Genomic DNA, 56,841 nt, shown 5'->3' with positions numbered 1-56,841 from the left:
CCTGCCCCTTGGCCGTGGCGCGCACGGTGCCGGAGACGAAGATCCCTTCGACGACGCTCTCGAGTCGGAGGTCGAGTTCGACCGGATCGCCTTGCGGCACACCGATCAGCTCGACCCGCAGGTCCTCAGGTGCTCTGACTGTCGTCGCGATGGACTCCCACGAACCCGGGGAGCCGGCGAGGCCCAGCTTCCTCACGTCGATGACGAACTCCGACGATCGTTCCACTGTCCACCTCCACCCGGTCTCGTTCGAACACAGCGCACCCTGAGATGACACGCAAGGACCCATCTTAGACCTTCTGCAGACCCCGCACAAACCGCAGCCCCGCACGTCCGCGGTGCCTCGCCACGGTCCCGAGACCAGCGCTCACGCCGGCGCTCAGACCAGCGCACACGTCAGCCGGACCAGCGCACACGTCAGCGCTGCGAGCGCGCCGCCCGCAGGTCATCGAGGGCGGCGAGCACGGCAGTCGGGACGAGGCCCTCGACATCCCCGCCGAGGGCGTGGACCTCGCGGATGAGGGAGGAGGACACGTGCTCGAACTGCGGGTCTCCCGGGATGAAGACGGTCTCCAGCTCCGTGAGGTGACGGTTCATGTGCGCCATCGGCAGCTCGTAGGCGAAGTCCGTGGCGGATCGCAGGCCCTTGAGGACCGCAGCGGCACCGATCCGGGTGCAGTAGTCGACCAGCAGGCCACCGGCAACATCATCGATGATCAGTCGGCCGTCCGCGAACGCCTGCGCCGTGCGCGGATCCTCTTCGAGACCCGCGCGGATCAGCTCGACGCGCTGCTGGACCGGGAAGGCCCCGGACTTGTTGGGGTTGTGGACGACGGCGGCGACGACCTGGTCCGCGAACCGGAGTCCACGGGCGAAGACATCGATGTGGCCGCTCGTCACAGGGTCGTATGAGCCCGGGCAGACGATCTTCATGGGACCGATCGTATCGGTGACCTCCCCCGCGGCGAACACCCCTCCGTGCAGTCGCTCCGCACCGCACTTCGCCGGGCACGCTCGTGCTCTCCTGGAGGTCCTCTCAATGTCACGAACCTGTAACCATCAGGGCCCCCCTGCGGAATGTCGCGGGGATTCACCTAGCGTGATGTGAAGTCGGTCATAGCGAACTGTCCCCTTGGGACGACGAGATACGGAGGAACCAGGTATGAGAACCACACGCATCGCACGCATCGCTGGATCGGCAGTCGCGGTCACAGCACTGGCCCTCACCGCAGGCTGCGGTGGCGACAGCGGCGGCGATGGCGGTGAGGAGGCCAGCACTCTGCAGGACGCGATCGATGCCGGCACCATCACTGTCGGGTTCGCCGGAGAGGCCCCCTACAGCTTCGAGGAGGGCGGCGAGCTCACCGGTGCCACCGTCGCACTGCACCGGGAGATCTTCTCCGAACTGGGCATCGACGAGGTCGAAGGCGTCAACGCTGACTTCGGCGCACTCATCCCGGGGCTCACGGCAGACCGGTTCGATGTCGTCTCCGCCGGCATGTCGATCCTGCCGGACCGCTGCGAGCAGGCCGCGTTCTCGAACCCCGAGTTCATGTACACGACGGCGCTCATGACTCCGGAGGGCAACCCGGAGGACCTCGCCACCATGGACGACCTGGTCGATACGGACCTCAACGTCGTCACCATGACCGGTGCGATCGAATCGGACTACGCGAGCACCCTGGGCCTCAGCAACCACAGCGAGGTCTCCACACCGCAGGACGGCATGGACGCCGTGAGCACCGGCCGCGCCGACGCCTTCGCGCTCACCGGCATCTCGCTGAACTGGATGGCGGACAACAACCCCGACTCCAGCGTCGAGGTGACCGAGTCCTTCGTCCAGGAGCTCGACGGCGTCCCGCAGGTGGGAGCAGGCGGCACCGTCTTCCGCACGGACGACGCGGAGCTGCAAGAGGCCTACAACGAGAAGCTCGACGCGATCATCGGCGATGAGGAGCGCTACCTGGACATCGTCGGCGACTTCGGCTTCACCGCGGAAGAGCGTCCCGACGGCTCCCTGACGACCGAGATGCTGTGCGAGGGCGACCTCCCCACCGGTGACGAGTGATCGGTTCCACCACCGCACTCCTTCCGCGCACACGCCCGGTCGACCGGATGCCCCGCCCTGCGGAGTCCCGGTCGACCGGGTGTGTGCGTGATTGAGAACGGATTTCCATGGGTGACAGATTCACACTTCTCATAGACTTCCTGCCCCAGCTGTGGGACGGGATCCTCATCACGCTCCAGCTCACGGTGGGCGGGGCGATCGGCACCGTCCTCATCGCGGTCGTACTGGGCCTCGGCATGTTGGCGCCCACGGGATGGATCTCCGTCCCCTGCCGCGTCATCGTCGAGTTCTTCCGCGGAACCTCGCTGCTCGTACAGCTCTTCTGGTTCTTCTACGTGCTGCCGCTCGTCCTGGACGTCGATCTGGGCCCGCTGACGTGCGGGATCCTCGCGCTCGCGCTGAACTACGGCGCGTATTCGGCCGAGGTCGTCCGCTCCTCGATCGCCCATGTCCCGAAGGGTCAGTGGGAGGCATCGATGGCGCTGAGCCTGTCGCCTGCCCGCCGGATGCTCCGCGTGATCTTCCCGCAGGGATGGGCGCTCATGATCCCGTCGCTCGCGACGCTGCAGATCCAGCTCCTCAAGGGCACCGCCGTCGCCTCGTTCATCACGCTGCAGGACCTCAACGAACGCATCGGCGTCCTCCGCCAGGCGACGGGTGACACGATGTTCTCCTACACCGTGGGGCTCCTCGTCTACTTCGTGCTGGCCTGGCTCATCCAGGTGGGCATGGACGCGCTCGAGCGCAGCGCCAAGAGGAGACTGGGCCGCGGCGACGGGAAGCAGGGCCTGTTCGCCCGGCTCACCGGGCGCACCGGTGCGAAGGCGGTGACGGCATGAGCTGGTGGAACTGGCAGAGCGCGCTGGACGCGCTCCCCCTCCTGCTGCAGGGCTTCGGCACGACTCTCGTGGCCACGATCGGCGGAACGGTGATCGCGATCTTCCTGGGTCTGCTCATCGCGGTGCTGCTGCGGTCGCTCCCCGCCTGGGTGAACTGGCTGCCGAAGCTCCTCGTGGCGTTCATCCGCAACACACCGCTGATCGTGCAGCTCGTCTTCATCTACACCCTGTTCTCGATGAACGAAGCGCTGATCCAGGTCCCTGCGCTCACCGTCGGCATCGTCGTGATCGGCATCCACTACTCGACCTACATGTCGGAGAGCTATCGCGCCGGGATCGACGCCGTGCCCCAGGGGCAGTGGGAGGCGATCAGCGCACTGTCGCTGCCGCCCGTCCGGTCCTTCCGGTCGATCGTGCTGCCGCAGGCGCTGCGTGCCACCGTCCCCTCACTGGGCAACTACGCGGTGGCGATGTTCAAGGACACACCGTTCCTCATGGCGATCTACGTGACGGAGCTGGTGCGCACTGCGGAGCAGATCGGTGGCCGCACCTTCGCCTACACGGAGGCTTTCACCCTGGCCGGCCTCATCTTCCTCGCCGCGAGCTACCCCACCTCGCTCCTGATCCGACGAATGGAGAAGTCTCTTGCCACCTACTGAATCAGGCGGTACGCCCGCCATAGAATTCCGGGACGTGGAGAAGCGGTTCGGCGACCACACGGTCCTCAAGGGTCTGAACTTCACGGTCAGCCCCGGTGAACGCGTCACCCTCATCGGCCCCAGCGGGTCGGGGAAGACGACGATCCTGCGCCTCATCATGACGCTGGAATCACTGACGGGCGGCTACATCGACGTCCACGGGGAACCACTCACCCACATGGAGCGCGGGGGCAAGCGGGTCGCTCTGCCCGGCAAGCAGGTGCGTGCGAACACCAAGCGGATCGGCATGGTCTTCCAGCACTTCAACCTGTTCCCGAACATGACCGTGATCGAGAACCTCGTCGAGGCTCCGGTGCACGTGCTGGGGATGAAGAAGGCGGAAGCCGTGGAGAAGGCCCGCGGCCTGCTGCAGAAGGTGGGCCTGTCCGACAAGGAGAACGAGCATCCCTCCCGGCTGTCAGGTGGTCAGCAGCAGCGCGTGGCGATCGCCCGTGCGCTCGCGATGGACCCGGACATCCTCCTGCTGGACGAGGTCACGAGTGCGCTGGATCCGGAGCTCGTCGACGATGTGCTGCAGGTGCTGCGCGACATCGCGGAGGAGACGGACATCACGATGCTGATCGTCACCCACGAGATGCAGTTCGCCCGCGACGTCTCGCAGCGGGTCATGATGTTCGACGGCGGCGTGATCCTCGAGGAGGGACATCCGGAGGACATCTTCACGAATCCCCGTGAGGAGCGCACCCGGAGGTTCCTCTCAGCCGTGCTCGACTGAGCAGCCCTCAGCCTCGTCCTCGCCCACCAGCTGAAGCAGCCACATCCGCGTCTCCCCATACGTGCGGTCGCGGTAGAGCTCGAGTCGGTCCGGCAGGGTGGGCTGCGGCGAACGGACCGACCGTTCGACGATCGCCAGCGCACTCAGGTCGCTCAGCAGCTCCCCGATGGAGACGAGCAGTCGACCCAGTTCGAGCTCCGCCATGGGGTACGGAGGATCCGCGAAGACCACGTCGAATCGCTGGTCCTCCTCGAGCAGCCGGTCCACGGCGGTCTGCGCGCGCTGGGACAGGACCTTCGTACTGCTCCCCTCCCCCAGTTCCGCGATGCTGCGCGCCAGCGCGCCCACCGATCCGGATGCCTGGTCCACGAACACCACGTCGTGCGCTCCCCGGCTCAGTGCTTCGAGCCCCAGCGATCCCGAACCCGCGAAGAGGTCCAGGACCCGGGCCCCCTCGAGGACGCCCATGCCCTCCAGCGAGGCGAACAGAGATTCCCGCACCCGGTCCGGAGTGGGGCGGGTGTCACGTCCTTTGGGCGCGTGGAGGGGACGCCCGCGATGGCGGCCTGCGATGATCCTCACGCGGTCACCCCCTGGTCGAGTGCAGCGTCCATCAGCTCGCCTCGATGAGGTCTTCGTCCGCGGTGGAGAAGATCCGGGCGATCAGCCGGGCCAGTGCTCGATTCCCGTCCAGTGCGGGGTCTGCGTCCAGCAGCCATGCCGCATCCTCCCGCGCATCCTTGATGATCGTCTCGTCTCGCAGCACCGACAGGTGGCGGAGGCTCGACCTGCCGCCCCACTGGGCACGACCCAGGACATCGCCCTCGCGACGGGTGCGGATGTCGTATTCGGCGAGCTCGAAGCCGTCGAGCGTCGAGGCCACCTTCTGCAGCCGGCCGTACGCCTCCGACTCCTCGGACGTGTGCGACAGGAGGAAGCAGAGTGAGGAGTCGCCGGCCCGTCCGACGCGACCTCGCAGCTGGTGGAGCTGAGCGACGCCGAACCGGTCTGCGTCGACGATCACCATGACGCGGGCGTTCGGGACGTCGATCCCCACCTCGATGACAGTCGTCGACACGAGGACATCGATGTCCCCCTCCGCGAACGCGCGCATCCGGTCGTCCTTGTCCTGCGCGGGCATCTGCCCGTGGAGGACCTCGATCCGGACGTCCGCCAGGGCCGGTGACCCGCGCAGGTGCTCCGCGTAGTCCTCGACGCCCGGCTGGGGAGCTCCGGTCGCCTCGTCCGGCGAGCTCGCCTCGATGCGAGGCAGCACGACGAAGGCCTGCTGACACCGTGCGGCGTGCTCCCCGATCACTTCGATGACGCGGTCCTCCCAGTGAGGATGCTGCCCCAGGGGCACGAGGTGCGTGGTGATCTCCCGGCGTCCGGACGGCATGTGGTCGAGCGTCGACACGTCGAGGTCGCCGAACACGGTCATCGCCGCCGTGCGCGGGATCGGTGTGGCCGTCATGACCAGAGTGTGGGGAGTCTTCCCCCCGGCCTTCTGCCGCAGGGCCTCGCGCTGCTCCACCCCGAAGCGGTGCTGCTCGTCGACGACGACCATCCCCAGGTGAGCGAAGATCGTCGTCTTCGACAGCAGCGCGTGGGTGCCGACGATCAGGTCGATGTCGCCGATCGCCAGATCGATGAGGATCCGTCTGCGCTCGGCCGTCGACAGCGATCCCGTGAGCAGCGCGACGACGACGCCGTTCTCCGGGCGCAGCAGCGCGGATTCGGCGGCGAACTCGCCCAGTGCCGCGGTGATCGAGCGGTAGTGCTGGGCGGCGAGGACCTCCGTCGGCGCGAGCAGTGCGGCCTGCGCGCCGGAATCGATGGCCTGGAGCATCCCCCGCACCGCGACGAGGGTCTTGCCCGAGCCCACATCGCCCTGCAGCAGCCGGTTCATCGGCACGTTCCCCGTGAGTTCCCCGCCGATGTCTATGCCCGCATGCTCCTGCGACAGCGTCAGCTCGAACGGCAGCGCCGCGTCGAATGCGGCGAGCACACCGTGGTCCTTCCCCTCGAGCGCCGACGCGCTGAGTGCTTCGTGCTCCCTGCGACGCTGCAGGAGCACTGTCTGGAGCGCGAGCGCCTCTTCATAGGCCCATCGTGGTGAGGCGCTGTGCACATCTGCCATGGTGGTCGGCCGATGCATCGCGTCATAGCCCGTCCGCAGGTCGACGAGCCCGCGCTCGTCGCGCAGAGGAGCGGGGATCGTGTCGACGAACCACTCGTCGGAGACGGTGTCGAGAGCCGTCGTGATGAGAGTGTGCATCCGCGTGCTCGTCACGCCGCCGACGGTGGGATAGACGGGTACCGGTCGCGAGGGTGAGAGCGTCGCGATGTCCCCGGTGCGCTCGTCCTCCGCGATCCTCCCGTCGCCCGTGAGCAGGGTGGGCGATGAGAGCTGCACACGACCCCGGTAGTGCTTGATGCGGGCGCTCACGAGGATCCGCGTCTCCGCCGTCAGGATCTTCCCGATCCACGGCTGGTTGAAGAAGACCACGTCGACGAAGCCGCCGGCGCTGTCGGTGACGGACACGGTGGAGATCGTGCCGCGCCTGCTCTGCATCCGCCGCGACGCGACCTCCACGACCGTCACGTGGAGGACGACGTCCGTGCCCTCCTCGAGCATCCCGAGTGCGCGGATGTCGGTGAACTCGCCCGGATCGACCCAGCGCCGCGGGAAGTGGCGCAGCAGTGAGTCGACATCGGTGATCCCGCCCTTCGCGAGCTTGGTCCGGTCGGCCGGCCGCGGGAGGATCGTGCGGAAGTCCTCGTCCCTGCGGAACCAGTCCGGCTCCGGGACCACGACGTCGTCACCGGTGTCGTCGTCACTCAACGCCCACCACCACCCAGGAGCCGTTCTGCCCCCCGTCGACTACCACCACGTCCGCGTCGGCGTGCTGGGTGTCGATGTGGGTGCGCAGTCGACCGATCGCGGCTTCGGGAGCACCCGCACCGGTGAGCAGGGTGACGAGGTCCCCGCCGGCTCCCAGCAGTCGATCGACGAGGTCACGTGCTGCACCCTCCGGGTCACCTCCCACTGCCCGGACACGACCGTCGATCACTGTCAGCGCGTCGCCGGCTGCGTACATGAGCGGTCCCTCACCGTGGTCCTCCCCCGCGGTCACGACCGCACCCACGCGCGTGCCCGCGGCGGCCTCCGCCATGTCCGCGTGGAGGTCGTCCCCCTCTGCCCAGGGGTCGAACACCGCTGCAGCCGCCACGACTGACGCGACATCGCGGGTCCGCAGCGTTTTCGCGCCGTGGAGGCCCGCGACGGCGTCCGCGGCGGCGGCGGAGTCCGGGAGGATGAACACAGGGCCCTCCGCCAGCGCGACGAGGCTGTCGACGGCCTCGCGCAGATCGGGGCGCTCGGAGTGGACGGCGACGGCTTCCGTCAGGGCGAGCGACAGCAGGAGGCCCGGCCCGTCTGCGAGTGCGATGAGTCCCACCGGATCCCCGTCAGGACGGCGCACGGACAGGTCCTCGATGCGCAGATCCACGACGCGATGGGTCGCCAGGGTGTCGAGGAGCCGCCGCGCGTCATCGATGCCGCCGCCGGCCGCCGTGTGGACGTGCACCATCGGCCAGTTCACGACGATGCTCGTCCCGCCTGCACGGGTCAGGGCGCGCTTGAGCGGACGCGTCCTGTCCTTCGTCTCGCCCAGGTGCGCCACGAGTTCCAGTCCGGTCTCCCCACCGCCCAGGTGGAGCGTCTCGAGAGGGCCGCGGTCGGCGGAGCCTTCGCGGCCCTCCTCATCGGACTCCGCAGCCGCGCTGTCGCGGCCAGTGGGGTCGCTGCCGGTGACTGTGAGATAGAGCAGGTCGAAGAGCTCGACGATGCCGGATGACCCTGCGTCGACGACGCTGTTCTCGCGGAGGATGGGAAGCTGTCCGGTCGTCTCGCGCAGAGCGCTCCGAGAGCGATCCCGCACTGCGCTCACGAGCCTGACCATGTCGTCTCCGGCGTCCGCTCGCTCCCGTGCCTCGTCCGCCATCGCATCGAGCACCGTCACCATCGTGCCGTCCACCGGTGCCACGATGGCTTCGCGTGCACGGGAGGCGGCGAGCTCGAGCGCTGCGGCGAAGGCCGCGGAGTCCAGCACTTCGACACCCACCAGTGCATCGGCGACGCCTCGCAGCGCCACAGAGAGGATGAGGCCCGAATTGCCGCGCGCACCGCGCTGGGCGCCGGTCGCCATCGCGTCGATGACATCCGGCAGCGTCACCGCACCGTCGAGCGATTCCACCGCGCGGTAGGCGGAGCGCACGGTGTGATAGAGATTCGTGCCCGTGTCCCCGTCCGGAACGGGGAACACGTTGATCGCGTTGATGCCGCCCCGTTCACGCCGCAGGCGGTCGACGGTGCGCTTGGCCCAGCGGGCGGCGAGCCGTCCATTGATGCGGACGTCCGCCCGCGGGTCACGCCCGGGCCCGTTCCTCCTGCGCACTCATTCCCCCACACCGCTGAAATGTCGGAAGCCGCCGTCCGGGTCCGCACGGACGAACCCCGAATCCGCCGGCGAGGCTCCGTCCACGCACACTCCCGGTGAGCCGACCGGATCGTCGCCGGTTCCGGCGACCGATCGCACTCGTCCGATCGTCGTCCACCCTAGCGGATCCGCACCTGCGGGGACCGCCGCGAGGAAGCCGTGGTCCTCTCCTCCCGTCAGCACCCACTGACGTGCCAGCGCCAGGGACCGGTCCCCGTCGATCGCTGCCGCATCGTCGTGCTCCACGTGCGACGCGCGGTCCCGCAGGTCGAGGACGTGGGCTGCGATCGGGATGAGGTCCTGGGCGAGTGCATCGAGTGCCGTCGGGTCGAGGTCGATCACCACGCCCGAGGCCCGGGCCATCCTGCCTGCGTCCGATGCCAGTCCGTCGGAGAGGTCGATGAGGGCTGCGCGGGTCCCCTCAGATCCCTGACCGGCGACGGCGCGCCCGTCGGCCGCTCCGAGCCTGTCCAGGCTGGCGCGGAGCTGATCCACGGAGTCGTAGTCCGGGCGGGGTGCCCGCTGCGCTTCGATGGCACGGGCATGGAGTGCAGGGACGTTGTCGGGGAGGGCTCCTCCGGATGCGAGGAGGAGGTCGAGACCTGCTGCGGCCCAGCCCGTCTGTCCGCCCAGCAGGACGTCGAAGCCGTCTTGAGCCGCAGAGCGGGTGAAGGGCTGCGCGTCCGCGGGGAGGCTCCCCAGAGCGGTCACGGCGAGAACGATCTGGGGAGCCTCGGAGAGATCGCCCCCCAGCACCGACGCACCTGCCCGTGCGGCTTCTTCGACGAGCCCGTCCACCAGTCCGTCCACGAATCCGGCGGCGGTGCACCCCGGAGCGGCCAGCGACAGCAGCAGACCGCTGGGCCGAGCACCCATCGCGCACACGTCCGCAAGATTCTGCGCCGCGGCCTTGACCCCGAGCCTGCGCGGGTCCAGCCAGCCGTGCAGGAAGTCCTCCCCCTCCACGAGCATGTCCGCGGTGCTCACGAGCCGCCCCGGCGCCTCCGACACCGCGGCGTCGTCACCCGGTCCGATGAGGACCCGATCCGAGGTGGGGATGCGCGCGAGGATCCGGGAGACGATGCGGTCCTCACCGAGGTCCGCGAAGGTGGGCTCTGTGCTCATTCCCCCAGTATGCCTGCAGCCGCGGACACGGGATCGACCACTGGCACGCGTGTATCCGCGCGGTGCGTACGCGGGATCGTCCGTCCCGTGCCGCGACACGACGGAACGGGGCTCTCTCGCGACCAGTATCCTGAGCACCATGCGTTTCCGTCCCCTCCGCTCGCCGTCCCGCCGCACACTCTTCAGGACAGCCGCCGGGGTCGCGGCGACGACGGCCCTCGTGTCCCTGTCGGGCTGCACGAGCATGCTCGTCGTCGACCCGGCGGAGGACGCGGCGAACCCCGACTGCGCCCTGCCGATGCTCCTCATGCCTGACGAGCTCAACGAGCTGTCGCAGCGGACCACGTCCTCCCAGGGCACGACCGCATGGGGGGAGCCCGCGAACGTGATCGTGCGCTGCGGGGTCGCCCCGCCCGCACCCACGACGGACCCCTGCGTCTCCGTCGACGGCATCGACTGGGTGCAGGTCCGCGCGGAGGAGGACACGTGGCAGTTCGTCACCTACGGCCGCACCCCCGCGGTCGAGGTGCTGGTCACCCCCTCGGAGGTCTCCGGAGCCACAGCACTCGCGTCGGTGTCCTCCGCAGTGAGTGGGATCGAGCAGACCGCGGCCTGCGTGTCCGTCGAGGATGCGGAGCAGGTGGACGGCGAGGTCCCCGCGGGGACCTGAGAAACCGGTCGGGAATCCGCCTGAGCAGGCGTCAGCCGGCCGCGCGATGGTCGCGCAGCGCGATGTCGACGAGGGTCTCGACGAGCTCGTCGTAGCGCAGGCCGCTGTGCTCCCAGAGGACCGGGAACATCGACGTGGGAGTGAAGCCGGGCAGCGTGTTGATCTCATTGACGAAGACGGCACCGGACTCCGTGACGAAGGTGTCGACACGTGCGAGACCGGAGCAGTCGAATGCATCGAACGTCCGGCGCGCGAGGTCCTGCACCGATGCCGAAGCCGTCGCGTCGATCTCCGCCGGACAGCTGATCCGCACGGCCTCCGCGTTCATGTACTTCGTGTCGAAGTCGTAGAAGTCCGCGCCCGTCACCTCGATCTCTCCGGGTACGGAGGCGCGCGGGCCCTCGTGGAAGCGCGTGCCGATCACGCCGCATTCGATCTCGCGTCCGACGAGCATCGGTTCGACGATCGCCGCGGAATCGTGGCTGAGCGCCTCCGCGAGCGCGGCGTCCAGCGCCGCCTCATCAGACGAGTCCGACACCTTCGTCACGCCCATCGACGACCCGGCGTTGGCCGGCTTCACGAACAGCGTGCCGCCCAGCGCACGCACCCGTTCCACGACCGCAGCCCGATCCGTCCGCAGCTGGCGCACCGTGACGGACTCCCAGGGGCTCGTGGGGATTCCCGCGTCGCGGAGCACAGCCTTCATGAATCGCTTGTCCATGCCGATAGCAGAGCTCAGGACCCCGCTGCCCACATACGGGACGTCCATGAGCTCGAAGACGCCCTGCACGGTGCCGTCCTCACCGAACGGACCGTGGAGGACGGGGAAGAAGACGTCGACGACGCCGAGGTCCTCCGTCCTGCCGTCCGCACCCCTGACGCGCAGCGGGCTGCGCCGCACATCGAGGGGGAAGACGATCTCCGTCCCGTCGTCGACGACCTCCGGCATCGCCTCCGGATCGAAGCGGAAGCCGGCGGCCTCCGCGACGATCCGGCAGACGCCGTCCCGGGTCATCCCGATCGGCAGCACCCGGTAGCGCTCGTCGTCCAGAGCGTTGAGGATGCCGGCCGCGGTGACACAGCTGACGGCGTGCTCGGACGAGCGTCCGCCGAACAGGACGGCGACGACGGGGCGGGGATCAGCAGGGTTCATGCGATGGTGTCATTTCGCTTCGTAGGTGGTCTCGATCCACGCACGGCCGATCGAGTGGAAGAACAGGTTGAAGCCGACGAATGCCGGCGTCGCGTCCGCGTCGACCTCCAGTGGGGCATCGAGCGCGTGGACGATGAAGAAGTACCTGTGCGGGCCGTGGCCGGCGGGCGGTGCCGCCCCCACGAACTCATGCGCGCCGGCGTCGTTGCGGACGGTGACCGCGCCCTCCGGCAGCAGGCCGCTGTCGGGAGTGCCGGCACCGGCGGGAAGGTCGGTCACATCGGCGGGGAGGTTCGTCACGGTCCAGTGCCAGAAGCCCGACCCGGTGGGGGCGTCCGGATCGAAGCACGTGACGGCGAAGGCCTTCGTGCCCTCGGGGAACCCGGACCACGACAGCTGGGGCGAGACGTCCTCGCCCCCGGGGACACCCATCTTCCCAGAGGTCTGCGGTGCAGCGAGGCCCTGCCCCTCCGCGATATCCGTGCTGGTCACGTCGAAGCGGGGAAGATCGTTGAGCTTGTGGAATGGGGAGTTCACAAATGGTCCTCTCGAGTGCGTCGCGCCGGACCGCTCAGCGGCCCGGACCTTCATGCTTGCGCTTTCGAGCCAACAGGAGAGGTCCCAGTTCGTCAACCCGCAGACGCCCGTCGATGACCGCACTGACGGCCTGGGTGATCGGCAGTTCGACACCGTTCGCCTCCCCGAGCGCCAGGACCGCGCTGGCAGACTTCACTCCCTCTGCGACCTGCTTCGTCTCCGCTGCCGCTTCGCCGACACTGAGACCGGTGCCCAGCAGACCGCCGAAGCTGCGATTGCGCGACAGCGGCGAGGCGCAGGTCGCGACCAGGTCGCCCAGCCCTGCCAGGCCGGACAGGGTGTGGGCCTCGGCGCCCATCGCCAGTGCCAGGCGCGTCGTCTCCGCGAGTCCGCGGGTGATGATCGAGGCCTTCGAGTTGTCGCCCAGTCCTTGTCCATCGCACATGCCCACGGCCAGTGCGATGACGTTCTTGACCGCACCGCCCAGCTCGACGCCCACCACGTCCGTGTTCGTGTACGGACGGAAGTAGGAGTTCGCGGTGAGCTCCGCGACGATCTCCGCAGTCCGGACGTCCGGAGCGGCGACGACCGTCGCAGTGGGCTGCTCCTGGGCGATCTCCTTCGCGAGGTTCGGACCGGACACCACCGCGATGCGGGACGGATCATGGCCGGTCGACTCCGCGATCACCTCGCTCATCCGCTTGCCCGTCGCCCGCTCGATGCCCTTCATGAGACTCACGATGACGGCATCCGGCGGAAGCGACTCCGCCACGGCCACGAGGTTGTCCCGGAGCGACTGCGCCGGCACAGCGAGCACGACGACGTCGGAATCCGCGACTGCTGCGGCGGCATCGGTCTGCGCGGAGACGCCGTGTCCCAGCGGGATGTCACCGAGATAGGCGCTGTTCGTCCCCTTCTCCGTGATCTCGCGTGCGACCTCTTCGCGTCGGGCCCACACCGTGACCGGATTGCCCGCGTCGCCGATCACCTTCGCGAACGTCGTGCCCCAGGAGCCTGCTCCCAGCACTGCAGTCCTCATCGCGCCTCCTCATCGCCCGCTGAGCCGGGATCCGTGCCGGTGTGCTCCCCTGTATCCGCCCTGTGGTCCGCATCCCAGGAATCGATCGTGTCCTGGAAGCGCTGCGGCAGAGCGACCCCGCGCAGCGCGGCGACGTCCTCCGCGATCCCCGCCGTCACCCGGTCCGCGAATCCGCGGGCCAGTGCGGACGACGTGTGCCCCGGGCCGCCGACGGGCGGCAGGAGCGGATCGCCGAAGTGCACGCGCACAGCGGTGAATGGACGCGGCGTGAGCTTCTTCGCGCCCACCGGCATGACGCGCTCCAGCCCCCAGTGGGCGATGGGGATCACCGGCGCGCCGGTCTCGATCGCGAGCCTGGAGACACCGGTCTTCGCCTGCTGCGGCCAGAGCTGCGGGTCCTTCGTGAGCGTGCCCTGCGGGTAGATGACGACGGTCTGACCCGCCGCGAGCGCGCGCTTCGCGTGGACCAGGGAATCCCCTGCCTTCGTCGACGCGCGCAAAACCGGGATCTGCCCCATCCTCACGAGCGCCCGCCCCATGAACCCTCCGAAGAGACTGGACTTGGCGAGGAAGTGCGGCAGGACCCCCTCCCGCCAGACCGCCATCGCGACGACCAGCGGATCGAGGGCGCTCGCGTGGAACGGGGCGAGGATGACCGGTCCGTGGCCGATCTTGTCCCCGCCGGTCACGGACAGTCGCGTGACGAATCGCAGCGTGAAGCGGATCGATTCCGCGGTCGGTCGCGCCCAGAACAGGTTCCGCTTGAGCGATGCCGCGTCGAATTCCGGGTAGCGGACCTCGGACGAGGGGACCGAACCCTCCGGCGCCTCGTCCGTCACGTCGACGCCACCAGCTCTGTTCGGGCACCCAGCCCATCGAGCTTGTCGAGGAAGCGCTCATAGCCGCGATTGATGACGTCGATCCCCGACACGTGCGAGGTGCCCTCCGCCGCGAGCGCGGCGACGATGTGGGAGAAGCCGCCGCGCAGGTCCGGAACGGTGAAGTCTGCCGCGATGAGCGGCGACGGGCCCGACACGATCGCGGAGTGCAGGAAGTTGCGGCGTCCGAATCTGCACGGCGTGCCGCCGAGGCACTCGCGATACACCTGGATCTTCGCGCCCATCGTGCGCAGTGCGTCGGTGAACCCGAACCTGTTCTCGTACACCGTCTCGTGGATGATCGACATGCCCGAAGCGCGCGTGAGGGCCACGACCAGTGGCTGCTGCCAGTCGGTCATGAAGCCCGGGTGGACATCCGTCTCGAGCACGATCGACTGGAGTTCGCCTCCCGGATGCCGGAAGCGGATTCCGTCCTCCAGCACGTCGAACTCCCCACCGATCTGTCGGAAGACGTTGAGGAAGGTGATCATGTCCTGCTGGCGGGCTCCCGCGACCGTGATGTCGCCACCCGTCGCAAGGGCCGCCGAGGCCCACGACGCCGCCTCGTTCCGGTCCGGCAGGCTCCTGTGCACGAATCCCTGGAGACGCTCGACGCCCTCGATCCGCAGGACCCGGGCCGGGTCCACGGTGATCGATGCGCCCATCTTCTGCAGGACCATGACGAGATCGATGATCTCCGGTTCGATCGCCGCGTTCCGCAGCTCCGTCACGCCTTCTGCACGCACTGCGGTGAGCAGCACCTGCTCCGTCGCACCCACCGAGGGGTACGGCAGCTTCACCTTGGTGCCGCGCAGCCGCTGAGGCGCGGAGAGCCGGATCCCGCCGGGCGTCTTGTCCACGATCGCACCGAACTTGCGCAGCACCTCGAGGTGGAAGTCGATCGGCCGGTCGCCGATCCGGCATCCCCCGAGGTCGGGGATGAAGGCCTCGCCCAACCGGTGCAGCAGGGGGCCGCAGAAGAGGATGGGGATGCGCGAGGAGCCGGCGTGCGCATCGATGTCGACGATCGATCCCTGTTCGACATCAGCAGGATCGAGCACGAGCTCGCCGTCGGGCTCGCCCTGGTCCGGTCCCTGCGTCACCCGCACTCCGTGAAGCCCGAGCAGGCCCGTGACGATCTCGACGTCGCTGATCGCCGGAACACCGCGCAGGGTCGAGGGAGAGTCCCCGAGCAGCGACGCGACCATGGCCTTCGGGACGAGGTTCTTCGCACCACGCACCTGCACGGTCCCGTTCAGCGGCACCCCGCCGTGGACGTTGAGCATTCAGGCTCCTCTGCAGTCAGGAACGGGCGTACGGACGGATACCGTATGCACACGGCCGCCCTGAGGGCGACCGTGTGCATGGTACCGGATCCGCGTCAGAGGATCGGGGACGCGCAGCGTCCCGCGGTCAGAGGACGGGAAGCGTCTTCGGCTTGTGCTCGGGACGCGCCCCCTCGAACTCCTCGATCACATCCGCGTGCTGCAGGGTGAGGCCGATGTCGTCCAGCCCCTCGAGCAGACGCCAGCGGGTGTAGTCGTCGATATGGAAGGGCACCGTGAGGGTGTCCGCCGACACGGTGCGTGCGACGAGGTCGACCGTGACCTCGGTTCCCGGATGGTTCTCGATCACCTTCCAGATGAGCTCGATGTCCGACTGCTCGACCTGCGCCGCCAGCAGTCCACCCTTGCCCGCGTTGCCGCGGAAGATGTCGCCGAAGCGACTCGAGAGGACTGCGCGGAAGCCGTAGTCGTGCAGGGCCCAGACTGCGTGCTCGCGGGAGGATCCGGTGCCGAAGTCAGGACCGGCCACCAGGACGGAGCCGTTCGCGTACGCCTCGTGGTTGAGGACGAACTCGGGCTCGTTCCTCCAGCGGGCGAAGAGTGCGTCCTCGAAGCCCGTGCGGGTCACCCGCTTGAGGTAGACCGCCGGGATGATCTGGTCCGTGTCGATGTTGGACCGGCGCAGCGGCACACCGACGCCGGTGTGGACTGACAGCTTCTCCATGGTCATGCCTCCTTGCCTGCGGATGCCGTGGGACGGGCGGCGCCCGGGGTGACGCTGAGCGGAATCTGTGCGGGGCGCGCCTTCGCCTCTGCGGCGGCGGCGGCCTCCGCCTCACGCGACGCGGCCACGGCCTCGGGATCGGCAGGGGGCAGGTCTGCCGGCGCGGCCAGAGTGCCGCGCACCGCCGTCGCCGCGGCGACGAGCGGGCTCACGAGGTGCGTGCGACCCCCCTTGCCCTGACGGCCCTCGAAGTTGCGGTTGGACGTCGACGCGCAGCGTTCGCCGTCGGCCAGCTGATCGGGGTTCATGCCGAGGCACATCGAGCAGCCCGCGAAGCGCCAGTCTCCGCCCGCTGCCTTGAAGACCTGGTCGAGGCCCTCCTCCTCAGCCTGGAGGCGCACGCGGGCGGAACCGGGCACCACCATGAAGCGGATGCCGTCCTTTGCCCGGCGTCCGCGCAGCACGTCCGCCGCAGCACGCAGGTCCTCGATGCGGGAGTTCGTGCAGGATCCCAGGAAGACCGTGTCGATGCCGATGTCGCGCAGCGGCGTGCCCGGCGTGAGCCCCATGTAGGCCAGCGCGTTCTCCGCCGCCTCACGATCGGTCTCGTCGACGAAGTCCGCCGGGTCCGGGACGTCGGCAGACAGGGGCAGACCCTGACCGGGGTTCGTGCCCCAGGTGACGAACGGTTCGAGGTCGGAGGCCTCGAGGACGACCTCGGCGTCGAATGCGGCGTCGTCATCGGTGCGCAGGGACTTCCAGTACTCGACCGCGGCGTCCCAGTCCTCTCCCCTCGGAGCGTGATCGCGTCCTTCGAGGTAGTCGAACGTGGTCTGGTCCGGAGCGATCATGCCGGCGCGGGCGCCCGCCTCGATGGACATGTTGCAGATGGTCATCCGCGCTTCCATCGAGAGGCTGCGGATCGCCTCACCGCGATACTCGAGCACGTAGCCCTGTCCCCCGCCGGTGCCGATCTTCGCGATGACGGCGAGGATGATGTCCTTCGCGGCAGAGCCCTCCGGCAGCGTTCCTTCGACGGTGATCGCCATCGTCTTGAACGGCTTGATGCTCAGCGTCTGGGTGGCGAGCACGTGCTCGACCTCGCTCGTGCCGATGCCGAAGGCCAGGGCGCCGAAGGCACCGTGCGTCGAAGTGTGCGAATCGCCGCAGACGACCGTGGTCCCCGGCTGCGTGAGACCCAGCTGGGGGCCGACGACGTGGACGATGCCCTGCTCCGCATCGCCCAAGGAGTGCAGACGGATGCCGAACTCCTCTGCATTCGTCCGCAGCGTCTCGATCTGCGTGCGTGACGTCGGGTCGGCGATCGGCTTGTCGATGTCCTGCGTCGGAGTGTTGTGGTCCTCCGTCGCCACGGTGAGATCCGGCCGGCGGACAGGACGGCCCGCGAGCCGCAGGCCCTCGAACGCCTGGGGACTCGTGACCTCGTGCACGAGGTGCAGGTCGATGTAGATGAGGTCCGGCGCGCCGCCCTCGCCCTGGCGGACGACATGATCGGCCCACACCTTCTCCGCGAGTGTCCTGCCCACTTTCAGGCCTCCTCTGTTTGATCTCCATTCCTGCTCACTGCGGGCGCGGGCGGTGGCCCGACTCGCCGCAGCGGGAAGGATGCGCGCCCGCAGTCTCACACTGCAGGACTGCCGAAGCGCGCTGTTCGTCCGCCAAGGATAGCGCTGCAGTCCTGCATTTCGGACTTGCATCTCGAATGGCAAGACGTCTAGATTGTGAGACATGACATCCACGAACAGCAGCAGCGGGGTCGGCGTCATCGACAAGGCCGCGCTCGTCCTCTCCGCCCTCGAGGCAGGGCCCGCGTCTCTTGCGGAACTCGTGTCGCTCACCGGACTCGCGCGTCCGACGGCCCACCGCCTGGCCGTTGCGCTGGAGTACCACCGGTTCGTCAACCGCGACCTCCAGGGCCGCTTCGTCCTGGGCCCGCGACTGGCCGAACTGTCCTCCGCCGCCGGTGAGGATCGCCTCCTCGCCGCGGCGGGCCCCGTGCTCGCGCACCTGCGCGATCGGACGGGCGAATCCGCGCAGCTCTTCCGGAGGCAGGGCGATCTGCGCCTGTGCGTGGCCGCCGCGGAACGGCCCGTGGGCCTGCGCGACTCCGTCCCGGTGGGTGCGACGCTCAGCATGCGGGCGGGCTCAGCGGCTCAGGTCCTCCTCGCGTGGGAGGAGCCGGACCGGCTGCATACGGGGCTGCGCGGCGCACGCTTCTCCGCCACGATGCTGTCGGGCGTCCGCCGTCGCGGCTGGGCCCAATCGATCGCAGAGCGCGAACGAGGCGTCGCCTCCGTGTCCGCTCCCGTCCGCGGCCCCAGCAACCGCGTGGTGGCCGCAGTGTCCATCAGCGGACCGGTCGATCGCCTCACGCGGCAGCCGGGCCGACTCCACGCGGAGTCCGTCATCGAGGCCGCGCGTGTACTGACCGACGCCCTCATCCGCGGCTGACGACGAAACGGCCGGGCACCGCTGCGACAGCGCGTCGTCGGCGCAGCGGCGACGCGAGAGGACAGAGCGGGGCAGACCGGTTAACGGGGCAGGCCGGGCCGAGGAGCGGGGCAGGCCGGGCCGAGGGCACGCAGCGTTTCCACGCTGTGGATACGATGCGAGTGACGGCGTTCACAGCGGGCGCCGACGCATGCCGATGAGAGGACTCCGGAATGTCTGCAGCGCCGCCCCCTCCTCCGCCTCCCGAACCCACGGGCCACCGCCCGTACGGCTCAGGACCGGTCCAGCCCCCACCTGCTCAGCCGACACCTGCTCAGCCGCCACCTTCCTCGCCCTCGCACCCCCAGTGGTCGCAGCCGTCGCAGGCCGCGGCAGCCGGACATCACGGACCCGCCGGTGCGCCACCCCACACCTCCCCGCACGGCTCGACCGGACCCGGTACGCACAGCCCTCCCGGCCCCGGACACTCCGGAGCTCCCGCGCACACCTCTCCCGATGCGTCGCGCGGGCCCGTCTCGACATTCCTCCGGGCACTCTTCGATCTGAAGTTCGAGCACTTCGTCACGCTCAAGTTCTCCGCGATCATCTACGTCCTGCTGATCGCGTACTTCGTACTCATCTGGCTGGGGTCGGTCCTCGTCGGCCTCATCGCCGTGTCGCAGGACTCCAGCGGGCTGGTCATCCTGCTGCCCGCCCTGCTCCTGGGCTGGATCCCTGCGCTCATCAGCATCCTGATGGTGCGGGTGTGCCTCGAGTTCTTATCAGCCGGGATCCGCACAGCCATCAACACGGGAAAGCTGGTGGAACAGCGATGACGGCGCCCCCTCCCCCTCCACAGCAGTTCGGCTCGCAGCCGGCAGGCGCACAACAATTCGGCGCGCAGCCTTTCGGCGCACAACCCGGGGTCCCAGGCGAGCCAGGGGCACCGCGCTCGTCGCGCGGTGGCTTCTTCGGCGCGCTCTTCGACCTGAGGTTCGAGCGGTTCATCACGCTGCGGTTCGCCGCGGTGATCTATGTGATCTGCATCGTCGTCGCGATCCTCAGCTGGCTGGGCACGATCCTCAGCGCGATCCTGGCCGCCACCGCGCAGTCGGCGCTCATGTCCTACGCGTCGTACTACAGCGGCATCGACGCGGGCATGGGAGCCGGCGGGGTCATCATGATCCTCGCGGCGATCCTCCTGGGCTGGATCCCCTCGCTGCTCATGGTGATGTGCTCCCGGATCGTCCTCGAGTTCATCGTCGCGAGCGTCCGCACAGCGACGAACACGCAGACGCTCGTCGATCGCGGCGTCCTCTGACTCGGGCAGCCGCCCACATGCCGTGAATGCGAGAAGCCCGGTTCTTCGTGATGAAGAACCGGGCTTCTCAACTGTACCCCCGAGCAGGTTCGAACTGCCGTTTCCGCCTTGAGAGGGCAGCGTCCTAGGCCACTAGACGACGGGGGCGCACGAAGTGATCGTATCACTCCATGAACGGCGCAAGCCATTCGCTGGGGTACCAGGACTCGAACCTAGACTAAATGTACCAGAAACACTCGTGCTGCCAATTACACCATACCCCACTGCTCGGAGAATCCCTGGGGATTCCCGGCAACGAGAGACAACATTACACGGGCCCTCAGGTTCACGCAAAACGACGAAGCGCCCCACGCACGTGATCATGGTCACGCAGCTGTGGGGCGCCCGTCGTCATGCCTGTCGCAGCGACGGCAGGGTGGCTACTGCGAGGCCAGATGGCCCTGGAGGGCGCGCAGGCGCACCAGCGTCGATTCCTTCCCGAGGATCTCCATCGACTCGAAGAGCGGAGGCGACACGCGACGACCGGAGACCGCGACGCGCAGCGGCCCGTAGGCGAACCGCGGCTTGATCTCCATGCGCTCGACGAGAGCCTCCTTGAGAACCTCCTCGAGGCGGTCGGTCGCCCATTCCCCCTCAGGCACGGACTCGAGGGCTTCCAGCGAGGCGGTCAGGACCTCGGGAGCGGACTCCTTCAGTGTCTTGAGCCCGTCCTCCGTGAGCTCGAGGTCCGCGTCTGCGGTGAAGAGGAACGAGACCAGATCCGGAGCCTCCCCCAGCAGGTTCATGCGGGTCTGCACGAGCGGAGCCGCCTGCTCCAGGGTCCGCGCCTGCTCCTGGGTCACGGGATCGGATACGACCCCCGCCGCCTGCAGGTACGGCACCAGGCGAGCGCGGAAGTCCGACTCGTCGAGCAGCCGGATGTGGTCGGCGTTGATCGCCGTCGCCTTCTTCACGTCGAAGCGGGCGGGGTTCGGGTTGACGTCCGCGACATCGAAGGCCTTGACGAACTCCGCCACGGAGAAGACGTCGCGGTCGGGGCCGATCGACCACCCCAGCAGTGCGAGGTAGTTGATGAGGCCCTCGCGGATGAAGCCGCGGTCGCGGTGGTGGAAGAGATTGGACTCCGGGTCGCGCTTCGACAGCTTCTTGTTGCCCTCGCCCATGACGTAGGGCAGGTGGCCGAACTGCGGGGTCTGCGCTGCGACGCCGATCTCCTTGAGCGCTTCGTAGAGCACGATCTGGCGGGGCGTCGACGACAGGATGTCCTCACCGCGCAGCACGTGCGTGATGCCCATGAGGGCGTCGTCGACGGGATTCACGAGCGTGTAGAGCGGCTGGCCGTTCGCGCGCACCACGACGAAGTCCGGGATCGAGCCCGCCTTGAACGTGATGTCGCCGCGCACCAGGTCCGTGAACGTGATCTCCTCATCCGGCATGCGCACGCGCAGCACCGGCTCGCGGCCGTCGGCGCGGAACGCCGCCTTCTGCTCATCCGTGAGGTCACGGTCGAAGCCGTCGTAGCCGAGCTTCGGATCGCGGCCGGCGGCGCGGTGCCGCTCCTCGACCTCTTCGTTGGTGGAGAAGGATTCGTAGACGTGGCCGCCGGCGACGAGCTTCTGGATGACGTCCTGGTAGATGTCGGCGCGCTCCGACTGGCGATAGGGGCCGTCCGGGCCGCCCACGTCGATCCCCTCATCCCAGTCGAGGCCCAGCCAGCGCATCGCGTCGAGCACCTGCTGGAAGCTCTCCTCGGAATCGCGCTGGGCGTCCGTGTCCTCGATGCGGAAGACGAACGTCCCACCGGTGTGGCGGGCGTACGCCCAGTTGAAGAGGGCCGTGCGGATCATGCCGACGTGCGGGGTGCCGGTGGGCGAGGGGCAGAAGCGAACCTTGGTGGTCACGAGGACGGGGTTCCTTTCAGATCTGTGCGAGGGGCGTGTGTGCGGCGTGCGTGCGGCGGCCGACCAGTGGGCGCGCACGCCGCGGTCCGGGTGGAGCGAGCGCTGTGCTCAGGCGTCCATGACCGGGTTCTCGAGGACTCCCAGTCCGTCGATGGCGAGGGTCATGCGGCTGCCCGCTTCGACCCTGCCGACGCCGGCGGGCGTCCCCGTGAGGATCACGTCGCCGGGCAGCAGCGTGATCGTTTCGGTGATGTGCTCGATGAGGGCGGGGATGTCGAAGACGAAGTCCTCCGTCGTCCCGTCCTGGCGGAGGTCCCCATCGATCCAGCTGCGCAGCCTCACGGCCTCCGGGTCGTACTCCGTCTCGATCCAGGGACCCAGCGGGCAGGACGTGTCGAAGCCCTTCGCCCGCGTCCACTGCCCGTCGGACTGCTGGAGGTCGCGCAGGGTCACGTCGTTGGCCGCGACGTATCCGAGCACATGGTCGTACGCCTTGTCCGCGGTCACGCCCTTCGCGACACGGCCGATGACGACTCCGAGCTCCGCCTCATAGGAGACGTGCTCGCTCACCGCCGGAAGGCGGACGGGTTCCCCGGGGCCCACGACTGCCGTGTTCGGCTTGAGGAACGTGAGGGGCGACACCGGCACCTCATCGCCCATCTCCGCTGCGTGGTCCGCGAAGTTCCGGCCGACGCCCACCACCTTGGAGCGGGGGATGATCGGAGCGAGCAGCCTCACGTCGTCAAACGCGAGCCGCTCCCCCGTCGACTGGGCGGGGGTGAAGAAGGGATCGGAGTCGAGGACCGCGATCGACAGCCCGGAGGTGTCGACGCTTCCGTCGTCGCCGAGCTCCGGCAGATCGCCTTCGACGACTCCGTACGTGGGTGCGTCCTTGTGGACGAATCGAACGATGCGCATGCGGACAGTCTAGGTCCGGGCATGGACTCACGCCCGCTCACGGGGCACATCGGTTCGCAGTGTCCGCGCCGGGTGGCACACTGACTCACGTGACAGTGCACCCCGCCTTCGACCTCGACCGGATCGGCGCCGGTCTGCCCGCCGGAGTCCTGGTGGATCAGATCGGAAGGCTCACGGCAGAGCGCCGCGGACTGCGCGCTGTCGTCGAGGCCCCGCCGGGGTCGGGGAAGACCACCGTCGTCCCGCCCGCTCTCGCCATGGCCCTGGCCACGACGCACACCGCCGCCGAGGACGCGGGCACCTGCGCCCGCATCCTCGTCTCCCAGCCCCGCCGGGTCGCCGCCCGCGCCGCGGCGCACCGGCTGGCGCACCTGTCGGGCCGGGAGGTGGGCGGCGCTGTCGGCTACACCGTGCGCGGTGAGCGTCGCACGGGCCAGGACACACGGGTCGAGTTCGCGACGACCGGGGTGATCCTGCGCCGGCTGCTGAACGACCCGGACCTTCCCGGAGTCGACGCCGTCGTGCTGGACGAGGTGCACGAGCGCAGCCTCGAGACCGACCTGACATTCGCGATGCTGCGCGAACTGGTCGACCTCCGGGATGACCTGTCTCTCATCGTCATGTCCGCCACACTCGACGCCGAGGACTGGGCGCGGCGGCTCGCGGAGTCCGACTCCGCCCCCGGCTCCGCCGTCTTCGGGGCCGGTCACCCAGCGCCGATCCTGCGCGTCGAGGCGCAGCCGCACCCGCTCACAGTGCGGTGGTCACCTCCGCCCCGGCGGGCGATGGACGAGCGGGGGGTGCGCCCGGACTTCCTCACCCACGTCGCTGGGACCGTGGATGACGCGCTCGCGGCCGGGCCGGGTGATGTGCTCGTCTTCGCCCCGGGACACCGCGAAGTCGACCGGATCGCGGACCAGGTGCGTTCGCGGCGATCAGGAGTCGAGGTCCTCACTCTCACGGGGTCCACCCCGCGCCGGGAGCAGAGCACCGTCCTCGCAGGCAGAGAGGATCCTGCAGGATCCGGTCGGCGTCGGGTCGTCGTCGCGACGTCCGTCGCAGAATCGGCTCTCACGGTGCCCGGAGTGCGGATCGTCGTCGATTCCTGCCTGGCGCGGGTCCCGCATTTCGACACGGGCCGCGGGGTCGGAGGCCTCACCACTGTGCGCGTGTCGAAGGCATCCGGCGACCAGCGTGCGGGTCGCGCGGCCCGCGAAGGGCCGGGGACCGTCTGGCGCTGCAGCTCGGAGGCCGAATGGGCCGCGTTCCCGGCCCACACGTCACCGGAGATCCTCACCGCTGATCTCACAGGTGCGGTGCTCGATCTCGCCGTGTGGGGATCGCCCGGCGGCACGGGCCTGCCACTCCCCACACCGCTTCCGGACCTGCCGCTCCGGGCCGCGACCAGGACGCTGCATGGACTGGACGCGCTCGAATCGCCGGCCCCTGCGGCGCGTGCGACAGCACGCGGGCGAGCGCTCGCGGCCGTCCCCGCAGATCCGAGGACCGCCCGGGGGCTGCTCCTCGCGGCTCCTGTGGTCGGCCCACGACAGGCGGCTGAGTGCGCCGCGCTCCTCTCGCTCGATGTCCGAGCCGACGACGGCGACCTCACCGCACTGCTCAGACGTGCGCGCGGCTCCCACGACGCCGCCCCCGCCGGGTGGCGGCGCGAGGTGCAGAGGCTCAGCCGCATCGCCCGCGCTCATGCAGACGCGGACATGAGCTCAGCGCCCCGCTTGGCGGGTTCGCCCGCAGCTCGCGACCTCGGCATCGTGCTCGCACTGTCGCGACCGGACATGATCGCGCGGCTGCGTGCGGGATCGGACTCCGACTATCTCCTGGCCTCGGGCACCGGAGCGCAGCTGCAGCGCGGGTCAGCACTGCACGGTGAGGAATGGATCGTCGTCGCGGACGCCGCAATGGTGGGCGGTCGCACGCTCGTCCGGGCGGGGGCGGTCATCGACGAGGCGACCGCACTGTGGGCCGGGTCGGGTCTGCGCAGCACCCACGACTCCGCCGACTGGCGTGACGGCAGGCTGCGCGGCCGCAGGATCGAGTCGCTCGGAGCGATCACGCTGACATCGACGCCGGTCGGCGTGACGGAGGATTCGGCGAGCGCCGGTATCGCAGACGCCGTGCGAGGCGCTCTGGGACGCCTGGCGGTCGGTGACCCGCCCGGCGCCGCGTTCGCTGGCCTGGCCGATGCGGGAGAGGCGGAATCGTTCGAGGCGCTGCGCGGTCGGCTGGGCCTGCTCCAGCAGGTGCGCGGCGAACCCTGGCCGGACGTCCGCTCAGAGGCGCTCGCCGGCACTCTCGACGACTGGCTGGGGCTGGAGATCCGACGCGCTGCACGGATGCTCGCCTCCGGAGGCACCGGGGGCGCGGGTTCCGGCGCGGGGCCCAAGCGCACTGTGCGGCTCCGCCTCTGCGAAGCACTCCAGGGACTCCTCCCCTGGCCCGAGGCCGTGGACCTCGACCGCATGGTGCCGCACAGGGTCACTGTGCCGTCCGGCTCGTCCGTGCGACTCGCCTATCCGCGCCCGGAGGAGCATGCGGCGGACGACGGACCACACACATCGCCGCCCGTCCTCGCTGTGAAGCTCCAGGAGATGTTCGGAGCGTCGGACGGCCCGGCCGTCGTCGACGGCCGGGTGCCCGTCCTCGTCCATCTCCTGTCCCCCGCACGCAGACCGCTGGCCGTCACTGCTGACCTCGCGAGCTTCTGGAACGGCGCCTACGCGCACGTCAGGGCGGAGAACCGCGGCAGGTACCCGAAGCACCCCTGGCCGGAGGACCCCCGGTCCGCACCGCCCACCAAGCACACGTCGAAGCGCTCGACGCGCGCCTGAGGCGCAGCACTCTCGCCTCGTCACTCCGCAAGGAGGCACACCAGCGGGGAACCGCATCTCCCTCGTACTCGCCATGGCCCCCGCCGCGCGGTGTCACACGTGATCTGCCACCGCGAGCACGTGGTCGCGGAGTCTGCGGGCGGGCACGCTGAGTGCACCCGAGGGCCACGCGAGCGCCACGGCCCGTGACGGTCCGCCGCTGATCGGCACCTCACACGTGCCGTCCACGGGCTGCGGCCTGCGCGGCAGGAGTGCGCAGCCCAGATCGAGCGCGACGAGCCTGCGCATCGTCCCGAACTCCGCCGCCTCGACGCCGATGGTCGACGCCTCGTCCACGCTGCGGAAGAGCTCGTCGGTGAGAGCACGCAGATGGAACTGCGGCGGATTCACGATGAGCGGCTCGCCCACCAGATCCTCCACACTGATCTCGCTGCGCCCGGCCAGTCGGTGGCCGTCCGGCAGCACCGCGACGATCTCCTGCTGCGCAACCACTGTGTGGGGCAGCTGGGTGGGCGGCGGGATGACGAGCGCGAGGTCCAGCGATCCTGTGAGGAGACGTTCGATCAGCGATGCCCCGTGCTCCTGCACGAGGTGGAGCTCCACACCCGGGAAGGCTCGTCTGAATCCCGCGACGACTCCCGGAACCGGTTCCTCTCCGAGGGTGAGGGGGAATCCGAAGCGCACAGTGCCATGATCCGCGTCCGTCTCCGCCGCCGCCTCGACGAGTGCACGGTCGATCTCTGCCAGGGGCTCCTCGAGTCGGTCGGTGAGCACCCTGGCACGCGGGGTCAGTGCGACGCGCCGCCCCTGCCGCACGACGAGGGGTACGCCCAGAGCGTCCTCGAACGCCCTGATCCGACGGCTCATCGTCGACTGCGGCACGCCCAGTGCGGTCGCCGCACCCGTCATGTGCCCGTCCTCCCGCGCCAAGGTCACGAGCGCACGGAGCTCCGGGGCGAAGCGCAGGGTCCACTCATCCATATATGGATGGTATCGGGCAGACCATTCATTGGACGCAGTCCGAGCCGGCGGCGGATGATGCGGGGTATCGCCACTCGAACGGGAGGACCGCCATGACTCGCACGATCGCCGTCACCGGAGCCGCAGGAAGCATCGCCTACTCGCTGCTCTTCCGGTTGGCCGCCGGAGCCGTCTACGGGCAGGAGCCTGTCCGACTGCGCCTGCTCGAGGTCCCACAGGCCGTCGAGCGCTTGCAGGGTGTGCTCATGGAGCTCGCCGACTGCGCATACCCGACTCTCCTCGAGGCCACTGCGACCACCGATCCGGATGAGGCCTTCGCCGATGCCGACGCGGCCCTCCTCATCGGTGCCGCGCCCCGGAAGGAGGGGATGGACCGCGCCGACCTGCTGCGCAGGAACGGCGAGGTGTTCCGTGCGCAGGGCGCCGCTCTGGGCCGCAGCGCCACGGCAGACGTGCGGGTCGTCGTCGTGGGGAATCCGGCGAACACGAATGCCCTCATCGCGGCCCATCACGCCTCCGTGCAGGAGCGCGCCGATGGAAGGCGGGTCGACCCGTCGCGCTTCACGGCCCTCACCCGACTCGACCACAACAGGGCTCTCGGCATGGTCGCGCAGAAGACCGGAGCACCGGTCGACACGATCGAGCGCGTGACGATCTGGGGCAATCACTCGAACACACAGGTGCCGGACCTCACCGATGCACTCATCGACGGACGATCGGCGCCGGCGGTGCTCGCCGACCTCTGCGGCGGTGCAGAGCGCGCGCGTGCATGGGTGACCGATGAGTTCATCCCGGCCGTGGCGGGCCGCGGTGCGGCGGTCATCTCTGCCAGGGGCGCCTCGTCGGCGGCGTCTGCGGCGGCGGCCGCACTCGACCACCTGCGGGACTGGACGTTCGGCACGAACGGAGCACGCGTGTCGATGGCGGTGCGCTCGACCGGGGAGTACGGAGTCCCCGCGGGGCTCGTCTCGTCCTTCCCCTGCACCGTCGACACGAGCGGCGCCTATCAGATCGTCGAGGGGCTGGTCCTCGACGACGCCCGTCGCTCCCTCCTCGACGACTCCGTCGCAGAGCTCACCGCCGAGCGCGAGGACGCAGCGGCGCTCGGATTCCTCTGAGGGCGACAGACCTATGAGACCGGAGCTCCTGTCCCACGCCGCCGCCGAGGCTCTGGCCGCGGTCCCGCTCTCGACCGACCTTCGCAGCGTCGACGGGGCGGTCCCACCCGGCCACCGGCGGCTGGTCACCTCGCGCCTGCTGACCCGACGCGACTTCGACGCCGCCGCCGACGCGCTCCTGTGCTGGGGCATGCACGCGGGTGCAGGACTGGGCGTCGCCGCGTCGAGCATTCCCGTGGAGAGCGGTGCGGTCGTGCAGCTGACCGTCGGACGGGCGGTGACCCCGGGTCTCACAGTGGCGTGCCGGGTGATCGATGTGTTCGACGAGGGGTGGTGTCGCGGATTCACCTACGCGACCCTTGCGGGGCACCTCGAATCGGGGATCCAGCGGTTCATGGTCTCGTCCGATGTGCACGGGCGGATCCGCGCCTCCGTCGTATCGGTCTCCGCGCCCGCTCACGGTGCCATGCGCTGGGCAGGACCCTTGTCGGTATGGGCGCAGCGGTTCGCAGCATCCCGCTACTGCGCCTCCCTGGACACGTGAACGGGACGACCCGCACGGCCCGCCCCTACACTTGAGCCGTGTCCACACCCGCAGTCCTGCCCTCGAGCGTCCTCTCCGCCTCCGCCGCCGCGCAGCTGGCCGCAGACCACGCCGCCTCCGTGCGCGAACGCACCGCCGCTCACCTCGACCGCCGCGCGCGAGGCGAGAAGCATCCGGTCGAGGACTTCCTCCACACCTACTACCCGTTCACCCCCGGGCAGCTGTCGACGTGGCATCCCGGCGCAGGGGTCACGGTCCAGCCCGACGGCTCCGGCTCCGCCTTCCTCACCGAGCTCTCCGGCCGGAAGTGGTATCGCACGGTCGATCCCGGCCCGGCCTCGGACGCGGGCTCGACCTCACCAGCCGGCCCGGCCTCGGCGTCGGCAGTGGCCGTCGACCTCGAGCGATGGCGGGCGGCCCGCGGCGACGGCGCGCAGTTCATCCGCGATCTGTTGGCGCGCACGCTCGAGCGGGAGGGCACCTTCGGCTGCTTCGGGCTCCACGAATGGGCGATGGTCTACCAGCAGTCCCCCGAGGAGCTCCGCCACGACCGGGTGCCGCTGCGACTCACCCACACGCAGACCGACGCCGTCGTCGAATCGCACCGTGTCCGCTGCTCCCACTTCGACGCGTTCCGGTTCTTCACCCCGGAGGCCCGGCCGCTCAACGAGCTCTCCCCGACCAGGGGCACGATGCGGGAGATGGAGCAGCCCGGCTGCCTGCACGGCGGCATGGACCTGTACAAGTGGGCGATGAAGCTGGGGCCCATCGTCCCGTCGGACGTCACTCTCACCGCGTTCGACCTCGCCCGCGACATCCGGACCCTCGACATGGAGGCGAGCCCCTACGACGTGCGCGACTGGGGATACGGAGTCGTCGCCATCGAGACGCCGGAGGGCAAGGCGGAGTACGTCCGCCGCCAGCGTGCCTTCGCGGACCGCGGCAACAACGTCCGCCGGCGCCTCATCACCTCCATCGACAGGGCCCTGGCCGATGACGTCGCCGTGGCGGACCCCGGACGCTGAGGGACGCACCACCCTCTAGACTCCGCTTCATGCGCGCAGTCCTCTACGAATCCTTCGGCCAGACTCCGTCCGTCCAGGACGTCGAGTCGCCCTCCGCTCCCGATCACGGTGTCGTCATCGCCGTCGAGGCCACCGGCGTGTGCCGATCGGACTGGCACGCGTGGGCCGGTCACGATGATTCGGTGTCCGTCCCCCACGTGCCCGGCCATGAGCTCGTGGGCCGCATCGTGCGGGCGGGCGACGCCGTTGCCCGCTTCTCCGCCGGCGACCGTGTGACGGTCCCGTTCGTCTGCGGTTGCGGAACGTGCGAGTTCTGCCGATCCGGGAACGCGCAGGTCTGCCCCACCCAGACGCAGCCCGGGTTCACCCACTGGGGCTCCTGGGCCGATGAGGTCGTCATCCACCACGCGGACACGAACCTGGTGACTGCCCCGGAGGAACTCCCCGCCGAGGCGGTACTCCCCCTGGGATGCCGGTTCGCCACCGCGTTCCGCGGGCTCCACGACCGTGCCCGGCTGAGCGCCGGCGAGGTCGTGGCCGTGTTCGGGTGCGGCGGCGTCGGCCTGTCCGCGATCATGATCGCCCGTGCGATCGGCGCACAGGTCATCGCCGTCGACATCTCTCCGGATGCGCTCGGACTGGCACGAACGATGGGAGCCGGCGCCTGCGTCGACTCCACCGGGCTCAGCGAGGCCGAGGTCGCCGCCGCTGTCCGTGACTCCGCGGCCGGGCTCGGCTCGGAGTCCGGCCCGCATGTGACGGTCGAGGCACTGGGCATCGAGAGCACCCTCAATGCGGCTCTCCAGTCGTTGCGGCCTCTGGGCCGCCACGTGCAGATCGGTCTGCTCTCCGGTCGCCCCACCACCGCTGTCCCGCAGGTGATCGGCCAGGAGCTCAGCCTGCTGGGGTCCCACGGGATGGCGGCTGCGGACTACGGGCCGCTGATCGCACTCGTCGTGGAGGGCCGTCTGCGTCCCCAGGACCTCGTGACACGCACGATCAGCCTCGCAGAGGCGCCGGCGGCGCTGGAGGAGATGGCGCAGTCCCGCTCCGCCGGACTCACGATCATCAGGCCGTGAGACTCGTCGGATTGTGAGGGTCGCGGGGCCGTGAGGGTCATCGGGCCGTGAGGGTCGAGGGGTCGTGACGCTGGTCAGGTCATGCCATTCACCAGCCCCTGCGCTCGGGGCACGTCACACGACGATGCGCGCGAGCGTCACCGGTGCCTTCTGACCGTCCCAGGTGGCGACGAGCTGCCCGGCATCGACCGACCACCCGCCGGGAACGCCTCCGCCTCCGTCGGCCGCGCGGTTCCCGAGGTCCAGGACGTCATAGACCTCGAGAGCGGCACCGCGCATGTGCACGAGCGTCTTGTCGTCGGCGTATCCGACGCCGGGCAGCGATGCTGCGGCGGTCCGATCCGACGTGCGTGCCCCCTCGGTGCCGGCTGCATCGCCCTCGTCCACGGCCGACCGGGAGGGGTCGATCCCGGGGCCGGTTCCGTGCACGTTCGCAAGGCCCTTCGTGAGGCGCGACCTGCTGCCGTCGTCCTCGACCCGGAACTGCTCCGCCGCGCCGCCGGCATCGGTGATCGAGAGGAGGAGCTCCGTCACGTAGACGGGGTCGTGCGCCGCCTCGTACACCCACCGCCTGCCCAGCACGGAATGCTCCATGGTCGTCACGAGTGCGTCAGCGGGCGCCCCGTCGAGCGGTGCACCGCGGTAGGTGAGCGGGACCTGCGCGACGACCTCGCCTGCATCCGGCAGCCTCACGGCGACGATGTGCGTCTCGCAGCCGACCTCGCCGGCCGGATCGTCGAAACGGAACGACGCGATCATCCGCAGGTCCGCAGCAGACAGATCCGCACCGAACCGTGCGGACAGCCGACGCGCGACGACCTCCGGCTTCTCAGGGTGCAGGTCTGCGGCGAAGATGTCGGACATGGCGGCTCACGCCTTTCTGGTCCCCGGGACCCAGGCGCCGTCCTCCACCGAGTAGTCGGCGAAGACTGCGGGCGCCTCGTCCTGCATGATCTCTGCGATCTTGCCGAAGACGAGGCGGATCTCCTCTTCGGCGCCCGGTGCGGTGCGCATCTCGATGACGTGGCGCAGCGACCGGAGGTTGGCGGTGTAGACGATGCCCGTCCCCAGCCCTTCGGGTGCGAACCGGCGCATGAATGACGTCATGTGCTTCTTGTGCGCGAACTTCGTCCCCTCCTCGTCCAGACCGAAGTGGGACGCCATCCACGCCTGGTGCTCTTCGAGGGTGTCGAGGACCTTGAGGGAGCGCTCCATGAGTTCCTCGTCCTCACGCGCCCATTCGGGGAACCAGAAGGGGAGCTCGTCCAGTCGGACGTAGCGCAGCGACTCCTGCGAGAAGGCGCAGCCTGCGCGGTGGCGGATGAGTTCGTGAGTCAGCACGCGGGAGACGTTGTGGAGGATGAACGTGTAGTTCGCGTGCTCGAGCACCGAACCGTGCTGCGAGCGGATGACGTTGCCGACGTACGCGGAGGAGTCGGTGCGCACGCGGGACACGTTCGGGTTGAGCCCCGGCTCCCAGGAGCGATAGCACATGCGACCGGAGAACTCGACGAGGTCCTCGCCATCGGGCGACTCGGACGGCTGGACACGGTCCGACCACACACGACCACCCACGTCGTCGAGGTAGGCGTTGACCGACTCCCAGTCGATCTGGGGCTTGGCGATGAGCGAGACTTCCGGTTCGACGTGGCGCACTTCTGTCCTTCTTCGCAGGGTCCGAGACGGGGCGGGGCGCAGCGATCACGATGCGCCTCACGGGTGACGACAGTCTCCCACAGTCGAACGCGACTCACCGAGCCCGAACAGGCCGCGCATCCTCACGGGACGCGGTGCGTCCACGTCTCCGTGCCGAACTTCGCATCCACGAGCGCCCGGGCAGCGTGCATCTCCTCGGCAGTGACGTCTCCGGTGCTGGCGCCGTACCTCGCGGTGAACGTCTCGATCATCGTCCGGATGATCTCCTCCCGGGACGCACCCGTCTGGCTGCGCACCGGATCGACGCGCTTCTTCGCGCTCGCGATGCCTTTGTCGGAGAGCTTCGCCTTGCCGATCCGCAGGACGTCGGTCATCGTGTCCGCATCGATGTCATAGCTCATCGTCGCGTGGTGGATGACCGCGTTCCTCGTCCGCTTCTGGGCGGCCCCGCCGATCTTGCCCTTCGACGAGGTGATGTCGTTGATCGGCACGTACCAGGCATTCACGCCGTGCTTCGCGAGTGCTTCGATCACCCACCGGTCCAGGTACGCGTAGGACTCCGTGTAGTCGAGCCCCGCCACGATCTCCCGCGGCGCGTAGAGGGAGTAGGTGATGCAGTTGCCGCCCTCCATGAACATCGCGCCGCCCCCGGTCACGCGGCGGACGACTTCCACGCCGTGCTCCTCGACCCCTTCGGGGTGGAGCTCATTCGTGTACGACTGGAAGGCGCCGATCACCACGGCACGGTCGTCCCACTCCCAGATCCTGAGCGTGGGCCCGCGACGGCCCGCATCGACCTCCGCCAGCAGCTGCTGATCGAGTGCGACGTTGAGCCGGGTCGGCAGCACAGGGGTGTGGACGACCTCCCACGAGTAGTCCGCGAAGTCCCGCGCGCCCGCCAGTGCACGACGCACGACCGTCCCGACGTCCTCGAGTGTGAAGCCCTGCAGATCGAGATCCTCGCCGAACGGCGCGAGTGCCGTCTCGAGCCGCCGCACGAGGGCCTCCTGGCCCTCCGTCGCCGAGGCCCCCACGAGTGCCGGCGCGAGCGCGTCGAAGGCGTCCTCCGGGTCGAGGAAGAAGTCGCCGGAGATCTTCGCCGCCGCGATCCGACCGCCTTCGGTTGCGAGATCCGCGACGACGAGCTTGCCGCCGGGGACCTTGTACTCGCCGTGGTGCTGCCGGCTGTTCGTGCTGGACTGCTTCGTGCTCGACTGCTTCGTGCTCGACTGATCCCTGCTCGTCATGCCTCCAATCTACTCCGTGCCGCAGGACCGTCTGCTCCCTGCGGCCCCCAACGCCTCCCCATGACTCCGCTGCGGCTCCCCACGGCACGGCTGCGCGTCTCGTGGAACCGCAGGCTCCGCGACCCTTGACTCCTGCCTCGGTTGAATGGTTACCTAGTCGAGTAATTAACCGATCCACCAGGGCAGGAGCTCGGATGTTCGATCAGGGTCGCCCCCTCTTCCTCCAGATCGCAGAATCGATCGAGGACTCGATCGTCGACGGCAGTCTCGAGGAGGAGTCCAAGGCACCTTCCACGAACGAACTCTCGACCTTCCACCGCATCAATCCGGCGACCGCGGCGAAGGGCGTCTCCGAACTCGTGGAGCGGGGAATCCTCTACAAGAAGCGAGGAATCGGAATGTTCGTCGCCACCGGGGCCCGCGAGCGGCTCGTCGATGAGCGCACACAGGGCTTCGCACACGCCTACATCTCCCCTCTGCTCGCCGAGGCCCGCCGGCTGCGACTGGGGCCGGATGACGTCATCCGGCTCATCACCGAACACGGGGATGCCTCGGACCGGGCCGAACCGGTCGCAGAGCAGACAGACCACACAGACCGCGCAGGCCCGGCGGCCCGGGATGACCAGGCAGCCCACCGTTCACCACAGGAGGCATGATGACCGCCGTCATCGACGTCGAGAACCTCACCAAGCGCTACCGCAGCACCACCGCAGTCGACGACCTGAGCTTCCGCATCGAAGAGCATGCGATCTACGGGTTCCTCGGCAGCAACGGCGCCGGCAAGACCACGACGATGTCCATGCTCACCGCGCAGAACTTCCCCACGTCGGGGAGCATTCGCGTGTTCGGCGAGCAGCCCTACGAGAACGCCCGGATCCTGTCCCGGATGTGCTTCGTCCGCGAGAGCCAGAAGTATCCGGACGATTTCACCCCGCAGCATGCGTTCCACTCCGCACGACTGTTCTTCCCGCACTGGGACGAGGACTTCGCGCAGTCGCTCATCTCCGACTTCCGTCTGCCCGTGAGGACCACGATCAAGAAGCTGTCCCGCGGTCAGCTCTCCGCGGTCGGGGTCATCATCGGTCTGGCGGCGCGGGCGGAGATCACGTTCTTCGACGAGCCGTATCTGGGCCTGGATGCCGTGGCCCGGACGCTCTTCTACGACAGGCTCATGGAGGACTACGCAGAGCACCCGCGAACGATCGTCCTGTCGTCGCACCTCATCGACGAGATCGCCGACCTGATCGAGCGAGTGCTCATCATCGACGACGGTCGTCTGCTCGTCGACGAGACGACCGATGATCTGCGGGGCCAGGCGGTGACGCTCACCGGCAGCGCCGACCAGGTGGACCGCTTCATCGTGGGGCGCGAGCTCCTGCACCGTCAGTCGCTCGGCAACGTCTCATCCGCCACGGTGCTCGGCACGCTGAGCGATGCGGAGCTGACGGATGCGCGGGAGGCGGGCCTCGAACGCACGCCGGTTCCGCTGCAGCAGCTCGTCGTCCACCTCACCCAGAAGAACCGGAACGGATCGTCCGGCACAGGATCAGGCGCAGAGTCCGGCGCAGGAACCCGCTCCATCGAATCGTCGGAGGCACGCACATGACCACCGCATCCAGGACGACCACCTCGACCGCTACAGGAGGCACGACCGTGACCACGACCGGCGACGCCCCCAGGGCAGCAGATCCGATCCGTGCCCGTGCTGCCGATCCTCCGACGGGCAGAACCGCGTCGACGGGCTCACGCATCCTCAACGTCGTGCGGCTTCAGTTCGTCAATCGCTACACGTTCCTGTGGATCCCGCTCATCATCATCGTGTCCGCGGTCATCCTCTCCCTGGCCATCTACTGGATGATCGGCTCCGACTCCCCCATGTACGGGGGCGGCGGTCAGGCTCCCCTCTGGTACTACCTGGTCGCGGGGATACAGGCGATGAGCCTCACCTTCCCGTTCTCGCAGGCCATGAGCCTCACACGGCGCGAGTTCTTCCTCGGCACGGTCCTCGCAGCCGCGATCTCCGCAGTCGTGCTCGCCGCCTTCTACGTCCTTCTGGGTCTCCTCGAGCAGGCGACGAGCGGGTACGGGATCAACGGCTACATCGTCTACCTCCCGTGGGTGTGGGAGAGCGGATGGGTGGGCACCGCCGCGGTCGTCGCCGCTCTCACGATGTTCTTCTTCCTCACCGGCTTCTGGTTCGCCACGATCTATCGGCGCGCCGGCACGATCGCCGTCACGCTCGCCACCGTCGGACTGGCAGTGGTGCTGCTCGCAGCGATCTTCGTCATCACGCGGATGGAGGCATGGATGTCCGTGCTGGAGTTCTTCACGACGCTGGGGCCACTCGGGCTGGCCGGCATTCTCGGGGGCCTGGCAGTCGTCGTGGGGACCGCCTCCTGGGTCACACTGCGCCGCTCGATGCACTGAGGACTCGTGGCACTGACGAGCTGAGCGGCTGAGCGGCTGACGCATCCCATCGCAGGATTCGTCAGCCGTTCAGCTGACGCATGAGGAACGCGTAGGACAGCGCCCGGGTCCTGGCGGCCTGCTCGTTGTCCGACGCGGCGGAGTGACCGCCCTCCCGGTCCTCGAAGAACCACACGCGCTCCGCACCTGCCCTCTGCATCCTCGCCGCCATCTTCCGTGCCTGCACCGGCCCCACGCGGTCGTCGGAGGTGGCCGTCCAGAAGAGGACAGGAGGATACGTCGTCCCGCCATCGACGTCGATGAGGTGGTACGGGGAGAACGTCCGGATGAACTCCCAATCCGCCGGGTCGTCCGGATCACCGTATTCGGCGGCCCAGGACGCACCGGCGGACAGCTTCGTGTAGCGGCGCATGTCCAGGAGCGGAACACCGCAGGAGACTGCTCCGAAGTCATCGGGGAACTGCGTGAGCATGTTGCCCACCAGCAGCCCGCCGTTGGAACCGCCCGAGCACGCGAGCTGCTGCGGCACCGTCACGCCGCGGGCGACGAGGTCGCGCGCCACGGCCACGAAGTCCTCGTAGGCGCGCTGACGGTTCTCCCGCAGGGCCGCCGTGTGCCAGCCTGGGCCGTACTCCCCGCCGCCGCGGATGTTCGCGACGACGTACGTGCCGCCCTTCTCCAGCCAGCCCAGCCCGATGGTCGGCGCGTAGCCGGGCAACCGGCTGAGCTCGAAGCCGCCGTACCCGTCGAGCATGACGGGCACGGGTGCTCCGTCCGCGCCCCCTGCTGCAGGGCCCACCTGGAAGTAGGGCACGCGCGTGCCGTCCGCGCTGCGGGTGAAGTGCTGAGTGACGCTCAGTCCGTTCGCATCGAAGAGCTCCGGGGCCTGCTTCACGAGCCCGGGTGCGACGTCCTGTTCACCGGGCGCACCCTCCGCACCGGCCGCCCCGAGCGACCCCCGCAGCAGGGTCGTCGGCGTGAGGTAGCCGCTCACGGTCATCCACACGTCGTTGGCCGTCGCATCGTCGTCGGGGTCGACTGCGCCCATGCCGACCGACAGCAGCGGATCGACGCCCGGCACTGCGCGGCCCGGAAGCACTCCGGGCGTCCCCGCGGGGACGCCGCCCGCCGCCTGCGACTCCGCGGGCCCTGCACCGCCGACCAGCAGCCGCCGGTCGACGACCCGCAGTTCCGAGCGCACGTCGGTGAGGAAGGAGAGCACGAGGTGATCCCGGGTGAGCGACCAGCCCTGCAGCGAGGTGCGCGGCTGAGGCCCCGCCTCCGGGGCGAACACGACCGTCGGCACGACACTGGCGGCGCCTCCTCCATGGACGACGTCGTCGTAGCGCGCGACGGCGAGCGCACCCGCCGGAACGGAGAACGACGAGCCGTCCGGTCCGGCCCCCTCCCAATCGGTGCGGGGCCGGAAGAGCACGAGGTCCCGGTCGACGTCGACGGACACGTCCGTCGGGACGTCGATGAGCGTCCAGCCTGCGATGAGGGCATCCGCTGCGGCGATCCCGTGGGCCGTGACCGGGAGGTCTCGGATCCAGGTGCGGGAGTTGAAGAAGTCGATCGCCTCGACGATGACGGCCCGCTCGAACCCGGGCGTGAGGTCGACGCCGGTGAAGATGGACAGGAGCTCGACCGGCACGGACATGATCTCGCGCGCGTCCTCGAGCGCTTCGCCGCGGCGCAGCAGGCGTGCGCTGCGCGGGTAGGTCGAGTCCGTGAGGGAGCCGGGGCCGAAATCCGTCGCGATGAGCAGGGTGTCGTCGTCGATCCAGCTCGCCTGCGCCTTCGCGGTCGGCAGGACGAAGCCGTCCGCCGGGTCCACGAACTCCTTCGTCTCGAGGTCGAATTCCCTGACCGTATGGGCGTCGCCGCCGTCCGGGGACAGCGAGACGAGCGCACGACGGCGGTCGGTGCGGCGGACACGGGCTCCGTGGAACACCCACTCCGTCCCGTCGGCGGCCGCCAGCGCGTCGACGTCGAGCAGCAGCTCCCACTCCGGGTCGTCCGTCACGTAGGACTCCCAGGTGGTGCGGCGCCACAGACCTTTGGGATGGTCCCGATCGCGCCAGAAGTTGAAGTAGAAATCTCCCAGCTTGCTCACACCGGGGATGCGGTCCTCCGAATCGAGGGCAGCACGGATCGCCTCCGAGGTCGCCTTCGCATCGTCATCGAAGAACTCCGCGAGGGTTGCGCGATTCTGCTCATCCACCCAGGTGAGTGCGTCTGCCCCCTCGATCTCCTCGAGCCACAGGAAATCGTCGTGGGGCATGGGAGAGGCACCGGACTGCGCAGACGTTTCGACCATGGACCCACCCTACGCACAGCGCGTCAGTCACACGCCCCGATCCTCTCGGGCTGCAGATCGAGCCTGCGCAGCAGCTGCGCGTTGAGCGCGACGACGACGGTCGACAGCGACATGAGGATCGCTCCGACGCTCATCGGCAGTACGAAGCCCACCGGCGCCAGGACGCCTGCCGCCAGGGGCACGGACAGCAGGTTGTACCCGGCGGCCCACCAGAGGTTCTGCACCATCTTCCGGTACGTCGCCCACGACAGGTCGATGACGGACAGGACGCTGCGCGGATCCGAGCCTGCGAGCACCACTCCCGCGGAGCCGATCGCCACGTCCGTGCCGGCACCGATCGCGAGTCCCACGTCCGCGCGTGCGAGCGCAGGGGCGTCGTTCACGCCGTCGCCCACCATCGCGGTGATGCGGCCCTCCTGCTGGAGGCGCGCGACGGCCGCCGCCTTGTCCTCCGGGCGCACATCCGCGAAGACGCGGTCGATGCCCAGTTCGACGGCCACGGTCCGCGCGACGGACTCCGCATCCCCGGTGATCATCGCGACCTCGACGCCGCGGGCATGGAGCGCTTCGATCGTCGCCTTCGATTCCGGACGCACCTCATCCTCGACGCGCAGCGCGCCGACGATCTCACCGTCTGCGAACACGTGCAGGACGGTCGCGCCTGCCTCCCGCCACGGGGCGGTCTCTGCGAGCGGTGCCCCTCCGAGCCGGGTCAGCAGGTGGGGGCCTCCGACATGGACCTCGGTGCCCTCGACGCGAGCGCTCACTCCTTCGGCAGGGTGCGAGGAGAAGTCGGCGGCCCGGGGCAGGGCGAGCTCCCGCTGTTCAGCCGCCCGGACGATCGCCCGGGCCAGCGGGTGCTCGCTGTCGGCTTCCGCCGCTGCGGCGAGCCGCAGGACCCGGTCCTCCCCCGCGTCCGAGGCGGAGGACTGCTCCCGCCGCAGCCTGTCGGCCGGGTCGTTCTGCTGGTTCCCGACCCCGGCCTCGGCGGCGGCCTTCGGCACATCGGCACTGCCGGCCGCCGCGACGACATCGCTGACGGCGGGTTCACCCCTGGTGAGGGTTCCGGTCTTGTCGAAGAGGACGACCTCGACCCGGCGCATCGACTCCAGCGCCAGTCGGTCCGTCACGAGCACGCCCGCGCGGGCGGCGCGCTCCGTGGCGATCGACACGACGAGTGGGATCGCCAGCCCCAGCGCGTGCGGACAGGCGATGACGAGCACGGTGATCGTGCGGACGACGGCGTCATCGGGGGCACCGAGCAGTCCCCACACGATCGCGGTGAGGATCGCAGCGACGAAGGCGAACCAGAAGAGCCAGGCCGCGGCCCGATCGGCGAGCCGCTGGGCACGGGAGCTCGAGGACTGGGCCTCCTCGACGAGGCGGCTGATGCCTGCGAGCGTCGTGTCGTCCCCCACCGCCGTCACCTCGACGCGCAGGCCGGAATCAGTGGCGATCGTGCCGGCGATGACGGGATCGCCCTCGGCACGGCGGACGGTCGTGGACTCGCCGGTGACCATCGACTCGTCCATGCTCGCAGACCCCTCGACGACCCGGCCGTCGGCTGGCACGGACGCACCGGGGCGGACGACGACGAGGTCCCTCACCAGGAGTTCGGACGGGTCCACCTGGACGGTCTCGCCGTCGCGGACCACTTCTGCGGTGTCCGGCAGGAGAGCGGCGAGCGCAGTGAGCGCGGACGCCGTCTGCGCGGTCGATCGCATCTCCACCCAGTGACCCAGCAGCATGATGACGACGAGGAGAGCGAGCTCCCACCAGAAGTCCAGATCAGCGCTCAGCACACCCAGAGTGGATCCCCAGGACGAGAGGAGCGCGACGGTGATCGCGAGCCCGATGAGGAGCATCATCCCAGGACGGCGGGCGCGGACCTCGTCGATCGCGCCGGCGAGGAAGGGGCGACCGCCCCACACGTACATGACGGTGCCGAGGACCGGCGCGACCCAGGTCAGCCAGCCGGACTCGGGAACCGGATAGCCGACGAGTCGCGCGAACATCGGAGCGAGCACGACGGTGGGCACCGCAAGGACGAGCATGATCCAGAAGAGGCGCCGGAACTGCTCCGCGTGAGCGGAATGGTCGTGGCCGGAACCGTGATCACCGGCGTGATCGTGACCGTGATCAGCATGGTCGTGGCCGGAACCGTGATCACCGGCGTGATCGTGACCGTGATCAGCATGGTCGTGGCCGCCGACACCGTGCTCCTGGTGGCCACTCTCATGCTCGCGGCGTTCCGCCTCAGAGGGGTGGTGTGGATGACGCGGCGAGTCAGTCATGCCCCATTTATACCCCCTGGGGGTATAGATGGCAAGACGCCGCCCTCAGTCCAGCTCGCGACCCGTCGTGTCGTGGGCGAGCACGGCCATGAGGATGACCGCGGTGACCACCAGCGCACCCGTCAGCGCGAAGGTCCACGTCAGACCGAGGACCGGCCACAGGAACGACCCGAACGCCAGCGGCGCGATGCCCGTCGCCCAGCGCGAGGCGCTCGACGCCCAGCCGAAGCCGGAGGCGCGCAGCGTCGTCGGATAGAGCTCGGAGACGTACGTGTAGAGGGTGGGGATCGCGATCTGGATGACGAACCCGAACACGAGGATGAGCGCCTGCGCCGTCGCGCTCAGATCGGCACCGGACGCTTCGAGCACCCACGCGAAGCCCACAAGGGCCACGACGCCGGCGAGCGATGACAGCGCCAACTGCCAGCGCCGGCCGATGTACTCGATCAGCAGCGCGGACGCGATGACACCGACGATGCCCACGGCTGTCATCTGCCCCGTCACGATGAAGGCCGCCTCGTCACCCAGCCCCTGCTCGCGCAGGATCTTCGGCAGCCACGTGAGCGCCGCGTAGTACAGGAGCAGGATCGACACGAACAGCGACCACGCCACGAGCGTGAGCGGCGTCGACCACTTCCACAGATCTGCGATCTGGCCGGTGACCGCCGCGATCCTGCCGGCCCATGTGCCGGGCGCCGCCGCAGGTGCTGCCACCTCCGCACGCCGCCATTCCGTCACGTCGGAACCGGTCGCCCTCACCAGTCGGCGAACGATGACGTCCGCCTCGTCATGGCGCCCGACGCTCGCCAGGTACATCGGGGATTCGGGGACGAAGAGTCGGATCCCGAACACCAGGAAGGCCGGCACGATCATGATGAGCATGACGGCACGCCAGTCGGTGAACGAGATCAGCCAGGCGGACACGAAGGCACACAGGGTCGCGCCGATCGGCCACCAGCCGTCCAGCGCCGTGAGCACCCTGCCGCGATGCTTCGCGGGAGAGAACTCGCCCACCAGCGCATAGTCGACCGGGATGCAGCCGCCCAGGCCGAATCCCGCGAAGAAGCGGAAGAGGCAGAAGATCCAGATGTTGGGGCTGAGCGCACCCAGCGCGGTGAAGACAGAGAAGCACAGCAGCGTGAGGGTGAACGCCTTCTTCCGTCCGATCCGGTCGGCTATGCCGCCCCAGACGAACGCACCGATGGCCATGCCGATCAGATTGACCGTCGCGATCCAGGCGGCCTGACCGACTGTCAGGCTCCAGTGGTCACTCAGCAGCGGGATGAGGAAGCCGTTGAGCGCGACGTCCCACGCGTCGAACATGAAGCCCAGGCCGCCCACCAGGAAGATGGCGCCCTGAGTCCTCCACCTCCAGGGGAGGCCGGCGATGACGTCTGCGGTCGTCGGAAGCTCAGCGCGCTGCGCGAGCGTGCCCGCATCACTGCGGGAGTCTGAAGAAGACATGGGGGAGACAGTACACCCGCTTTTTCGCCCTTCTGCGAAAAAGGTTCGACGTCGAGAATCATCGTGACTGTTTCGTAATATTCTCGGGTCAGCGCCTGCGCGGGAGCAGCCGGTCGGCCGCCAGCTGCGCGCGGACGGCGCCGCCGAGCATCGCCGAAGGTCCGCCGCTCCTCGACAGCCCCTCGAGCCGCACCACCGGCGGACTCTCGGCGTGCAGCTCGTCGGCTCCGCCGCCTGCCCCCATGCGTGCGATCGCCAGACGGATCGCCGCGAAGAGCGCTTCGACATGGGTGTCGAGAGCACTATGTCCGTGGTCCGGGACGGTGGCCAGCACCCCGCGAGGCGCCAGGTGCGCGATGCGCTCTGCGACGGGACGCGGGGTCCGCAGGTCGCGGTCCCCCGACAGAGCGACGACCGGGACGGTGAGCGACGGAAGCGCTGCGGCGAGGTGGAAGGGCTCAGCGCTGAACGGCGAGAACCTCTTCGCGACCTCGTGGAACGAGGCGCCGGTGTCGAAGAACGCCTCCGAGTCCGAATCAGCGAAGTCGAGTTCCCGGAACGCGATCTCTCCGACCCGATCGAACTCCATGTAGTACGGAAGCGATTCGTCGGTGTCCGACTGGCCGAGCCTCCCGAGGGTCGCGAGAGTGGTCCGGGCCCTCCCCACCGCGATCTGATTGAGCAGCGCGTCGAGCGTGTCCATCCCGGCGAACTCGTAGACGATGCGGACTGCGCGGGAGAGCTGCTCCGGTGACAGGAGACCGTCCCTCTCGATGTCCCGCACCTTGCGGGCCACCCTGCGGTGCGTCTCGTCGCCCAGGGTCCCGTCGTAGAGCAGTCCGTCCGCCCACGCGCGGACGTCCTGCTTGCCCGCCTCCAGCATCGGCGAGTCCAGGACGATCCCTGCCACCCGGTGGGGCAGGGTCACAGCGAGTGCGAGTGCGACGTACGAGCCGTAGGACGAGCCCACGACCGTCACGCGGCCGATGCCCTCGGCGTCGAGCACGGCACGGATGTCGTCGACGACGAGCGAGATGCGCATCGCCTCCAGCGGCAGATCCGACCCGTCCGCCGCACTGCGGGAGAGCCCGACACCGCGGTGTTCGAGCATGATGACGTCCAGCCCCCGCCTGACGGCCTTCTGCCGCAGCGCCCGATAGGGCACCGCAGACGCCAGCCCCGGCCCACCCGGGATGATGAGCACAGGAGGTCCGGATTCCGCTGTGGCCGGCTGCGTATCATCGCCCAGTCCGGGCGTCGTGCGGACATAGGCGAGGGAGAACGTCGCCGAGTCGCGCTCATCCGTGACGGGCCGTTCGATCCGATGCAGTCCGGGGGTGGCCTCAGCGGCCCTGCGCAGTCGCGTGCTCATATGCGGTCATCGTATGCGCCCGACACCCAGGCCGCATATCGGTCCGCCGATTCTGCGATGGCACGCGCTCCGCCGTGCATGAGACGCTGCCCGAAGCTGCCGTAGATCCGTTCGACGTCCAGGTCAGCGACCCGTGCGGCGATCATCCGGACCGCCTGTGCGGACAGCGGCAGATAGTTGGGGAATGAGCGCATGAAGGTCACCCACCCGTCGCGAGCGACCGGCGACACCGAGTCGCTTCCCAGCATCACCAGCGCTCCGTCGCCGGGCGCGCGCCACAGGGCCACGCAGCTGCCCGGGAAGTGCCCGCCCACCTGGCGCACGCGGATGCCGGAGAGGGGCTCCGCCTCCTCGTCGAAGAGCTCGATCGCGGATCCGTACCTCTGCACCCAGTCCGCGTCCTTCCGCGACACGAAGATCGGGGCATCGTCGAACGCACGGCTCCACTCGAGCTGCAGTCCGTACATGTGCGGATGGCTCGCAACGATCGCGCCCACTCCCCCGCGCGCCGACACCGCCTCGATCGCGGCGTCGTCGATGAAGGGCGGGACGTCGAAGAGCAGGCCGCCCGCGCCGTCGGACGCGGGAGAGCCCGCACCCGAGGCCGTCGCCAGATAGCAGGTCTGCCCGATGCCCGTGCGGGGCTGGGTGCGCAGTGAGTGCAGCCCCGGTTCGGCCTCTCGCACCTCGATCGAACGCCCTGAGTCGGCGAGCTCCCCCACCGTCGTCCATGCCTGCCCGTCGACGGGGACGAACTGACGTTCGTCGTCGCAGATCGGGCAGACCGGGGGCAGCGGATCCGCAGCCTCCACACCGCATGTCGCGCACAGCGTCAGGCGGGCGGGCAGCTGCACGCGTGCGCGGCCGGGGACCGCAGAGGGAGCCGGGGCCCTTTGATCGTCAGGCATCCCGACCCCCTCCTCACAGAAGCAGTGCGTGCAGTCGCTGCGGCGTGCGGCCGCTCAGGCGAGCTTGACCATCCAGCCTTCCGGCCCCTCGGCGCGGCCGTACTGGATGTCCAGCAGCGTCCTGCGCATCGTCATGGTCGTCTCCCCGGGCGTCTCCCCGTGGTCGACGCTCCAGTCGTCGCTGACGAGCTTCCCGATCGGCGTGATCGCCGCGGCGGTGCCACAGGCGAATGCCTCCACGATCGTGCCGTCCGCCGCGCCCGTGCGCCATTCGTCCACCGTGATGGGGCGCTCCTCCGGGGTCAGCCCCAGGCGGGGGGCGAGCTCCAGGACCGACCTGCGCGTGACTCCGTCCAGGATCGTCTGCGAGACCGGCGGAGTGAGCAGCTTCCCGTCCGCCGTGATCAGCATGAGGTTCATGCCGCCCAGCTCTTCGAGGTGAGTGCCGTCCACGGCGTCCGTGAACATGACCTGCTGACAGCCCTTCGAGTTCGCCTCGATCATCGCCGCCGTGGACGCCGCGTAGTTGCCGCCGGTCTTCGCGAAGCCGGTCCCTCCGGCGCCCGAGCGCTTGAGGTTCTGCGACAGCCAGATGCTCACCGGCTTGATGCCGCCGGAGAAGTACGCGGCCGCTGGAGAGGCGATGACGTAGTAGTCGGCCTGCTGCGTGGGGCGCAGCCCCAGGAAGCGCTCCGCAGAGATCATGAAGGGGCGCAGGTAGAGGCTCACCTCGTCTGCGTCGTCCTTCGGTGCGGGCACCCACGCCACGTCCTGCTCGACCAGCGCACGCAGCGAGTCGATGAAGTCGCTGCCGTCCATCTCCGGCAGCGCCATCCGGGCGGCGGAGGCGTTCATGCGGTCTGCGTTGCGGTCCGGGCGGAACGTCCAGACGGACCCGTCGGCGTGGCGGTAGGCCTTGAGCCCCTCGAAGATCTCCTGCGCATAGTGCAGGACTGCGGCCGCGGGGTCCAGGGAGAGAGGACCGTAGGGAACCACCTCGTGGTTGTGCCACCCCTGCTCTTCGGTGAACCGGATGTGGGCCATGTGGTCCGTGAACTGCGTCCCGAACACGGGGGCACCCAGAATCGCGTTTCGCACAGTCTCACTCTGCGGCTGCGGATTCTTCTGGAGTGCGAACGTCGTCATTGCGTACTTCTCTCTGGTGAGGATTCGGTTGTGTCTGCGGTCACTCTAACGCAGGGAGGACGAATGCCCCCACCCGATGGTGCACCTGACGTCGGAGTGCCGGGAAGGGGGTTCGACGTTCCGGCAGACCCGCCGGCGGATCGTACCGGTGGGCGCTCGGTTCATGCCAGCGAGGCCAGCCAGCGGGCCAGCCGGTCGGTCAGGACGGGACTGCGCGGTTCCTGCCGGTGTCAGGCTCGGACGAGCACAGTCCCGACCTGCCGGTCAGGCGAGGCGCGCCGCGATGGCGTCCCCGACCTCGGAGGTGGCCCGAGGTGCGGTCCCGCGGTCCGCGAGGTCGGCCTCGACGGCGGTCTGGATGGCCTCAGCGACCGCCGTGAGTCCCAGGTGCTCCGCCATGAGGGCGCCGGAGAGGATGCAGGCGGTCGGATCCGCCTTGCCCTGGCCCGCGATGTCCGGCGCAGAGCCGTGGATGGGCTCGAAGAGGCTGGGCGCCGTGCCCTGGACGTTGATGTTGCCGCTTGCGGCCAGCCCGATGCCGCCGGTCACGACGGCGGCGAGATCCGTCACGAGGTCGCCGAACAGGTTGTCGGTGACGATGACGTCGTACTGCGACGGGTTCGCGACCATGTAGATCATGGCGGCGTCGGTGTGCTGGTAGTCCACCTCGACGTCGGGGTACTCCTCGCTGATCACCTCGACCACGCGGCGCCACAGGTGACCCGCGTGGACCATCACGTTGGTCTTGTGGAGGTAGGTCAGCTTCTTCCGACGGGCGCGCGCCTGCTCGAATGCGAAGCGGACTGTGCGCTCGACGCCGTAGCGGGTGTTGACCGAGACCTCGGTCGCCAGTTCGTTCGCGGTGCCTTCGCGCAGCGTCCCGCCCTGACCGGTGTAGGACCCCTCCGTCCCTTCGCGGACGACCACGAAGTCGATGTCGCCGGGGTTCGCGAGCGGCGAGGTGGTGCCCGGGTACAGCTTCGACGGGCGGAGGTTCACCGCGTGCTCGAGGCCGAAGCGCATCTTGAGGATGATGCCGCGCTCCAGCACGCCCGACGGGACCGACGGATCGCCGCAGGCACCGAAGAAGATGGCGTCGAACGCCTGCAGGCGCGCCAGCTCGTCATCGGTGAGGGTCTCCCCCGTCTCGTGCCAACGACGGGCACTGGCCTCGAACTGCTCCGTGTCGAGGACGGCATCCGAGCCGGTGGCCTCGATCGCGCGGGTGAGGACCTTCAGGCCTTCGGGGACGACTTCCGTGCCGATGCCGTCACCGGGCATCACAGCGATCTTCAACGTTGTCATGGGAGGACAGTAGCGCGCGGGTCTCACCATTCGACTGGTCATCTTGAGAACTGAGACCGGCGTCGTGAGTCGTGTGTACGCCTGGCCGGTCCCGCTGTGCAGGACCTCTGTGCAGGTCTACTCGTGCCGGACCTCTGTGCAGGTCCACTGTGCAGATCCTCCGTGCAGGTCCTCTGCGCAGATCCACTGCGCAGGTCCACTGTTGCAGGCTGGTCGATTCCGACGGCCGCGGCCCATCCCCGGCGGGGTCCGTCCGGCGATAGGCTCGGGGTATGTCGACAACCCCCATTCGCAATGCTCGTGCTGCGGCGCTCCCTGCCAAGCTGTCCCGGACCTGGCTGCTCGTGAACGCGGCCAAACCAGACCTGTTCGAACCGGGGCAGCGGTCCGAGGCCGACTCGGTGATCTTCGACATGGAGGCGGCCGTCGCGGAGGACCAGAAGGATGCGGCGCGCGCGCACGTCGTCGAAGCCCTGTCCGACCGCGATTCTGCGACCGGAGAACCCCAGATGACCGCGTGGGTGCGGATCAACGGGACGCGGACCCGGCACTGGGAGGAGGACCTCGCGGCGCTCAACGGGCTGGCCGGCCTGCGCGGCATCATGCTTCCGAACACGGAGGCGCCGGAGCAGGTCACGTGGACGGCGATGAAGTCAGGGGCCGGCGTGCCGGTGCTGGCACTCATCGAGACCGCGAGCGGGGTGGAGAACGCGACGCAGATCGCGAACGCCCCCGGCACGTTCCGGCTGGCGCTGGGCACGAACGACCTCCGCAAGGACACCGGCATGTCCGACGACCCGCTGGCGCTCGCGTACGTGCGGTCGCGACTCGTCATCGCATCCCGGGTGGGCGGCCTGCCGGGCGCCATCGACGGGCCGTCGCCGGCCGGTGCCTCGAAGGAGCGCGTGCGCGAGGACTGCGCGTGGACCATCAAGATGGGCATGGCCGGCAAGCTCACACTCGCACCGGAGTCGGCGCCCGTCATCAACGACGCGCTGGCACCGTCCGAGGACGAGCGCCGCTGGGCGCGCGAGCTGCTGGAGGACGCGCAGAGCAGCGGCGGCGAGATCACCGACGGCTCGTACCTGCCGCGCCTGGCACGCGCGAAGAAGATCGTGGAGCTGGCCGACTCGTACGGTCTCTGGAACGCCTGATCCGCGGGACTCCGGGGCCGCCTCATCCTGAGCGTGTGCACGTCTGAGCGGGTGCACGTCCCCGAATGAGTGCAGCCGGCCACCCGCCCCCTACGCTCCGATCAGTCCGGAGATCGTCTCCACCATCTGGACGCCGGCCAGCGCTGTGAAGAGCACGAGGCACACGGTGAGCACGGTGTTCGACAGCCACCCGTTGCGCAGCTGCGGCACGACCGATCTGCGGTTCAGCAGCAGGAGCAGCACGATCGCGAGCACCGGCAGGATGAACGAGCTGATCGCCGCGTAGACCAGCACCAGCGTGACCGGGCGGTCGAAGCCCAGCACCTGCTCCACCGTCAGCACGCCCAGCGTGCAGGCGGTCAGCCAGATGAGGGCCGCTTTGAACTCCACGGCATCCGACGACATCGCGTATGCGGGGTCGTCCTGGTGCGGGTACCGGCGGATCACGCGCAGGCAGTCACCGGTCACGTAAGCGATGCCCTGGAATCCTCCCAGCAGGCTCGTGTAGGTCACGGCGAAGAACGACAGCAGGAACAGGATCCACGCCCAGCCTCCCAGTCGCTCGCCGATGAGCTCGCCCACCGTGAAGACTGCGTCGTTGCTCTCGATCGAGTGTCCCTGGCCGTAGAGCCAGAATGCGCCCACGACGGTCATCGAGACCGCGAAGATCCCCACGAGCACGTAGCTGAACGCGAGGTCGACGCGCACGACGCTCTTCCACGCCGGACCGCTCCAGCGCTTCTCCTGGACGAAGAACGTGTAGGCCATGACCCCCGTCGCACCCCCGACTCCGCCGACGAGCGACAGCACCGTGATGAGCGACGTATGCGGATAGATCGGCATGATCGTCTGGGCGGCGGTCGCCTGGGCGGCGCCGTCACCGGCAGAACTCATCGCCAGGGACACGATGCCCAGGAACATGAGGATCGCGAAGCCCATCATCGCCTTCTCGACGATGCCGTAGCGGCCCACCCAGAGGAGGACGACGGCGGACAGGACGAGCACCGCGAGTGTCGGCCAGAACGGCAGCCCGGGGAACAGCGTCTGGGCGATGAGCGTGGTGATCGCTGCGACGCCCGCGCCGAAGAACACGCCCACGAGCAGTTCCGCGACGAGCAGGATGACGGGGAACAGCCGTCCGCCCACGTCTGTGATGTGCGAGAAGAGCGACCGATCCGCCGTCAGCTGGAGGCGGGTGACCGCCTCGGACAGCCCGAACTTCAGCAGCAGGCCCAAGGTGAACACCCAGATGAGCGCGAGGCCGTATTCGGCTCCCGAGTTCAGCGTCGTCACCATGTCCGACGCGCCGACGCTGGCCAGCGCCAGTACGACGCCCGGGCCGAGCAGCCTCAGGTGCCCCTTCCACGAGCGTGGCGCAACAGGGCTGCCCTCCCCCGGCACCCCGGTCGGCCGCCCCGTGCCGGTCGGCCGCCCCGTGCCGGTCGGCTGCCCCGCCCCGGTCGACTGCCCCGTGCCGGTCGACTGCCCCGTGCTGGTCGACTGCCCGGCCCTGGTCGGCTGCCCCGTGCCGGATCCGCTGTTCTGCTCCATCGTGCTCGTCCTTCCGAAGAGGGTCTCGGACATACGAAGAGCGGCCGGGCTGCGAATCCCGACCGCTCCTCGTGGTGGTTCTGCGTCAGTCAGTCCTCTGTCAGATTGACGGCTGCGGCGTGCTCCGCATCGGCCGCCGCGGCGACCGTCTGCACGATCTCCGGCGTGACCGCGGTATCGACGGCGAGCACGGACAGCGCGCGGCCGCCCTCACCCGCACGCGACACCTGCATGCCGGCGATGTTGACGTTGTTGCGGCCCAGTGCCTGGCCGAAGACGCCGATGACGCCCGGACGGTCCACGTACTCGAAGATCAGCAGGTGGTCGGTCAGCGAGATCTCCAGCTCGAAGCCGTTCACCTCGACCAGCTTCTGCACCTGCTTGGGCCCGGTGAGCGTGCCGGACACGGACACCTGCGCCCCTGCCGAGGTCGTCGCCACCAGGGTGATGACGTTGCGGAACCCGTCGGCGACATCGCTGGTCTCGACCGAGACGTCCACGCCCCGCTCGTCCGCGAGCACGGGGGCGTTCACGTAGGAGACGGGCACGTCCACCCGGTCCTTGAAGAGTCCCTTGAGTGCCGCGAGCTTCAGTGCGCCCACGTCCTTCGACGCGATCTCGCCCTTCACCTCGAGCTTGAAGTGGGTGACGGTCTCCGTGAGTGCGGCGATGATCCGGCCCAGACGCTCCGTGAGCGGGATGCCGGGGCGGACGTCCTCGTCGATCTTGCCGCCGGCCACGTTCACAGCGTCCGGGACGAGCTCTCCGGCGAGCGCCAGGCGCACGGACTTCGCGACGGCGACTCCGGCCTTCTCCTGCGCCTCGTCGGTCGATGCGCCGAGGTGCGGCGTGACGTTCACCGCGTCGAGCTCCATGAGCTCCGAGTGCTCGGGCGGCTCCTGGGACCAGACGTCGATGCCGGCGCCGCCCACGCGGCCGGAGGCCACGGCCTCGGCGAGTGCCTCCTCATCGACGATCCCTCCGCGGGCCACATTCACGATGCGCACGCCCTGCTTCGCCTTCGCGAGCTGCTCGCGACCGATCATGCCGACCGTCTCCGGGGTCTTCGGCATGTGGACGGTGAGGAAGTCCGCCTGCTCGACGAGCTCGTCGAGCTCCATGACCTTCACACCCATCTGCGCTGCGCGCGATGCGGAGATGTAGGGGTCGTATCCGATGAGGTTCATGCCGAACGACTTGGCGCGCTCTGCGACGAGCCCGCCGATCCGGCCCAGGCCGATGATCCCCAGAGTCTTGTCGTAGAGCTCCACGCCCGTGAGGCGCTTGCGCTCCCAGCGACCCTCCTTGAGGGAGGCGTGGCCCGCGCCGAAGAAGCGGGCCGAGGCCAGCAGGTGCGTCATCGTGAGCTCCGCGGCGGAGATGATGTTCGAGGTCGGCGCATTCACGACCATGACTCCCGCAGTCGTCGCAGCGGGCACATCGACGTTGTCGAGTCCCACCCCGGCGCGGGCGATCACCTTGAGGCGCGGCGCAGCGGCGATGGCTTCGGCGTCCATGTGGGTGGCGGAGCGGACGAGCACGGCGTCCGCGTCTGCCAGGGCGGTCAGCAGTGCCGGGCGGTCGGTCCCGTCGGCCTGGCGGACATCGAAGTCGGGGCCGAGGGCCTCGACGGTGGCCGGTGAAAGGTTCTCAGCAAGCAGCACGACGGGCTTGGGCACAGTTCTCCTCCTGGGGAGCGTCTTCGCGGATCATGCCCACTGTAGTGACCGCGGCCGGGGTGTGCGCGGCCGGGTTCACATCGTGAGCAGTGTCGGGCCGCCGCACGATACATCGCCTCTTGTCATAGTGTGCGCCACACAGTATCGTGCATGCCATGGTTCCAGCCGATTCCCCCGACCCTCTCGCCCTGCATCTCCAGGAGGTGCGGCGCGGCACTGTGGTCCTTGCGTGCCTCACCGCGTGCAGGGAGCCCCAGTACGGCTATTCGCTGCTGGACACGCTCGCTGAGGCGGGGGTCCAGGTCGAGGCCAACACCCTCTATCCGCTCCTGCGCAGGCTCGACAAGCAGGGGCTGCTCACCGCCGAATGGAACACCGACGAACCGCGTCCGCGGAAGTACTACACGCTCACGGACGCAGGCGCCCGGATCGCCGACGACCTCCGCACCGAATGGCTCGCACTCACCGCGAGTCTCACAGCGCTCTGGAAGGACATCTGACATGCGCACGCTCACCGACAGATACGTGCACGCGGTCGTCCGCCGCGTCCCGGAGGCCATGCGGCCCGAGGTCACAGCGGACGTCACCGCGATGATCGCGGACATGGCCGAGGCCCGGCACGACGAGGTCGCGGCAGCCACCGAAGCCGCTGCCGAGGTCGAGGTCGCGACCGATGGCGGGGCTGATGCCGCCTCCGATGCAGATTCCGCTGCCGCTGCCGAGGTCGAGGTCGCCGTGCTCGAGGAGCTGGGCGATCCGGCGGTGCTGGCGCGGGAGTACTCGGACTCACCGCAGCACCTCATCGGCCCGCAGTACTTCCCCGTGTACAGGTGGCTGCTCACCTGGGTGCTGCCGGTGGCCCTCGTCGTGGCGCTGGTCTCGAACGGGCTCGCCTACACTCTCACCACTGCGGACGCGCACATCGGCGGGCTGCTCGGCACCGCGATCGGCAAGTCCGTCCCCGTGGTCTTCATCGCCTTCGCGGCGGTGACCATCCTCTTCGCGATCATCGAGCGAGCCACGCCCATGGGCACGCAGGCGAGCTCGGGTGATGCCGCCGACCGGGTCGGTGAGACGCTGCGTGCCGGCGCCGCGCGTCGTCCCCGGTGGACGGTGGCCGACCTCGACGAGGTTCCGCCCGGCGGCACATCCGTCCGCGCGGACGCGATCGTCTCACTGGTCTTCCTCGTGCTGCTGGCACTCGTGCCGTTCGTGCCCACGACGGCCGTCTACGTCGGCCACCTCAATGACGGGGAGACGTTCATCAACCCGGATCTGGGCGTCTTCTGGTTCGTCGGGTACTGGGTGCTGCTCGCACTCACGGCGGTCGGGGCGGTGTGGAGGATCCGTCGCAGGCGCCTGAGCACGGGTCCGGTCGCCCTGGACATGATCACCGACCTCGTCATGGCGGTATTCCTCACGGTCGCGATCCTCACCCAGGATGTCCTCCACCCGGCGATCGCCACGGCGAGCGCCCTGCCCGTGGCCGTCTGGGCGATCCCCCTCATCTGGGCGATCACGATCTGGGACCAGGTGAGCACGGTCCGCGCCTATCGCACCCACCTCGCCGCACAGAGCCGATCGTGACGAAGCCGATCGCGACCTCGGCAATCGTGACCACGGCCAGCGGGACGAAGCCGATCGTGACCACGGCGAGTATGACGACCGCGAACGCGATGGCGGCACACGCGACGACGGAGAACGTCACCACGTCGTACGCGGACGCGCCGGCCCTCACCGAGAATCATCCTTGAGGACGATGCTGGGACGGTCGCCCGCCGCTAGCGTGGCACGCATGCCCCTCTCCTCAGCTGCGTCACGCGTCCGGGCGGTCCTCAGCGCTCATCCGTGGATCACCGACGGCCTGCTGTGGGCGGCACCGGTGGCCTGGGCCAGTGTGAACTCGATCCTGAGCCGTGTGTGGGTCGACACGACGAGCACCACGCCGCAGTGGGTCCACGTCGCCATCGTCCTGCTCATGACGGTGCCGCTCGCGCTGCGCCGTCTGCGCCCCCTCGTGAGCTCGGTCCTCATCGCCGGCGGCTGCGTGCTCTCCCTGCTGACCGGGGCTGGTCCGTCCATGGCGGTCATAGCCGTACCTCTCACGGTCTTCTCCACTGCCAAATGGGGATCGCGGACGGACTCGCGGATCGTGCTCGGGCTGGGTCTGACCGGGTCCGTCGCGCTGGGGGTCTGGGCGTATATGACCGCTCTGCAGGACACCATGGGCCCCGGCGGTCAGCCGCTCGACGCGACTGCATATTCCGCGACGGGCGGGCTGATGATCCTGTGCGCGGCGATCGTGCTCTCCGCGTGGCTGCTGGGGATCCTCGCGCACCGCAGGCGCACCGCTGTCGAGGACATCCGCGAGCGCAACCGCCTCCTGGAGAAGGAGCGGGAATCGGAGTCGCGGCTGGCCGCGGACGCCGAGCGCATGCGGATCGCGCGGGAGATGCACGACATCATCGCCCATTCGCTGTCGGTCGTCATCGCGCAGGCGGACGGGGGCCGCTACGCGGCGAAGAACAATCCGGCCGCCGCCGAGGACGCGCTCACGACGATCGCTGCGACCGGACGGGACGCACTCGCCCAGACGCGCAATCTGCTGGGCGTCCTCCGCACGGATGCGCTCGCAGATGAGACGACCTCTCCGATGCCGGGACTCGCGTCGGTCCCCTCTCTGGTCGGCGACCTCCGAGCGGCAGGGCTCGCGGTGCGCATCGAGGGCTTCGACGCTCCCGAGGAGGCGGGCCGTCTGTCGGAGGGAGCCGGGCTCGCGGTCTACCGGATCGTGCAGGAGGCACTCACGAACGTCCTCAAGCACGCGGGTTCAGGAGCTCGGGCACACGTGTCGCTCTCGACGACGGACCAGAGTCTCACCGTCCGCATCAGCGACGACGGCGGCCCCGCCCGATCGCACGGTGACCGCACGCTGAGGGGACAGGGTGCCTTTGGGTCGGAGGGCTCCAGGTCGAGCGCCGCAGGCTCGGAGGGCGCCGGCAGTGGCATCGTCGGGATGCGCGAGCGCGCGACCCTGTACGGCGGGTCGCTCGAGGCGGGGCCTCGTCGCGGCGGCGAACGTGGGTTCACGGTGACCGCCCGATTCCCCTCCACGGGTCCCCCAGCCGCACATCGCCCAGCAGCAGGTTCCTCAGCCGAACATCCCCCAGCTGCAGGTTCCCCAGCCGCAGGTTCCCCAGCAGCGCAGACAGCACCGGCGGTCTCCGCGTCCTCGGCGACCGAGGTGCCGCCTGCACAGGCGAGCGCACAGCCGACGACTGCTGGGGTGACGAGCGGAAGGATGAACGGAGAGACGAGCGCTGGAGTGGCTGCTGAAGACCCCCCTGCTGCGGCGCGCACGCCGAGGAGCACGCACCATGGCTGACCCGGAGTACCCCTCGGCGGAAGACACAGCGCTTCCAGCGGGCACAGACACAGCGCTTCCAGCGGACACGGCTCACCCCGAGGACTCCCCCTCCCCCATCCGCGTCGTGCTCGTCGACGACCAGGCGCTCGTGCGTGCGGGGTTCTCGATGGTGATCGACTCGCAGAGTGACCTCGAGGTCGTGGGGCAGGCCGGGGACGGGGAGGAGGCGGTGGCGCTCGTCGCCCGCGTCCAGCCGGACGTCGTGCTCATGGACGTGCGCATGCCGCGGCTCGACGGCATCCAGGCGGCGGGCAGGATCCTCGCGCTCGCCGATGAGGGAGCGATCCGCACCCCGCGGATCATCGTCCTCACCACGTTCGACGAGGACGAGTACGCGCTCGCGGCTCTGCGCAGCGGGGCATCCGGTTTTCTGCTCAAGGACGTCCTGCCGGAGATCCTGCTGGATTCGATCCGTACGGTCGTCAACGGCGGCGCAGTGATCGCGCCGACGACGACCCGCCGACTGCTCGATGTCCACCTGGGGTCACGAGCAGCACAGGCTGACCACGCTCGCGGTCTCGGCCGCGAGACCCTCGACATCAGGGCTGACACCGGCACGACTGCCACCGACCAAGGATCCACCAGCAACTCTCCCACCAGCGTCGATCCCGCCAGCACCCCTCACACTCACGAGACTCCACCCACGCACGCCCTGCGGCCCCCGGCCGCACCCGCGCTCGACCCTGAACGGACCCGGATGCTCGCGTCTCTCACTCCGCGCGAGCGCGAGGTGCTCGGGCTCGTGGGCAGGGGCATGAGCAACGCCGAGATCGTCCAGGCCCTGGTCCTCGCGGAGCCCACCGTGAAGACCCATGTGGGGCGCATCCTCATGAAGCTGGGGGCCAGGGACCGCGTCCAGGCCGTCGTCTTCGCCTATGACGCGGGGATCGTCACGCCCGGACAGGAACCCACCTCTCTGCAGTAGGTCGCGCTGGCCTCGCGTGAGCCCCAGCGGAGCGTCAGCACCAGCGGCGCTCCAGCCCCGGCAGCACTCCAGTCCCAGCACTTCGGCACCAGCGGCGCCTCTCCCACGCCCAGTAGTACTCCGGTATGACACGGATCGTGCACCGTCATCCCGAGTCGTGCTGCACGCCACATCCAGGACCATCCTGCAGTCCGATGTGCTGGCCTTCACCGGCGACGAGGCTGGAGACATGCACACACCACAGCAGCCGCCTGCAGGAACATCGACCCGCGCAGCAGCCGTCGCAGCCGAAGCCCCCGGCTCCGCGCCCGCCGCCGAGCCCGCCATCCGCGCGATCCGCCTCGTGAAGACGTACGGCGACGGCGATGCACGCGTCCGTCCGCTGGACGGCCTCACGCTCGACATCGCCGCCGGCAGCTTCACCGCGATCATGGGGCCCTCCGGCTCCGGCAAGTCCACTCTGCTGAACATGCTCGCCGGACTCGATGTCCCCGATTCCGGCGATGTCGTCCTGGCCGGCACGCCGATCGCCGGCCTGAAGGACTCCCAGCTCACGGCCCTGCGCCGCGACCGGATCGGGTTCGTCTTCCAGGCCTTCAATCTGGTGCCCGCGATGACCGCGGAGGAGAACATCCTCCTGCCCTCTCAGCTGGCCGGGCGGAAGACAGACCGTCAGTTCTTCCGCCGTATCGTCGACCTCCTGGGCCTCGCGGACCGACTGCGGCACCGTCCGCACGAGCTGTCCGGCGGCCAGCAGCAGCGCGTCGCCGTCGCTCGTGCACTGGTCACCAGCCCCGAGGTCATCGTCGCCGACGAGCCGACCGGAAACCTCGACTCCGCGAGCGGTGCGGAGGTGCTGGGGCTGCTCCGGGCCTCGGTCGACGAGTTCGGCCAGACCGTCGTCATGGTCACCCACGACCCGCAGGCCGCCGCGCGGGCTGACCGTGTCGTCATGCTGGCCGACGGCCGGCTGGCCGGCGAGCTCCGGTCCCCCACCGCCGAGGCAGTCGCCACCGCACTCGCCCACGTCACCGATCGCACGGGTCCGGTCGGACCGACCGGCGCACACGCTGCGGCCGCACACACCAGCACTGCACACGACGGCACTGCACACGCGAGCGCTGCACACACCAGCACTGCACAGACCGGTGGTGCACACGCGAGCGCTGCACACACCAGCACTGCACAGACCGGTGGTGCACAGACCGGTGGTGCACGATGATCCGCATCGCACTGTCGAACCTCCGCAGCGCATCCGGCAGGCTCGTCGCCGCAGGAATCGCGGTCGCGGTGTCCGTCGCGTTCATGGTCGCCGCGCTGCTCTTCGCACAGGGCTTCGGCGACACGCTCGCCAACCAGGTCAGATCCTCCTGGGCCGGGGCGGATGTCGCAGTCCTCGTCGACGATCCCGAGGATCCGGCAGATGCCGCTGAGCCGGCCGAAGTCCTCACCGACGATCTCCTCGATGACGTCGCCGCGGTCGACGGCGTCGAGACGGCTCACCTCGAAGAGACCGGCTTCCTC

The 56,841-nt window shown here is 69.3% G+C and carries 51 protein-coding genes, 2 tRNA genes and 1 pseudogene (2 of these 54 only partly in view); 24 read left to right on the top strand and 30 right to left on the bottom strand.

Features of this window, described 5'->3' with window-relative positions; genetic code table 11:
- Positions 1–226, bottom strand: partial view of a YceD family protein gene (locus BJEO58_RS04230; protein ID WP_101588017.1) — the 5' portion only. Its footprint begins 296 nt before the window's first position; only the first 226 of its 522 coding nucleotides appear in the window; it begins with the start codon at positions 224–226; its stop codon lies off the left edge, out of view.
- A 191-nt stretch (positions 227–417) separates the two neighbouring features.
- Positions 418–933, bottom strand: a complete 516-nt coding sequence (gene coaD / locus BJEO58_RS04225) for a pantetheine-phosphate adenylyltransferase (RefSeq protein ID WP_101588217.1) — start codon at positions 931–933, stop codon at positions 418–420.
- Between the two features lie 229 nt (positions 934–1,162).
- On the opposite strand from coaD, the gene BJEO58_RS04220 reads away from it, so the two are divergent.
- The 4 genes from BJEO58_RS04220 (at position 1,163) to ehuA (ending at position 4,341) form a co-directional block, all read left to right on the top strand.
- Positions 1,163–2,068, top strand: coding sequence for a transporter substrate-binding domain-containing protein (locus BJEO58_RS04220; protein ID WP_101588015.1), 906 nt, complete (start codon positions 1,163–1,165; stop codon positions 2,066–2,068).
- Positions 2,069–2,175: 107 nt separating this feature from the next.
- Positions 2,176–2,907, top strand: coding sequence for an ectoine/hydroxyectoine ABC transporter permease subunit EhuC (ehuC, locus tag BJEO58_RS04215; RefSeq protein WP_101588013.1), 732 nt, complete (start codon positions 2,176–2,178; stop codon positions 2,905–2,907).
- A complete protein-coding gene (gene ehuD / locus BJEO58_RS04210) occupies positions 2,904–3,566 on the top strand; it encodes an ectoine/hydroxyectoine ABC transporter permease subunit EhuD (protein ID WP_101588010.1) in 663 nt (220 codons plus the stop codon). Before ehuC ends, ehuD begins: the two co-directional genes overlap by 4 nt.
- Complete coding sequence (gene ehuA, locus BJEO58_RS04205; RefSeq protein ID WP_101588009.1) at positions 3,553–4,341, top strand: ectoine/hydroxyectoine ABC transporter ATP-binding protein EhuA; 789 nt, start codon at positions 3,553–3,555, stop codon at positions 4,339–4,341. Before ehuD ends, ehuA begins: the two co-directional genes overlap by 14 nt.
- Here ehuA and rsmD read toward each other — a convergent pair.
- From rsmD to BJEO58_RS04185, 4 genes are read right to left on the bottom strand one after another with little or no spacing between them, the layout of a single operon-like run.
- Entirely contained in the window at positions 4,324–4,923 is a 600-nt protein-coding gene (gene rsmD / locus BJEO58_RS04200; protein WP_101588007.1) for a 16S rRNA (guanine(966)-N(2))-methyltransferase RsmD, read from the bottom strand. The two genes, ehuA and rsmD, sit on opposite strands and share 18 nt — an antisense overlap.
- 31 nt (positions 4,924–4,954) lie before the next feature.
- Complete coding sequence (locus BJEO58_RS04195) at positions 4,955–7,186, bottom strand: ATP-dependent DNA helicase RecG (RefSeq protein WP_246075964.1); 2,232 nt, start codon at positions 7,184–7,186, stop codon at positions 4,955–4,957.
- Positions 7,179–8,801 carry a DAK2 domain-containing protein gene (locus BJEO58_RS04190; RefSeq protein WP_101588006.1) on the bottom strand — a complete coding sequence of 541 codons (1,623 nt, stop codon included), beginning with the start codon at positions 8,799–8,801 and terminating at the stop codon, positions 7,179–7,181. The genes BJEO58_RS04195 and BJEO58_RS04190 overlap by 8 nt, the downstream gene beginning before the upstream one ends.
- On the bottom strand, positions 8,802–9,968 hold the full coding sequence (locus BJEO58_RS04185) for a thiamine-phosphate kinase (RefSeq protein ID WP_144573814.1): 1,167 nt from the start codon (positions 9,966–9,968) through the stop codon (positions 8,802–8,804).
- Between the two features lie 139 nt (positions 9,969–10,107).
- On the opposite strand from BJEO58_RS04185, the gene BJEO58_RS04180 reads away from it, so the two are divergent.
- Positions 10,108–10,638 (top strand): DUF3515 domain-containing protein, encoded by a 531-nt coding sequence (locus BJEO58_RS04180; RefSeq protein ID WP_101588213.1) that lies wholly within the window; start codon positions 10,108–10,110, stop codon positions 10,636–10,638.
- Between the two features lie 31 nt (positions 10,639–10,669).
- On the opposite strand, the gene BJEO58_RS04175 is transcribed toward BJEO58_RS04180, so the two are convergent.
- The 7 genes from BJEO58_RS04175 to leuC all read right to left on the bottom strand — a co-directional run bounded on the left by BJEO58_RS04175 (position 10,670) and on the right by leuC (position 17,802).
- Positions 10,670–11,791 (bottom strand): D-alanine--D-alanine ligase family protein, encoded by a 1,122-nt coding sequence (locus tag BJEO58_RS04175; protein ID WP_101588002.1) that lies wholly within the window; start codon positions 11,789–11,791, stop codon positions 10,670–10,672.
- 9 nt (positions 11,792–11,800) lie between these two features.
- A complete protein-coding gene (locus BJEO58_RS04170; protein ID WP_219617064.1) occupies positions 11,801–12,328 on the bottom strand; it encodes a YbhB/YbcL family Raf kinase inhibitor-like protein in 528 nt (175 codons plus the stop codon).
- 34 nt (positions 12,329–12,362) lie between these two features.
- On the bottom strand, positions 12,363–13,367 hold the full coding sequence (locus BJEO58_RS04165; RefSeq protein WP_101587998.1) for an NAD(P)H-dependent glycerol-3-phosphate dehydrogenase: 1,005 nt from the start codon (positions 13,365–13,367) through the stop codon (positions 12,363–12,365).
- Positions 13,364–14,206 (bottom strand): lysophospholipid acyltransferase family protein, encoded by an 843-nt coding sequence (locus BJEO58_RS04160; RefSeq protein WP_101587996.1) that lies wholly within the window; start codon positions 14,204–14,206, stop codon positions 13,364–13,366. The genes BJEO58_RS04165 and BJEO58_RS04160 overlap by 4 nt, the downstream gene beginning before the upstream one ends.
- Entirely contained in the window at positions 14,203–15,531 is a 1,329-nt protein-coding gene (murA, locus tag BJEO58_RS04155; RefSeq protein ID WP_101587995.1) for a UDP-N-acetylglucosamine 1-carboxyvinyltransferase, read from the bottom strand. Before murA ends, BJEO58_RS04160 begins: the two co-directional genes overlap by 4 nt.
- A 127-nt stretch (positions 15,532–15,658) precedes the next feature.
- On the bottom strand, positions 15,659–16,255 hold the full coding sequence (gene leuD / locus BJEO58_RS04150) for a 3-isopropylmalate dehydratase small subunit (protein ID WP_101587993.1): 597 nt from the start codon (positions 16,253–16,255) through the stop codon (positions 15,659–15,661).
- A gap of 2 nt (positions 16,256–16,257) precedes the next feature.
- Positions 16,258–17,802 carry a 3-isopropylmalate dehydratase large subunit gene (gene leuC, locus BJEO58_RS04145; RefSeq protein WP_246075963.1) on the bottom strand — a complete coding sequence of 515 codons (1,545 nt, stop codon included), beginning with the start codon at positions 17,800–17,802 and terminating at the stop codon, positions 16,258–16,260.
- A 202-nt stretch (positions 17,803–18,004) separates the two neighbouring features.
- Between leuC and BJEO58_RS04140 the strand changes: the two genes are divergently transcribed.
- The 3 genes from BJEO58_RS04140 (at position 18,005) to BJEO58_RS04130 (ending at position 20,027) form a co-directional block, all read left to right on the top strand.
- Entirely contained in the window at positions 18,005–18,727 is a 723-nt protein-coding gene (locus BJEO58_RS04140) for an IclR family transcriptional regulator (protein ID WP_101587992.1), read from the top strand.
- A gap of 212 nt (positions 18,728–18,939) precedes the next feature.
- Entirely contained in the window at positions 18,940–19,542 is a 603-nt protein-coding gene (locus tag BJEO58_RS04135) for a DUF4282 domain-containing protein (protein ID WP_101587990.1), read from the top strand.
- Positions 19,539–20,027: a DUF4282 domain-containing protein gene (locus BJEO58_RS04130; protein WP_101587988.1), complete on the top strand. Its 489-nt coding sequence runs from the start codon at positions 19,539–19,541 to the stop codon at positions 20,025–20,027. The genes BJEO58_RS04135 and BJEO58_RS04130 overlap by 4 nt, the downstream gene beginning before the upstream one ends.
- Before the next feature lie 74 nt (positions 20,028–20,101).
- Here BJEO58_RS04130 and BJEO58_RS04125 read toward each other — a convergent pair.
- From BJEO58_RS04125 to BJEO58_RS04110, 4 genes are all read right to left on the bottom strand, one after another.
- A tRNA-Glu gene (locus BJEO58_RS04125) sits at positions 20,102–20,174 on the bottom strand.
- 44 nt (positions 20,175–20,218) lie between these two features.
- Positions 20,219–20,290: transfer RNA gene (locus BJEO58_RS04120), tRNA-Gln, on the bottom strand.
- A 156-nt stretch (positions 20,291–20,446) separates the two neighbouring features.
- Positions 20,447–21,928 (bottom strand): glutamate--tRNA ligase, encoded by a 1,482-nt coding sequence (gltX, locus tag BJEO58_RS04115; protein WP_101587986.1) that lies wholly within the window; start codon positions 21,926–21,928, stop codon positions 20,447–20,449.
- Between the two features lie 108 nt (positions 21,929–22,036).
- On the bottom strand, positions 22,037–22,846 hold the full coding sequence (locus BJEO58_RS04110) for a fumarylacetoacetate hydrolase family protein (protein WP_101587984.1): 810 nt from the start codon (positions 22,844–22,846) through the stop codon (positions 22,037–22,039).
- An 89-nt stretch (positions 22,847–22,935) separates the two neighbouring features.
- Here BJEO58_RS04110 and hrpB point away from each other — a divergent pair, with 89 nt between their 5' ends.
- On the top strand, positions 22,936–25,695 hold the full coding sequence (gene hrpB, locus BJEO58_RS04105; RefSeq protein WP_101588210.1) for an ATP-dependent helicase HrpB: 2,760 nt from the start codon (positions 22,936–22,938) through the stop codon (positions 25,693–25,695).
- Between the two features lie 93 nt (positions 25,696–25,788).
- Here the strand turns inward: hrpB and BJEO58_RS04100 are convergent, their stop codons facing one another.
- Entirely contained in the window at positions 25,789–26,676 is an 888-nt protein-coding gene (locus BJEO58_RS04100; RefSeq protein ID WP_101587983.1) for a LysR family transcriptional regulator, read from the bottom strand.
- 92 nt (positions 26,677–26,768) lie between these two features.
- Here BJEO58_RS04100 and BJEO58_RS04095 point away from each other — a divergent pair, with 92 nt between their 5' ends.
- The 4 genes from BJEO58_RS04095 to BJEO58_RS04080 are packed head-to-tail and all read left to right on the top strand — an operon-like array spanning position 26,769 to position 30,442.
- Positions 26,769–27,794: a malate dehydrogenase gene (locus BJEO58_RS04095; protein WP_101587981.1), complete on the top strand. Its 1,026-nt coding sequence runs from the start codon at positions 26,769–26,771 to the stop codon at positions 27,792–27,794.
- 13 nt (positions 27,795–27,807) lie between these two features.
- Positions 27,808–28,338 carry a DUF1990 domain-containing protein gene (locus BJEO58_RS04090; RefSeq protein ID WP_101587979.1) on the top strand — a complete coding sequence of 177 codons (531 nt, stop codon included), beginning with the start codon at positions 27,808–27,810 and terminating at the stop codon, positions 28,336–28,338.
- A 38-nt stretch (positions 28,339–28,376) separates the two neighbouring features.
- Entirely contained in the window at positions 28,377–29,363 is a 987-nt protein-coding gene (locus BJEO58_RS04085) for a 3-methyladenine DNA glycosylase (protein WP_246075962.1), read from the top strand.
- Between the two features lie 29 nt (positions 29,364–29,392).
- Positions 29,393–30,442 (top strand): alcohol dehydrogenase catalytic domain-containing protein, encoded by a 1,050-nt coding sequence (locus tag BJEO58_RS04080; protein ID WP_101587977.1) that lies wholly within the window; start codon positions 29,393–29,395, stop codon positions 30,440–30,442.
- 114 nt (positions 30,443–30,556) lie between these two features.
- On the opposite strand, the gene BJEO58_RS04075 is transcribed toward BJEO58_RS04080, so the two are convergent.
- From BJEO58_RS04075 to lplB, 3 genes are all read right to left on the bottom strand, one after another.
- A complete protein-coding gene (locus BJEO58_RS04075; RefSeq protein ID WP_101587975.1) occupies positions 30,557–31,306 on the bottom strand; it encodes a maltokinase N-terminal cap-like domain-containing protein in 750 nt (249 codons plus the stop codon).
- 6 nt (positions 31,307–31,312) lie between these two features.
- Entirely contained in the window at positions 31,313–32,098 is a 786-nt protein-coding gene (gene thyX, locus BJEO58_RS04070; RefSeq protein ID WP_101587973.1) for an FAD-dependent thymidylate synthase, read from the bottom strand.
- A 122-nt stretch (positions 32,099–32,220) separates the two neighbouring features.
- A complete protein-coding gene (gene lplB, locus BJEO58_RS04065) occupies positions 32,221–33,345 on the bottom strand; it encodes a lipoate-protein ligase small subunit (protein ID WP_101587971.1) in 1,125 nt (374 codons plus the stop codon).
- A gap of 194 nt (positions 33,346–33,539) precedes the next feature.
- Here lplB and BJEO58_RS04060 point away from each other — a divergent pair, with 194 nt between their 5' ends.
- From BJEO58_RS04060 to BJEO58_RS04050, 3 genes are read left to right on the top strand one after another with little or no spacing between them, the layout of a single operon-like run.
- Positions 33,540–34,001, top strand: a complete 462-nt coding sequence (locus BJEO58_RS04060; RefSeq protein ID WP_101587969.1) for a GntR family transcriptional regulator — start codon at positions 33,540–33,542, stop codon at positions 33,999–34,001.
- Positions 34,001–34,951: an ABC transporter ATP-binding protein gene (locus BJEO58_RS04055; protein ID WP_101587967.1), complete on the top strand. Its 951-nt coding sequence runs from the start codon at positions 34,001–34,003 to the stop codon at positions 34,949–34,951. The genes BJEO58_RS04060 and BJEO58_RS04055 overlap by 1 nt, the downstream gene beginning before the upstream one ends.
- Positions 34,952–34,998: 47 nt before the next feature.
- On the top strand, positions 34,999–35,772 hold the full coding sequence (locus tag BJEO58_RS04050; protein ID WP_246075961.1) for a hypothetical protein: 774 nt from the start codon (positions 34,999–35,001) through the stop codon (positions 35,770–35,772).
- 61 nt (positions 35,773–35,833) lie between these two features.
- Here the strand turns inward: BJEO58_RS04050 and BJEO58_RS04045 are convergent, their stop codons facing one another.
- From BJEO58_RS04045 to BJEO58_RS04015, 7 genes are all read right to left on the bottom strand, one after another.
- Positions 35,834–38,092: a prolyl oligopeptidase family serine peptidase gene (locus tag BJEO58_RS04045; RefSeq protein ID WP_101587966.1), complete on the bottom strand. Its 2,259-nt coding sequence runs from the start codon at positions 38,090–38,092 to the stop codon at positions 35,834–35,836.
- 23 nt (positions 38,093–38,115) lie between these two features.
- Complete coding sequence (locus BJEO58_RS04040; RefSeq protein ID WP_101587965.1) at positions 38,116–40,386, bottom strand: HAD-IC family P-type ATPase; 2,271 nt, start codon at positions 40,384–40,386, stop codon at positions 38,116–38,118.
- 45 nt (positions 40,387–40,431) lie between these two features.
- Entirely contained in the window at positions 40,432–41,850 is a 1,419-nt protein-coding gene (locus BJEO58_RS04035) for an MFS transporter (RefSeq protein WP_101587962.1), read from the bottom strand.
- 88 nt (positions 41,851–41,938) lie between these two features.
- On the bottom strand, positions 41,939–43,222 hold the full coding sequence (locus BJEO58_RS04030) for an alpha/beta fold hydrolase (protein ID WP_101587960.1): 1,284 nt from the start codon (positions 43,220–43,222) through the stop codon (positions 41,939–41,941).
- Positions 43,219–44,130: an MBL fold metallo-hydrolase gene (locus BJEO58_RS04025; protein WP_246075960.1), complete on the bottom strand. Its 912-nt coding sequence runs from the start codon at positions 44,128–44,130 to the stop codon at positions 43,219–43,221. Before BJEO58_RS04025 ends, BJEO58_RS04030 begins: the two co-directional genes overlap by 4 nt.
- A 54-nt stretch (positions 44,131–44,184) precedes the next feature.
- Entirely contained in the window at positions 44,185–45,276 is a 1,092-nt protein-coding gene (locus BJEO58_RS04020; RefSeq protein ID WP_101587958.1) for a branched-chain amino acid aminotransferase, read from the bottom strand.
- Positions 45,277–45,540: 264 nt separating this feature from the next.
- Positions 45,541–46,581, bottom strand: coding sequence for a 3-isopropylmalate dehydrogenase (locus BJEO58_RS04015; RefSeq protein WP_101587957.1), 1,041 nt, complete (start codon positions 46,579–46,581; stop codon positions 45,541–45,543).
- A 272-nt stretch (positions 46,582–46,853) separates the two neighbouring features.
- Here BJEO58_RS04015 and BJEO58_RS04010 point away from each other — a divergent pair, with 272 nt between their 5' ends.
- Complete coding sequence (locus tag BJEO58_RS04010) at positions 46,854–47,735, top strand: HpcH/HpaI aldolase/citrate lyase family protein (RefSeq protein WP_101587955.1); 882 nt, start codon at positions 46,854–46,856, stop codon at positions 47,733–47,735.
- 90 nt (positions 47,736–47,825) lie between these two features.
- Here BJEO58_RS04010 and BJEO58_RS04005 read toward each other — a convergent pair whose 3' ends face one another.
- Together BJEO58_RS04005 and serA are read right to left on the bottom strand one after the other, a co-directional pair.
- The gene (locus BJEO58_RS04005) at positions 47,826–49,286 is read right to left on the bottom strand and encodes an Nramp family divalent metal transporter (RefSeq protein ID WP_101588203.1); all 1,461 of its coding nucleotides are present in this window, start codon (positions 49,284–49,286) and stop codon (positions 47,826–47,828) included.
- A gap of 89 nt (positions 49,287–49,375) precedes the next feature.
- Positions 49,376–50,965: a phosphoglycerate dehydrogenase gene (serA, locus tag BJEO58_RS04000; RefSeq protein WP_101587953.1), complete on the bottom strand. Its 1,590-nt coding sequence runs from the start codon at positions 50,963–50,965 to the stop codon at positions 49,376–49,378.
- A 155-nt stretch (positions 50,966–51,120) separates the two neighbouring features.
- On the opposite strand from serA, the gene BJEO58_RS03995 reads away from it, so the two are divergent.
- From BJEO58_RS03995 to BJEO58_RS03965, 7 genes and pseudogenes are all read left to right on the top strand, one after another.
- A complete protein-coding gene (locus tag BJEO58_RS03995) occupies positions 51,121–51,465 on the top strand; it encodes a PadR family transcriptional regulator (RefSeq protein ID WP_101587951.1) in 345 nt (114 codons plus the stop codon).
- 1 nt (position 51,466) lies between these two features.
- Positions 51,467–52,552, top strand: coding sequence for a hypothetical protein (locus BJEO58_RS03985; protein WP_144573813.1), 1,086 nt, complete (start codon positions 51,467–51,469; stop codon positions 52,550–52,552).
- Complete coding sequence (locus BJEO58_RS14915) at positions 52,549–52,719, top strand: hypothetical protein (RefSeq protein WP_180951821.1); 171 nt, start codon at positions 52,549–52,551, stop codon at positions 52,717–52,719. Before BJEO58_RS03985 ends, BJEO58_RS14915 begins: the two co-directional genes overlap by 4 nt.
- Positions 52,720–52,760: 41 nt before the next feature.
- Positions 52,761–54,350, top strand: coding sequence for an ATP-binding protein (locus BJEO58_RS03980; protein WP_180951820.1), 1,590 nt, complete (start codon positions 52,761–52,763; stop codon positions 54,348–54,350).
- Positions 54,343–55,317 (top strand): response regulator transcription factor, encoded by a 975-nt coding sequence (locus BJEO58_RS03975; RefSeq protein WP_101587944.1) that lies wholly within the window; start codon positions 54,343–54,345, stop codon positions 55,315–55,317. Before BJEO58_RS03980 ends, BJEO58_RS03975 begins: the two co-directional genes overlap by 8 nt.
- Before the next feature lie 229 nt (positions 55,318–55,546).
- A pseudogene (locus BJEO58_RS03970) lies at positions 55,547–56,338 on the top strand (ABC transporter ATP-binding protein); the annotation flags it as partial.
- A gap of 197 nt (positions 56,339–56,535) precedes the next feature.
- Positions 56,536–56,841, top strand: the 5' end (the start) of a protein-coding gene (locus tag BJEO58_RS03965; protein WP_101587942.1) for an FtsX-like permease family protein. 2,253 nt of this gene lie beyond the right edge of the window; only the first 306 of its 2,559 coding nucleotides appear in the window; it begins with the start codon at positions 56,536–56,538; the stop codon falls past the right edge of the window.

It is taken from the genome of Brevibacterium jeotgali, from assembly GCF_900169175.1.
Classification (GTDB): Bacteria; Actinomycetota; Actinomycetes; order Actinomycetales; family Brevibacteriaceae; genus Brevibacterium; species Brevibacterium jeotgali.
This window is presented reverse-complemented; position numbering and strand designations above follow the sequence as displayed.

Excerpts from the sequence above, each read along its gene's own strand:
- coaD (WP_101588217.1), bottom strand. The coding sequence starts at position 933 with ATGAAGATCGTCTGCCCGGGCTCATACGACCCTGTGACGAGCGGCCAC.
- BJEO58_RS04220 (WP_101588015.1), top strand. The coding sequence starts at position 1,163 with ATGAGAACCACACGCATCGCACGCATCGCTGGATCGGCAGTCGCGGTC.
- ehuC (WP_101588013.1), top strand. The coding sequence starts at position 2,176 with ATGGGTGACAGATTCACACTTCTCATAGACTTCCTGCCCCAGCTGTGG.
- ehuD (WP_101588010.1), top strand. The coding sequence starts at position 2,904 with ATGAGCTGGTGGAACTGGCAGAGCGCGCTGGACGCGCTCCCCCTCCTG.
- BJEO58_RS04185 (WP_144573814.1), bottom strand. The coding sequence starts at position 9,968 with ATGAGCACAGAGCCCACCTTCGCGGACCTCGGTGAGGACCGCATCGTC.
- BJEO58_RS04180 (WP_101588213.1), top strand. The coding sequence starts at position 10,108 with ATGCGTTTCCGTCCCCTCCGCTCGCCGTCCCGCCGCACACTCTTCAGG.
- BJEO58_RS04175 (WP_101588002.1), bottom strand. The coding sequence starts at position 11,791 with ATGAACCCTGCTGATCCCCGCCCCGTCGTCGCCGTCCTGTTCGGCGGA.
- BJEO58_RS04165 (WP_101587998.1), bottom strand. The coding sequence starts at position 13,367 with ATGAGGACTGCAGTGCTGGGAGCAGGCTCCTGGGGCACGACGTTCGCG.
- murA (WP_101587995.1), bottom strand. The coding sequence starts at position 15,531 with ATGCTCAACGTCCACGGCGGGGTGCCGCTGAACGGGACCGTGCAGGTG.
- leuD (WP_101587993.1), bottom strand. The coding sequence starts at position 16,255 with ATGGAGAAGCTGTCAGTCCACACCGGCGTCGGTGTGCCGCTGCGCCGG.
- BJEO58_RS04140 (WP_101587992.1), top strand. The coding sequence starts at position 18,005 with ATGACATCCACGAACAGCAGCAGCGGGGTCGGCGTCATCGACAAGGCC.
- BJEO58_RS04135 (WP_101587990.1), top strand. The coding sequence starts at position 18,940 with ATGTCTGCAGCGCCGCCCCCTCCTCCGCCTCCCGAACCCACGGGCCAC.
- BJEO58_RS04130 (WP_101587988.1), top strand. The coding sequence starts at position 19,539 with ATGACGGCGCCCCCTCCCCCTCCACAGCAGTTCGGCTCGCAGCCGGCA.
- BJEO58_RS04110 (WP_101587984.1), bottom strand. The coding sequence starts at position 22,846 with ATGCGCATCGTTCGATTCGTCCACAAGGACGCACCCACGTACGGAGTC.
- BJEO58_RS04100 (WP_101587983.1), bottom strand. The coding sequence starts at position 26,676 with ATGGATGAGTGGACCCTGCGCTTCGCCCCGGAGCTCCGTGCGCTCGTG.
- BJEO58_RS04095 (WP_101587981.1), top strand. The coding sequence starts at position 26,769 with ATGACTCGCACGATCGCCGTCACCGGAGCCGCAGGAAGCATCGCCTAC.
- BJEO58_RS04090 (WP_101587979.1), top strand. The coding sequence starts at position 27,808 with ATGAGACCGGAGCTCCTGTCCCACGCCGCCGCCGAGGCTCTGGCCGCG.
- BJEO58_RS04080 (WP_101587977.1), top strand. The coding sequence starts at position 29,393 with ATGCGCGCAGTCCTCTACGAATCCTTCGGCCAGACTCCGTCCGTCCAG.
- BJEO58_RS04075 (WP_101587975.1), bottom strand. The coding sequence starts at position 31,306 with ATGTCCGACATCTTCGCCGCAGACCTGCACCCTGAGAAGCCGGAGGTC.
- lplB (WP_101587971.1), bottom strand. The coding sequence starts at position 33,345 with ATGACGAGCAGGGATCAGTCGAGCACGAAGCAGTCGAGCACGAAGCAG.
- BJEO58_RS04060 (WP_101587969.1), top strand. The coding sequence starts at position 33,540 with ATGTTCGATCAGGGTCGCCCCCTCTTCCTCCAGATCGCAGAATCGATC.
- BJEO58_RS04055 (WP_101587967.1), top strand. The coding sequence starts at position 34,001 with ATGACCGCCGTCATCGACGTCGAGAACCTCACCAAGCGCTACCGCAGC.
- BJEO58_RS04045 (WP_101587966.1), bottom strand. The coding sequence starts at position 38,092 with ATGGTCGAAACGTCTGCGCAGTCCGGTGCCTCTCCCATGCCCCACGAC.
- BJEO58_RS04040 (WP_101587965.1), bottom strand. The coding sequence starts at position 40,386 with ATGACTGACTCGCCGCGTCATCCACACCACCCCTCTGAGGCGGAACGC.
- BJEO58_RS04035 (WP_101587962.1), bottom strand. The coding sequence starts at position 41,850 with ATGTCTTCTTCAGACTCCCGCAGTGATGCGGGCACGCTCGCGCAGCGC.
- BJEO58_RS04030 (WP_101587960.1), bottom strand. The coding sequence starts at position 43,222 with ATGAGCACGCGACTGCGCAGGGCCGCTGAGGCCACCCCCGGACTGCAT.
- BJEO58_RS04025 (WP_246075960.1), bottom strand. The coding sequence starts at position 44,130 with ATGCCTGACGATCAAAGGGCCCCGGCTCCCTCTGCGGTCCCCGGCCGC.
- BJEO58_RS04020 (WP_101587958.1), bottom strand. The coding sequence starts at position 45,276 with ATGACGACGTTCGCACTCCAGAAGAATCCGCAGCCGCAGAGTGAGACT.
- BJEO58_RS04015 (WP_101587957.1), bottom strand. The coding sequence starts at position 46,581 with ATGACAACGTTGAAGATCGCTGTGATGCCCGGTGACGGCATCGGCACG.
- BJEO58_RS04010 (WP_101587955.1), top strand. The coding sequence starts at position 46,854 with ATGTCGACAACCCCCATTCGCAATGCTCGTGCTGCGGCGCTCCCTGCC.
- BJEO58_RS04005 (WP_101588203.1), bottom strand. The coding sequence starts at position 49,286 with ATGGAGCAGAACAGCGGATCCGGCACGGGGCAGCCGACCAGGGCCGGG.
- BJEO58_RS03995 (WP_101587951.1), top strand. The coding sequence starts at position 51,121 with ATGGTTCCAGCCGATTCCCCCGACCCTCTCGCCCTGCATCTCCAGGAG.
- BJEO58_RS03985 (WP_144573813.1), top strand. The coding sequence starts at position 51,467 with ATGCGCACGCTCACCGACAGATACGTGCACGCGGTCGTCCGCCGCGTC.
- BJEO58_RS03980 (WP_180951820.1), top strand. The coding sequence starts at position 52,761 with ATGCCCCTCTCCTCAGCTGCGTCACGCGTCCGGGCGGTCCTCAGCGCT.
- BJEO58_RS03975 (WP_101587944.1), top strand. The coding sequence starts at position 54,343 with ATGGCTGACCCGGAGTACCCCTCGGCGGAAGACACAGCGCTTCCAGCG.